46 protein-coding genes (2 of these 46 cut by a window edge) are annotated in these 57,671 nt (G+C 57.7%); 23 read left to right on the top strand and 23 right to left on the bottom strand.

What is annotated here, in order from left to right; translation table 11 throughout:
• Together AB3175_RS10340 and AB3175_RS10335 are read left to right on the top strand one after the other, a co-directional pair.
• Positions 1 to 783, top strand: the end of a protein-coding gene (locus tag AB3175_RS10340; RefSeq protein ID WP_367360864.1) for a PAS domain S-box protein. It extends 1,974 nt beyond the left edge of the window; the window shows 783 of its 2,757 coding nt (coding positions 1,975–2,757); the start codon falls outside the window, past its left edge; its stop codon occupies positions 781 to 783.
• A 133-nt stretch (positions 784 to 916) separates the two neighbouring features.
• A complete protein-coding gene (locus tag AB3175_RS10335; RefSeq protein ID WP_367360863.1) occupies positions 917 to 3,493 on the top strand; it encodes a PAS domain S-box protein in 2,577 nt (858 codons plus the stop codon).
• An 18-nt stretch (positions 3,494 to 3,511) separates the two neighbouring features.
• Here AB3175_RS10335 and AB3175_RS10330 read toward each other — a convergent pair whose 3' ends face one another.
• From AB3175_RS10330 to AB3175_RS10305, 6 genes are all read right to left on the bottom strand, one after another.
• Positions 3,512 to 4,879, bottom strand: a complete 1,368-nt coding sequence (locus tag AB3175_RS10330; protein WP_367360862.1) for a replication-associated recombination protein A — start codon at positions 4,877 to 4,879, stop codon at positions 3,512 to 3,514.
• 61 nt (positions 4,880 to 4,940) lie between these two features.
• A complete protein-coding gene (locus AB3175_RS10325; protein ID WP_367360861.1) occupies positions 4,941 to 5,207 on the bottom strand; it encodes a hypothetical protein in 267 nt (88 codons plus the stop codon).
• A gap of 163 nt (positions 5,208 to 5,370) precedes the next feature.
• Positions 5,371 to 6,741 carry a TrpB-like pyridoxal phosphate-dependent enzyme gene (locus AB3175_RS10320; RefSeq protein ID WP_367360860.1) on the bottom strand — a complete coding sequence of 457 codons (1,371 nt, stop codon included), beginning with the start codon at positions 6,739 to 6,741 and terminating at the stop codon, positions 5,371 to 5,373.
• A 338-nt stretch (positions 6,742 to 7,079) separates the two neighbouring features.
• Entirely contained in the window at positions 7,080 to 8,285 is a 1,206-nt protein-coding gene (locus AB3175_RS10315; RefSeq protein ID WP_367360859.1) for a hypothetical protein, read from the bottom strand.
• 355 nt (positions 8,286 to 8,640) lie between these two features.
• Positions 8,641 to 10,383, bottom strand: coding sequence for an adenine deaminase C-terminal domain-containing protein (locus AB3175_RS10310; protein WP_367360858.1), 1,743 nt, complete (start codon positions 10,381 to 10,383; stop codon positions 8,641 to 8,643).
• A gap of 232 nt (positions 10,384 to 10,615) precedes the next feature.
• Entirely contained in the window at positions 10,616 to 11,458 is an 843-nt protein-coding gene (locus tag AB3175_RS10305; protein WP_367360857.1) for a cyclopropane-fatty-acyl-phospholipid synthase family protein, read from the bottom strand.
• A gap of 146 nt (positions 11,459 to 11,604) precedes the next feature.
• Between AB3175_RS10305 and AB3175_RS10300 the strand changes: the two genes are divergently transcribed.
• Positions 11,605 to 12,357 (top strand): universal stress protein, encoded by a 753-nt coding sequence (locus AB3175_RS10300; protein WP_367360856.1) that lies wholly within the window; start codon positions 11,605 to 11,607, stop codon positions 12,355 to 12,357.
• 8 nt (positions 12,358 to 12,365) lie between these two features.
• Here AB3175_RS10300 and surE read toward each other — a convergent pair whose 3' ends face one another.
• From surE to AB3175_RS10250, 10 genes are all read right to left on the bottom strand, one after another.
• A complete protein-coding gene (gene surE / locus AB3175_RS10295) occupies positions 12,366 to 13,166 on the bottom strand; it encodes a 5'/3'-nucleotidase SurE (protein ID WP_367360855.1) in 801 nt (266 codons plus the stop codon).
• Positions 13,167 to 13,256: 90 nt separating this feature from the next.
• Positions 13,257 to 15,173 carry a molecular chaperone DnaK gene (gene dnaK, locus AB3175_RS10290; protein WP_367360854.1) on the bottom strand — a complete coding sequence of 639 codons (1,917 nt, stop codon included), beginning with the start codon at positions 15,171 to 15,173 and terminating at the stop codon, positions 13,257 to 13,259.
• A gap of 71 nt (positions 15,174 to 15,244) precedes the next feature.
• Positions 15,245 to 15,817, bottom strand: a complete 573-nt coding sequence (gene grpE, locus AB3175_RS10285) for a nucleotide exchange factor GrpE (protein ID WP_367360853.1) — start codon at positions 15,815 to 15,817, stop codon at positions 15,245 to 15,247.
• A gap of 58 nt (positions 15,818 to 15,875) precedes the next feature.
• Positions 15,876 to 16,460 (bottom strand): SIS domain-containing protein, encoded by a 585-nt coding sequence (locus tag AB3175_RS10280; RefSeq protein ID WP_367360852.1) that lies wholly within the window; start codon positions 16,458 to 16,460, stop codon positions 15,876 to 15,878.
• Positions 16,461 to 16,814: 354 nt separating this feature from the next.
• Positions 16,815 to 18,935, bottom strand: coding sequence for a carboxy terminal-processing peptidase (locus tag AB3175_RS10275; RefSeq protein ID WP_367360851.1), 2,121 nt, complete (start codon positions 18,933 to 18,935; stop codon positions 16,815 to 16,817).
• A gap of 73 nt (positions 18,936 to 19,008) precedes the next feature.
• Positions 19,009 to 19,308: a hypothetical protein gene (locus tag AB3175_RS10270; protein WP_367360850.1), complete on the bottom strand. Its 300-nt coding sequence runs from the start codon at positions 19,306 to 19,308 to the stop codon at positions 19,009 to 19,011.
• Positions 19,309 to 19,339: 31 nt separating this feature from the next.
• Positions 19,340 to 19,768: an MSMEG_6728 family protein gene (locus AB3175_RS10265; protein WP_367360849.1), complete on the bottom strand. Its 429-nt coding sequence runs from the start codon at positions 19,766 to 19,768 to the stop codon at positions 19,340 to 19,342.
• A gap of 179 nt (positions 19,769 to 19,947) precedes the next feature.
• On the bottom strand, positions 19,948 to 21,147 hold the full coding sequence (locus AB3175_RS10260) for an aminopeptidase (RefSeq protein ID WP_367360848.1): 1,200 nt from the start codon (positions 21,145 to 21,147) through the stop codon (positions 19,948 to 19,950).
• Between the two features lie 63 nt (positions 21,148 to 21,210).
• Entirely contained in the window at positions 21,211 to 22,926 is a 1,716-nt protein-coding gene (locus AB3175_RS10255; protein ID WP_367360847.1) for an alpha-amylase family glycosyl hydrolase, read from the bottom strand.
• Between the two features lie 491 nt (positions 22,927 to 23,417).
• On the bottom strand, positions 23,418 to 23,618 hold the full coding sequence (locus AB3175_RS10250; protein WP_367360846.1) for a hypothetical protein: 201 nt from the start codon (positions 23,616 to 23,618) through the stop codon (positions 23,418 to 23,420).
• Positions 23,619 to 24,112: 494 nt separating this feature from the next.
• On the opposite strand from AB3175_RS10250, the gene AB3175_RS10245 reads away from it, so the two are divergent.
• The 3 genes from AB3175_RS10245 to AB3175_RS10235 all read left to right on the top strand — a co-directional run bounded on the left by AB3175_RS10245 (position 24,113) and on the right by AB3175_RS10235 (position 29,626).
• A complete protein-coding gene (locus AB3175_RS10245) occupies positions 24,113 to 25,759 on the top strand; it encodes a PAS domain S-box protein (RefSeq protein WP_367360845.1) in 1,647 nt (548 codons plus the stop codon).
• Between the two features lie 138 nt (positions 25,760 to 25,897).
• Positions 25,898 to 27,544 (top strand): peptide-binding protein, encoded by a 1,647-nt coding sequence (locus AB3175_RS10240; RefSeq protein WP_367360844.1) that lies wholly within the window; start codon positions 25,898 to 25,900, stop codon positions 27,542 to 27,544.
• Between the two features lie 312 nt (positions 27,545 to 27,856).
• Positions 27,857 to 29,626 carry a methyl-accepting chemotaxis protein gene (locus AB3175_RS10235; RefSeq protein ID WP_367360843.1) on the top strand — a complete coding sequence of 590 codons (1,770 nt, stop codon included), beginning with the start codon at positions 27,857 to 27,859 and terminating at the stop codon, positions 29,624 to 29,626.
• A gap of 142 nt (positions 29,627 to 29,768) precedes the next feature.
• On the opposite strand, the gene uvrB is transcribed toward AB3175_RS10235, so the two are convergent.
• Positions 29,769 to 31,772, bottom strand: coding sequence for an excinuclease ABC subunit UvrB (uvrB, locus tag AB3175_RS10230; protein ID WP_367360842.1), 2,004 nt, complete (start codon positions 31,770 to 31,772; stop codon positions 29,769 to 29,771).
• Between the two features lie 300 nt (positions 31,773 to 32,072).
• Between uvrB and AB3175_RS10225 the strand changes: the two genes are divergently transcribed.
• The 4 genes from AB3175_RS10225 to AB3175_RS10210 are packed head-to-tail and all read left to right on the top strand — an operon-like array spanning position 32,073 to position 37,767.
• Positions 32,073 to 34,823: a bifunctional acetate--CoA ligase family protein/GNAT family N-acetyltransferase gene (locus tag AB3175_RS10225; RefSeq protein ID WP_367360841.1), complete on the top strand. Its 2,751-nt coding sequence runs from the start codon at positions 32,073 to 32,075 to the stop codon at positions 34,821 to 34,823.
• Positions 34,804 to 35,661, top strand: coding sequence for a TraB/GumN family protein (locus AB3175_RS10220; protein ID WP_367360840.1), 858 nt, complete (start codon positions 34,804 to 34,806; stop codon positions 35,659 to 35,661). Before AB3175_RS10225 ends, AB3175_RS10220 begins: the two co-directional genes overlap by 20 nt.
• 25 nt (positions 35,662 to 35,686) lie before the next feature.
• Positions 35,687 to 36,874, top strand: a complete 1,188-nt coding sequence (locus AB3175_RS10215) for a hypothetical protein (RefSeq protein WP_367360839.1) — start codon at positions 35,687 to 35,689, stop codon at positions 36,872 to 36,874.
• 26 nt (positions 36,875 to 36,900) lie between these two features.
• A complete protein-coding gene (locus tag AB3175_RS10210; RefSeq protein WP_367360838.1) occupies positions 36,901 to 37,767 on the top strand; it encodes an amidohydrolase family protein in 867 nt (288 codons plus the stop codon).
• Here the strand turns inward: AB3175_RS10210 and AB3175_RS10205 are convergent.
• Together AB3175_RS10205 and AB3175_RS10200 are read right to left on the bottom strand one after the other, a co-directional pair.
• Positions 37,730 to 40,363 (bottom strand): cation-translocating P-type ATPase, encoded by a 2,634-nt coding sequence (locus tag AB3175_RS10205; protein WP_367360837.1) that lies wholly within the window; start codon positions 40,361 to 40,363, stop codon positions 37,730 to 37,732. The genes AB3175_RS10210 and AB3175_RS10205 overlap by 38 nt on opposite strands.
• A 9-nt stretch (positions 40,364 to 40,372) precedes the next feature.
• Entirely contained in the window at positions 40,373 to 41,743 is a 1,371-nt protein-coding gene (locus AB3175_RS10200) for a TolC family protein (RefSeq protein WP_367360836.1), read from the bottom strand.
• Between the two features lie 178 nt (positions 41,744 to 41,921).
• Between AB3175_RS10200 and rpmH the strand changes: the two genes are divergently transcribed.
• The 6 genes from rpmH to mnmE all read left to right on the top strand — a co-directional run bounded on the left by rpmH (position 41,922) and on the right by mnmE (position 46,660).
• The gene (gene rpmH, locus AB3175_RS10195) at positions 41,922 to 42,059 is read left to right on the top strand and encodes a 50S ribosomal protein L34 (protein ID WP_367360835.1); all 138 of its coding nucleotides are present in this window, start codon (positions 41,922 to 41,924) and stop codon (positions 42,057 to 42,059) included.
• A gap of 61 nt (positions 42,060 to 42,120) precedes the next feature.
• On the top strand, positions 42,121 to 42,483 hold the full coding sequence (rnpA, locus tag AB3175_RS10190) for a ribonuclease P protein component (RefSeq protein ID WP_367360834.1): 363 nt from the start codon (positions 42,121 to 42,123) through the stop codon (positions 42,481 to 42,483).
• The gene (gene yidD, locus AB3175_RS10185; protein ID WP_367360833.1) at positions 42,480 to 42,704 is read left to right on the top strand and encodes a membrane protein insertion efficiency factor YidD; all 225 of its coding nucleotides are present in this window, start codon (positions 42,480 to 42,482) and stop codon (positions 42,702 to 42,704) included. The genes rnpA and yidD overlap by 4 nt, the downstream gene beginning before the upstream one ends.
• A 55-nt stretch (positions 42,705 to 42,759) precedes the next feature.
• The gene (gene yidC / locus AB3175_RS10180; protein WP_367360832.1) at positions 42,760 to 44,400 is read left to right on the top strand and encodes a membrane protein insertase YidC; all 1,641 of its coding nucleotides are present in this window, start codon (positions 42,760 to 42,762) and stop codon (positions 44,398 to 44,400) included.
• Positions 44,401 to 44,420: 20 nt separating this feature from the next.
• Complete coding sequence (jag, locus tag AB3175_RS10175) at positions 44,421 to 45,248, top strand: RNA-binding cell elongation regulator Jag/EloR (RefSeq protein WP_367360831.1); 828 nt, start codon at positions 44,421 to 44,423, stop codon at positions 45,246 to 45,248.
• Positions 45,249 to 45,286: 38 nt separating this feature from the next.
• Positions 45,287 to 46,660, top strand: coding sequence for a tRNA uridine-5-carboxymethylaminomethyl(34) synthesis GTPase MnmE (gene mnmE, locus AB3175_RS10170; RefSeq protein WP_367360830.1), 1,374 nt, complete (start codon positions 45,287 to 45,289; stop codon positions 46,658 to 46,660).
• Between the two features lie 12 nt (positions 46,661 to 46,672).
• On the opposite strand, the gene AB3175_RS10165 is transcribed toward mnmE, so the two are convergent.
• Complete coding sequence (locus AB3175_RS10165) at positions 46,673 to 47,419, bottom strand: histone deacetylase family protein (RefSeq protein ID WP_367360829.1); 747 nt, start codon at positions 47,417 to 47,419, stop codon at positions 46,673 to 46,675.
• A gap of 106 nt (positions 47,420 to 47,525) precedes the next feature.
• Positions 47,526 to 47,954 carry an NUDIX hydrolase gene (locus AB3175_RS10160; RefSeq protein ID WP_367360828.1) on the bottom strand — a complete coding sequence of 143 codons (429 nt, stop codon included), beginning with the start codon at positions 47,952 to 47,954 and terminating at the stop codon, positions 47,526 to 47,528.
• A gap of 412 nt (positions 47,955 to 48,366) precedes the next feature.
• Between AB3175_RS10160 and AB3175_RS10155 the strand changes: the two genes are divergently transcribed.
• Positions 48,367 to 49,020: a response regulator gene (locus AB3175_RS10155; RefSeq protein ID WP_367360827.1), complete on the top strand. Its 654-nt coding sequence runs from the start codon at positions 48,367 to 48,369 to the stop codon at positions 49,018 to 49,020.
• A gap of 8 nt (positions 49,021 to 49,028) precedes the next feature.
• Here AB3175_RS10155 and AB3175_RS10150 read toward each other — a convergent pair whose 3' ends face one another.
• A complete protein-coding gene (locus AB3175_RS10150; protein WP_367360826.1) occupies positions 49,029 to 49,826 on the bottom strand; it encodes an NAD-dependent deacetylase in 798 nt (265 codons plus the stop codon).
• 499 nt (positions 49,827 to 50,325) lie between these two features.
• Here AB3175_RS10150 and AB3175_RS10145 point away from each other — a divergent pair, with 499 nt between their 5' ends.
• From AB3175_RS10145 to AB3175_RS10125, 5 genes are all read left to right on the top strand, one after another.
• The gene (locus tag AB3175_RS10145) at positions 50,326 to 51,114 is read left to right on the top strand and encodes an acyl-CoA dehydratase activase (protein ID WP_367360825.1); all 789 of its coding nucleotides are present in this window, start codon (positions 50,326 to 50,328) and stop codon (positions 51,112 to 51,114) included.
• A gap of 198 nt (positions 51,115 to 51,312) precedes the next feature.
• Positions 51,313 to 52,473: a 2-hydroxyacyl-CoA dehydratase subunit D gene (locus AB3175_RS10140; RefSeq protein WP_367360824.1), complete on the top strand. Its 1,161-nt coding sequence runs from the start codon at positions 51,313 to 51,315 to the stop codon at positions 52,471 to 52,473.
• Between the two features lie 30 nt (positions 52,474 to 52,503).
• Complete coding sequence (locus tag AB3175_RS10135) at positions 52,504 to 53,907, top strand: 2-hydroxyacyl-CoA dehydratase subunit D (RefSeq protein WP_367360823.1); 1,404 nt, start codon at positions 52,504 to 52,506, stop codon at positions 53,905 to 53,907.
• A gap of 18 nt (positions 53,908 to 53,925) precedes the next feature.
• A complete protein-coding gene (locus tag AB3175_RS10130; RefSeq protein ID WP_367360822.1) occupies positions 53,926 to 54,771 on the top strand; it encodes an acyl-CoA dehydratase activase in 846 nt (281 codons plus the stop codon).
• Positions 54,772 to 55,265: 494 nt separating this feature from the next.
• Entirely contained in the window at positions 55,266 to 56,102 is an 837-nt protein-coding gene (locus AB3175_RS10125) for a LamG domain-containing protein (protein WP_367360821.1), read from the top strand.
• Between the two features lie 133 nt (positions 56,103 to 56,235).
• Here the strand turns inward: AB3175_RS10125 and AB3175_RS10120 are convergent, their stop codons facing one another.
• Positions 56,236 to 56,844, bottom strand: a complete 609-nt coding sequence (locus tag AB3175_RS10120; RefSeq protein WP_367360820.1) for a L,D-transpeptidase — start codon at positions 56,842 to 56,844, stop codon at positions 56,236 to 56,238.
• A gap of 195 nt (positions 56,845 to 57,039) precedes the next feature.
• Between AB3175_RS10120 and AB3175_RS10115 the strand changes: the two genes are divergently transcribed.
• A protein-coding gene (locus AB3175_RS10115) for an MBL fold metallo-hydrolase (RefSeq protein WP_367360819.1) crosses the window boundary here: on the top strand, positions 57,040 to 57,671 show its 5' portion. Its footprint extends 118 nt past the window's final position; only the first 632 of its 750 coding nucleotides appear in the window; its start codon is at positions 57,040 to 57,042; its stop codon lies beyond the right edge, outside the window.

Below are 57,671 nucleotides of genomic sequence, written 5' to 3'. Positions count from 1 at the left end.
AGCCAGATCGAACAGGTGCTCATCAATCTCTGCGTCAACGCACGGGATGCCATGCCTGATGGAGGCCGCCTGTCCATTGAAACTCAAAACGTCTGGCTCGATGAAGACTATTGCATCCACCATGATTGGGCGAAGCCGGGCCGGTACGTCCTCTTGAGCATTACGGATTCAGGCTGCGGCATGGACGGGGAAACGCAGAAAAAGATCTTCGAGCCCTTTTTTACGACCAAGGAAAAGTCGCATGGCACAGGTCTCGGCTTGGCCACCGTTTACGGCGTCGTACGGCAGCACGACGGCATGATCCAGGTCTACAGCGAAACGGGGAAAGGCTCCCGTTTCAATGTCTACCTACCGGTCACCGAAAGCACCGACGAAGAAATCCTCGAGGAAAGACAGGTCCCCTCCCCGGGCGGCCATGAGACCATTCTCATGGCGGAAGACGACGAACCGCTTCGTTTTCTGACGACCGAGATGCTCAAGATGGCCGGATATCGAGTCCTGGCCGCCGTCGACGGCGAGGACGCACTGCGAATCTACCAGGAGCACGGCCGGGAGGTCGACCTGCTGCTGCTGGATGTCGTGATGCCCCGCAAGGGCGGACGTACCGTCTATGACGAAATCCGCGCCATCAACCCCGAAATCCGCTGCCTTTTCATGAGCGGATACAGCGAAGACGCCGTGCACACGAACTTTATTCTCGACCATGGACTCAAGCTCATCCAGAAACCCTTCAAGAGCCTGGATTTGATGAGGATGCTCCGCCAGGAACTGGACCGCAGCTGACGGGACGGCATCAAAGAGCGTCCTGCGATTTCACCTTTAACGATCCGCATTGAGCGAAGATCCTTCGTTGAGTGCGGATTTCCCCGGAAATCCAGATTCAATCGTCCCTATCGCAACCACGAGAGAGGCAGAGATGACTGAAACGCAAAAACAGAGTCGCATTGACAGAATAAGGGACATGGTCCGGGAAGCCCTGGAGGATGAGGGTTCCTCTCCCCTGTTTTCAACCAAAGGAGAGGATGAAATCGATAGTCTCGCCGTTTCGATTCATCAGCTGATCGAGCGTGTAAAGCTCAGGAAGGCCGATGAACCACTCTGGGATTCCTACAAGACGCTTGACGAAATCATTGACGCCCTTCCAGACGCCATCTTTGCGATTGATCGCAGCGGGAAGGTCATCGCGTGGAACAGGTCCATGGAGCAGTTGACCCAGGTTTCCAAAGGGGAGATGATCGGCAGGGAAAGGTATGAATACGCCATTCCCTTTTACGGCAGGGCCAGACCGCTTCTGATCGATCTCGCCCTCCTGCCGGATGATGATTATGAGAAAGATCACTATAACTATGTCTTCAGGAAGGGCGGTGCCATCCTGTACGCCGAGGCCTACGTGCCAAGCGCCTATGGCGGAAAGGGTGCCTATCTGTCGGGAACCGCATCAAAATTACGCGACTCTTCCGGAAAGATCATCGGCGCCATCGAATCCCTTCGCGACATTACCGAACGCAAGCGCACGGAAGAAGCTCTTCGTAACAGCGAGAACCTTCTGCGGAACATTCTTGACGGCTCACCGATCCCTCAATTTGTAATCGGAAGGGATCACAGGGTCGTGATGTGGAATAAGGCCCTTGAGAAATACAGCGGGGTCAGGGCCGAGGAGATGGTGGGCACGGATGGCCAGTCCGTCCCCTTCTACGGAAAGAAACGACCCACGATGGCCGATCTGCTCATAGACGGGGCTGTGGAGAAAATCCCGCTGCTCTATGAAGGGAAGTACGCGAAATCGGTGCTCGTGGATGGCGCTTACGAGGGGACGGACTTTTTCCCCGAGATCGGGGATGGAGGGAAGTGGCTCTATTTTACGGCGTCAACCATAAAGGATTCCAAGGGAAACATTCTCGGCGCCGTGGAGACTCTGGAGGACGTCACGGAACACAAGCGGGCCGAGGAGATGCTCAAGGAAAGGGAAGAGTTCCTGTCATCGATCATCGAGAACATTCCCAACATGATTTTTATCAAGGATTCCCGTGAATTGAAATTCATCCGGTTTAACAGGGCCGGCGAACATCTTCTTGGATACAGGAGGGAGGAACTGATCGGCAAGAGCGATTACGACTTCTTCCCAAGGGAGCAGGCGGACTTTTTTCTTAAAAAGGACCGGGAGGTGCTGGAGAGCGGGCAGCTGTACGACATCCCCGAGGAGCTCGTTGAATCGAAGTCGGGGACACGAATCCTGCACACCAAAAAGATTCCTATCCCCGACAGAAATGGGAAACCCGCCTACCTCCTCGGCATATCGGAAGACATCACCGAACGCAAACGGGCGGAAGAAGAGCAGGATAAGCTGCGGGCACAGTTCGCCCAGGCCCAGAAGATGGAATCCATCGGCAGGCTGGCCGGTGGCGTCGCCCACGACTTCAACAACATGTTGGGGGTCATCATCGGGTACACGGATCTGGCCTTCAGCAGGGTGGATCCGGCTCACCCTGTCGCTGCCAGCCTGCAGCAGATCCGAAAGGCTGCCGAACGCTCCGCCAACCTGACCCGGCAGCTTCTGGCCTTTGCGCGCAAGCAGACGATCGTCCCGAAGGTGCTGGATTTGAACGAAACCCTTGAAAGCATGCTGAAATTTCTGCGGCGCCTCATCGGCGAAGACATCGATCTCATCTGGCAGCCGGGCAATGGCCTGTGGCCGGTTAATATGGATCCCTCCCAGATCGACCAGATATTGGCCAATCTGTGCGTCAACGCCCGGGATGCCATTGCCGGCATCGGCAACATCACCATTGAAACGGAAAACGTCACCCTCGGCGAATCCTGTCGAGCCCGCCATCCGGATTGCGTCCCCGGCGACTATGTGCTGCTGGCCGTGAGTGACGACGGTTTCGGCATGAGCGGGGAGATCCTGGAGAACCTCTTCGAACCGTTCTTCACCACCAAGGAGTCGGGAAAGGGCACGGGCCTGGGGCTTGCCACAGTCTACGGCATCGTGAAACAGAACAATGGGTTTATCGATGTAGACAGCCAGGAGGGTAATGGCTCCAACTTCAAGATCTACCTGCCCCGGTACAAAGGCAGGCTCGAAGGGTTACAGGAAGAGGGTCCCGAGGCGCCGCCCCGGGGTCATGAGACCATTCTGGTGGTTGAGGACGAGGAGGTGATCCTGAAGATGAACATCATGATGCTCCAGGAACTGGGTTATACCGCGCTGGCTTCCTCCTGTCCGGATGATGCCCTCCGTATCGCCGGTGAGCATCCCGGCGAGATCCACCTGCTCCTGACCGACGTGGTCATGCCCAGGATGAACGGACTGGAGCTTTCCAGGAGCCTTCTTTCCCTGCACCCGAAGGTAAAATGCCTGTTCATGTCAGGCTATCCGGCCGATGTGATTGCCCAGCACGGCGTGTTGGACAAATCCCTGAATTTCATTCAGAAACCCTTTTCGCTGCGTTCCCTGGCCGTCACATTACGGGGGGTCCTGGAGAAAAAATAGCAGGCAGAGGGGTTTTTCTTATGTTTCGGGGGAACCCGGCCCGTTTTTCCGGGCCTTCTCCAGGAGCTTTCTCCATTTTTCCAGGCGGTCCCGAATCGTCCGCTCATAACCGCGGTCTGTGGGGCGGTAGAACGGCGGCGTTTTTCCGGAAAGGGCTTCCGGCAGATAATCCTGGGGAACGAAGGCGTCTTCATAGTCATGGGCATAGCGGTAATCCCGTCCGTACCCGAGATCCTTCATGAGTCGCGTCGGGGCATTGCGGATGTGGAGAGGAACGGGAAGCGTTCCGGTGGAAGCGATCGTCTCCTTCACCCGTCTGTATCCGGCATACAGGGCATTGCTCTTGGGCGCCGTCGCCAGGTAGACGGCGGCCTGAGCCAGGGCCAGCTCGCCTTCGGGCAAGCCGATGAACGAAAAGGCCTGCATGGCGGCGACGGCAATGTTTAACGCCATGGGATCGGCATTGCCCACATCCTCCGACGCAAACCGCACCATCCGCCGGGCGAGATAGCGAGGGTCCTCTCCGGCGGAAAGCATCCGTCCCATCCAGTAGAGGGCGGCATCGGGATCACTACCCCGGAGGCTCTTGTGGAAGGCGGAGATCAGATTGTAATGTTCCTCCCCCGACTTGTCGTACTGAAGGGATTTTCGCTGCAGGGCCTCCTCCACCTGAAGGCGGGAAATCCGCCCCGGTTTCCCCTCCCCCACAGCCAGAAGGGAAGCGACGGCCTCCAGGCTGTTGAGGGCGGTCCGGGCATCCCCGTCGGCGGTGCGGACAAGGTGCTCCAGGGCATCCGGATCTAGGGTCAGTTCGAGGGCTCCCAGCCCCCGTTGGCGGTCGTTCAATGCGCGGGAAATGATCCGGGCCAGGTCCTCCTCGGAATAGGCCTTGAGCACCAGAACCCGGCAGCGGGACAAAAGGGGGGCAATGACCTCGAAGGAGGGGTTTTCCGTCGTTGCCCCGATAAGCGTGATCAGGCCGCTCTCCACATGGGGAAGGAAGGCATCCTGCTGGGCCTTGTTGAACCGGTGGATCTCGTCGACAAAAAGGATCGTTTTCTGCCTGGAATCCCGCCACAGGGCTTCTGCTTCCTCCACAACCTTCCGAAGTTCCTTGACCCCGGAAAGCACGGCGGAAAAGGAAGTGAACCAGGCCCTGGTTTCCCCGGCCAGTATCCGCGCCAGGGTGGTCTTCCCGGAACCCGGAGGCCCCCAGAAGATGACGGAAAAGAGCCGGTCTTCCTCGATCGCCCGACGCAGCAGACTCCCCTCCTTCAGGAGATGGCCCTGCCCGGAAAACTCCTCCAGAGTCTGCGGCCTCATCCGATCCGCGAGAGGCCGGCGATCCCGGTCCGCCGCCTGTTCGTTTGATTTCAAGTGATCCATGGCCGTTCCACGTTCTGCAAGACCTCTGCGGCGCTGATGCGCCTTTGGTCCCGACAGTCCCCTAATCCTTCGTTTTGCCGCGTTTTTTGGCCGCCTCGATCAGTTCGATGAGAGAAGACACCTTGTTTTTCGGTTCCTGACGGCAGAACCGTTCCCAGGTTTCCGCGGTCATCTGTTTCCGCAGGCACGCCTCCGCCGGGATGCGGGATTCCCAGCACGAAAGGACGCGGATGCAGGGAAGATCTCCGGACTCGCGACGGCAATAGGAAAAAGGGACTTCATGCCCCAGACGGGGACATCGTATGGTCAGGTCGTCAAAAGATTCCATGAGAGCACCGAGAAGGATCTCCGGAGGGAAACCCCGTTCCTGCCGCACCCCCCTCTGATGACAGGGGAGTCACAGGGCCTTTCGATCCGGAGAGGAATGAGGGGGATACGGCGGGGAAAGGGGCTGAACCCCTCCCCGTTTCCCGCCGCAGGATCCGCCAAAATCAGAAGCTCCGGGGTTTGGGCATGTTCTCCACCGCCTGCAGGACGCGCTGGATTTCTTCATCCGGCAGTTCATAGGGCACCAGGTTGCCTGACAGATAGGCGTCGTACGCGGTGAGATCGATCAAGCCGTGTCCGCTCCAATTGAAGAGAATGACCTTTTCCCTGCCCTCCTCCTTCGCCCTCCGGGCTTCTTCCACGACGGCGGCAAGGACATGGCAGGTTTCCGGCGCGGGGACGAACCCTTCCGAACGCGCCCACTTGATTCCGGCATCAAAGGTGTCGAGCTGGTGGAAGGACCGGGCCCCGATGAGCCCCAGATTGAGCAGGTGGCTTACAATGGGCGCCATCCCATGATAGCGCAGCCCCCCGGCATGGATCGGCGCCGGGACGTAATCATGCCCCAGGGTGTGCATCGGCAGCAGGGGCGTCATTTTTGCCAGATCTCCGAAATCATAGGCAAAGGGGCCCCGGGTCAGGGTCGGGCAGGAGGAGGGCTCCGCCCCGATGATCTCCACCTGCTTTCCCTCGATCTTATCCTTGACGAAGGGCAGCGACAGGCCCGCGAAGTTGCTTCCGCCGCCGCAGCAGCCCATGACCACGTCGGGATAAATCCCGATTTTCTCCATCTGCTTGTGAGCCTCCAGGCCGATGATGGTCTGATAGAGGAGGACGTGATTCAGGACGCTCCCCAGGGCATAACGGGTGTTCTTCGAGGTTACGGCGTCTTCGATCGCTTCGCTGATGGCAATCCCCAGGCTGCCCGGGGTATCGGGATATTCGGCCCGGATCTTCCTCCCGATCTGAGTCACCTCACTGGGGCTGGACAGGCATTCCGCCCCCCAGGTATTCATGAGCATCCGCCGGTAGGGCTTCTGCTCAAAGCTGACCCGGACCATGTATACACGGCATTCCAGATCGAACATGGCGGCCGCCATGCTCAGGGCGCTGCCCCATTGTCCGGCCCCCGTCTCCGTTGTCAGTCTCTTGATGCCGAACTGCCTGTTGTAGTAAGCCATGGGAACGGCGGCATTGGGCTTGTGGGATCCGGCAGGGCTGACCCCTTCGTTTTTGTAATAGATCTTCACCGGCGCATCGAGGAGTTTCTCAAAACTCCTGGCCCGGTACAGGGGCGAAGGCCGCCAGATCAGGTACTTCTCCAAAACTTCTTCAGGGATGTCAATCCATCGCTGCGTACTGACTTCCTGTTCGATGATGTTCATGGGGAAAATCGGGGCCAGATCATCGGGACCGACAGGCTGCTGCGTAGCCGGGTGAAGTGGTGGGCTGAGGGGTTTCGGGAGGTCCGCCTGGATGTTATACCATTGCCTGGGGATCTCGCTGTCTTCCAAGACAATCTTACGTGGTTCCATATCTTTTTCTCCTTTTTTAACTGATTGATCGTATTTCCGGCGCCTCTTTCTCCAGTGGCGGAAATGATTAAAAAAGCCATGGGGTTTCCCATGGCTTTCCGGTTTGCGTCAAAGGCATGGGAAGGATTTTTCCACCCACACCTGAAAGGAATGTTATCTGATCATTGTGGGCAGGGACTATTCAAAGGCCACCACCAGCCCACCGGTTGATTCGCAGGAGATGTCATCATTCCGATAACCTGTCACCATCCGACTTTAGCTGAAATTTTCCAATCCCGCTACCATAGGCGGCCGGATAAAGTCAAGCCCTTATTTGAAACCAGACTCGCCCATCGCCCCTACCTGTCCAGGTTGGCCAGGATCCCCTTGTCCCGGCGGTACCACAGATTCGGCATGATGTGGTACAGGAACCGGGAAACCGGCCCGATGTATTCCTTGACCCGCCGGTCGAGCTGGCAGGACTGGATGAGCAGCTCCTTCATCTTCGCTTTGTTCCCCCCTTCATTGAAAATCTGGTAAGCGCATTGAAAGAGCGGGCTGTACATATTCTTCTTTTCCAGGAAGCGGTGAACATTCTTGATGGTGTTGGGGCCTTCCGGCGTCCCGTCGATGCGCGCCAGAACCTTCAGATTGGTCTCGATGGGGTTGCCGTTGTAGAGTTCATAGAAATATTTGCCGTAGCGATAGTTCTTGCTGGCGTAGGAGGAAAGGGTCACATACATGTCCCCCACCCCGGCCTGGCTGTAGAAGGCCTGAAAGTCGCCTCCAAGAAGCTTCGACAGGGACCGGATTTCGACTCCGGAGCGGGCGAAAATGGTGCCGGGGAACGAATCGCCCAGATTCAGGGAATCGGCAACCCCTTTGATATTGGCCACAATGTTCTTCAGGGATCCGCAGGCCTCCACACCCACGATGTCGAAATTGTAGTAGGAATTCAGCTCCCGGCGATTGAACTGGAACAGCTCCTCCCGGACAAAGCGGCATATCCGGCCCTTTCCGGCAATCGTCACGCATACGGGACGCCCCAGGGCGATGTCCACGTCGAAGAAAGGCCCCCCGATACAGACCACCTGATATTTGTGCTTCAATCGGTGAAGATGGTTGTTGATCAGCTGGGAAGGCGTAATGAGTTCCTTGGTCAACTCATCGGATGTCAGCCCCTTGATCGGCGAAATGAGGCAGGTATCCCCCGCTTTCTTTTCCAGCAGGGGCTCCAGGTAGCTCAGCAGTTCGGGAAGACGGTTCGTGGTGACCGACAGCATGATGACATCGTGATCCTCCACGATCCTTTCCAGATCGTTGGTGGCAACGACATGGGGTGACAGCCTCGGCACCTTCTCCATGCCTCCCACCAGCCGGGCAAGATCCTCGGTCAGATGCTTGGGGTTGAGATGGTCTCGATTGATGGCCCGGCAAACGTCTGCGTCGTGATAATAGATGTCAACCTTTTTGTTGTCCCGGCCGAACTTGTATGCGAAGGATGTCCCCAGACGCCCGGGTCCGATAATGGCAATCCGACTTGCATCCAGATTAAAATTCAGCATGACGTTGTTTTCCCACCTGTTGCCGGCTCCGCCTGTTTCATCGTCATCTCACAGCGCATTCCTTCCGGCGGAACTCCGGAGTGCCTGCACCCGCCTGCAGCCTTCCCGGCGGATTCCTCTCCAGGGTTCAACATTCCCGCCTCGATTCCGGGGTTTCCTATACGTAAATTTCCGCCTTATTGCAACAGGGATGTGAACCCTGCCGGGAAAGAACGGCGGAACGGGGAAGCATCGCTTCTCCGGTAGCGGGCCGCATTCATGGGGAACCCCCGCGGCGGAGAAACAACGGTATCGTACCAGATGGAACGACCGGGCCTTCCGGCGGAGTCGGCCCGCCGGAAGGCGAAAACGGGGATCACTCGCTGAGCGGCAGGATTTTTCGATCCCGCATGCGGACATATCCCTCATGGGTAATCCGCAGATGGGGGATGGAGGCCGTTGTCAGGGTATCGAGCGTCAAGACGGGTTTTTCCCACCTCGCACCCGCATTCTGCAGGGCTTCATCCAGATTTCTCATCTGCGCGGCCAGGGTTTTCAGGGGCGCAAGGGAAACGACCCCGCACAGGGGAAGGGGACATTCGGCCACCACTGTTTCGCCGATGGCGAACACGGCCCCTCCGCCGATTTCCCTCAGCCGTTCGATGACGGTCCGGATCGAGGCCATATCGGCGCCGGCGCAGAGCATGTCCACCGTATCCCAGGATGTCGTGGTGCCGCAGGCCCCCATCTTCAATCCGAACCCTTTAAGAAATCCCGTAAAGGATTTTCCGCCACCCGTCCGGTTCAGGGCCGCGGCATAGAGAACATCGGCCGCATCTTCCGGATTGTCAAAATCGATGATCTTTTCTCGGGTGACCAGGCGGTTCACCAGCTCCATGGCTCGGCATCGGCCTGCTTTCCGCGGTTCCTCCAGCTGATAGCCTGCTATTCTGACGGAGGAGAAGAGGGCTTCAGGAAATTCGACATGCCTCGGCTCGACGAGGGTCTTCCCTTCCGAAAAAACCGTCTTTCCCGCGATTAGAATCCTTCGGGGTTCATACTCCGCCGGAGAGGGGATCACGACGACATCCGCCGCCTTTCCCGGAGACAGGGAACCGAGCTGATGGTCCAGGCGGAAATGCTCCGCCACGTTGATCGTCACCATCTGGTAGGCCTGAGCGGGCGGGATGCCCAGCTTCAGAGCCGAGCGCAGGGAGCCCTCCAGGTAGCCCTGCTCCAGGAGTTCCTGGGGATCGACGGAATCCGTGCAGAGGGCCATCCGCCGGAAATCCAGGTTTTCCCGGAAGAGAGGGGCTATTTCCGGCAGCTCCTTCCGGATGGAGCCCTGGCGGACCATGACCCAGCACCCCAGCCTCAGCCGGTCCATGGCTTCTGCGGCCGTGATGGGTTCGTGATCGGAGGAGAAGCCGAATCCGGTATAGGCCTGGAGGCTCTTGGCAGGCGCCCCGGCCGTATGGCCTTCCGCACGCTTTCCCAGGAGGATCGCCATCCGGGCCAGTTCCTGCACCCGGCTTCCCTGCGTTCCTTCAAGAAACAGGTTGCTCCAGTAGATTTCCCCGACCCCCATGCATTCCGGATCCTCCAGGTAGGGGAGATACGCTGCGTTATCCGGTGCGGTACGTTCCAGGGCGGGCGTCAGGGCGCACAGTGGCGGGAGGGTGTAATAAAAGCGGATCGGCTGGTCCTTCAGCGCCCGGACGAGGGGCTCGATCCCCAGAATGCCGAAGAAGGATGCAAATTCGATCAGCTCCGTAATGATCGTCGTCGTTCCGCCGGGAAGTACATGGCGGATGAATTCCTCGAGGCCGGAACGCATCAGGATGTGGGTGTGGCCGTCAATCAGTCCGGGAAGGAGGGTCATTCCTTCGGCATCGATCACCTCGGTCCGGTCATCCCGGACACAGTCCGAATCAGGCCCCGCGTAGGCGATTCTTCCCCCGGCAATCCACAGGGACTGCCCCGGAAGGAACTCGCCGGTAAAGGCATTGAAAAGCGTTCCATTCTGAATAAGGGTTTCCGCCGGCTCCTTCTGCCGGGCCACATCTGCCAGGCACCTGGAGCGCGCCGTATCTTCCTCGAAATTGATCCGGTTTTTCATCGTCTCCCCTCCTTTGGTTCCAGTCACAACCGTTTTCAAGATGGATCAGAGATCACCGACTCGAAACGTCGCCTTTCCCTGCCGCAGGCCCGTCTTCCTTCCGTGAGGACGGGAAAAAACACGGTACAAGACGTTCTGAACATTCTGATTCTTAAATGATATGAATGTAGGAGGCCTGGATTTTTTTGTCAACGATAAATCCGGCCCATCTAGACGGACTCCTGTTCCGTGATCACGGCCGCTTTCCTGCAACGACGGCAAATTCTCTGCTGTGCGCTGAAAAAGGCGTCCCCGCCACATCGGAATAATACCCTTCGACGGCAAACCCGCACGCCGCAAGCTCCCTTTCCAGGTCCTCGGGGCTGAAATACTGCAGCCAGTTGTAGATCGTCCGCGTACCGCCGGCCTCGATGATCGTGTACTTATCGAGAACCACCTTTTCCTTTTCATACTTGAACGTATTGAGAAAGCCGTAATAACTGCCGGGAGACCAGAAGCCGTTGAGGAGACCGGGTCCATACTCCGTCTTCTCTTCCCGTTCGTCGAAGGCCACCGGGGAATACACATCGAGGAGCACGGAACCGGAGAGTTCGAGAAGCCCATGGAACCGGGACAGGATCGTTTTTCTCTGTGCGGGGCTCAATGCACAGAAATCGCACATGATCATCACGATGAGATCAAAGCGATCGTCCGTTTCAAAATCCAGGTAGTTCATGTTTACGTAATGAATGGCCAGCCCTTCCCAGGTGGCCGCTTCCCGGGCATAGCGAATGGATCTCTGCGAGAAGTCGATGCCGGTCACGGCGGCCTGCCTTCGAGCCAGCCTCACGGCATACAATCCGGGGCCGCAGCCGAAGTCAGCTATCTTCTTTCCGGCCCCGATGTCGAAATGGGAGGCAATCCAATCTGCGGACCGGTCGATGAAGGCATGGTTGCGGGATGCGACATCCATTTCCCGGTCCAGGTGAAACTTGAGCATCTGCTCAGAGGTGTGTTCATCCGTCCACAGATCGGCGGCCGTATAAAACTGGAATGGATCCGGCCGTGTATTGATTTCCTCAAGGCGTTCAAACATCGAGATTTCGTCCCACATCCTGGATGACATTTTTTTCAGCGTATGGCCCTCCCGAACAGCGGGAAAAGGCGTTGAAGGATCCGGCCTCTTCTGGTAAATGGAACCAAGGAAGACCGAAAAACGATGAAAAAGGAGAGCGGAAAGTCATGAGCCGTACCGCCGTCCAATCCATTCTGGTTCCTCTGAGCGGGCTGACGCTCAGTTCAAGGGCTGTCGCCTACGGGGTTTATGCCGCCAAAAGATTGAATGTTCCCCTGGTCGGATTGTACGCGGGCAAAGCCCTGGAAGATTCTCCCACCGAGGAGATCCTCGTCCGCAGCTTTCAGAAGGACTGCAATCTTTCCGGAATTTCACCAAGCCTGAAGAAAATTCCCGACCTTTCCGCAGACTCGATCTATGCGGCTACGGGCAACGGGGAGGGCAGCCTCCTGCTCGTGCACCGGAAGGGCCTGGACAACGGCCAAAATGACGCCGTTTCCTTTTCTGAACTCGCGACACGCCCCACCCCGGCCTCTCTGATGGTCATCCCCCCCCAGTTTCTGGAAATTGAAAGCATGGGGCTGGTCTATGACGGCAGCGGGGAATCGGACCGCGCCCTGGACCTGGCCGTCGCCCTCTCCCGCAGCGCCGTGTGGCCCCTGACGATTCTCCTCATTTCGGAAGACCAGAGCCGGATTGCCGACCTGAGCAGAACGCTGGAGGATTATTTCGAACAGAACGACCAGGATACTCCCATCGACTGGGTGACCGTCGCCCTGCTGGGGCCGGTGGACGAAACGGCTCTGCAGTTTGTCCGGGAAGGATCCATCGAATTGCTGGTCCTGGCCCTGACGGGAGTGGATCAGCCGGGCCGCCGCCTTTTCCAGGAGAGCCCGATACCCGTCATTGCCGCCCGCTGAAGAACCCTCTAGTCAGAGCATTCACATTTCGTTGACGTAAAGAGGGTGCTTTCCTGCCCCAGGAGCTCCTTCAAGCCGCCGATGGCATCATGGCGCGTCATATCGTTATGGATCGGGGTAATGGAAATCATCCCCCGGCTCAGGGCGCTTCCGTCGGAATCGGGCTCCTCCTGCTCCGAAAGCTGCGTTTCACCCGCCAGCCAGTAATAAAGCCGTTCACGGGGATCGACCCGCTTGTCGAAACATTCGATGAGGCGCGCCTTTCCCTGCCGCGTTACCGCGATCCCCTTGATCTCGCTTCTCGGCAGGGGCGGCACATTGATGTTCAGGGCGACGCTTTTTCCGGCGAAATATTTGATCATGAAGCGGGACATCATCCGGGCAAAGTCGGCGGCAACGGTATAATCGGCATTGCGCAGCGTGCCCAGCGAGACGGCCATGGAGGGAACCCCCAGGATCGCCCCCTCCGTCGCCGCGGAAACCGTTCCGGAATAGATGACATTGATTCCGACGTTGGAGCCGATGTTGATCCCCGAAACGACGAGATCCACGGGCTTTTCCGAAAGCTCCTTGATCCCGATCTTGACGCAGTCCGCCGGCGTCCCGGAGACGGCGTATCCCAGAAAGCTTCCGTCCTTGTTCGTGCGCCTTATCATGAGGGGGCGATTGAGCGTGATGGCATGCCCGACAGCGCTCTGCTCCACTTCCGGCGCCACGATCAGGCAGTCGGCCTCCTTCGACAGTTCCCGGTACAGGGCGCTCAACCCCCTGGCATAGATCCCGTCGTCATTGGTCAGCAGGTACCTCATTGCTCTCCTCCCTTCTTCCGCACAAACAAAGATGCCCGGACATCAGGCCTCCTGACATCCAGGCATCCGCCGGGTTTTATCAACCCCGGTTTATTTTACCTCTTCGAAATCGGCGTCCACGACGTCATCGTCCTTTCTGCCCGCCTCCTGGGCTCCGGCACCGGGACCCGCCCCGGGCTGAGGGCCTCCACCGGGCTGCTGGGCGGTTTTTGCGTACATCGCCTCGGCCAGCTTGTGGGACGCCGTCGTCAACTCTTCCTGGGCGGACCTGATGGCCTCGAGGTCATCGCCTTCCACGGCTTTCCGGACCTTCGCAATCGCCTCTTCAATGCGGGCCTTTTCCGCGGCATCCACCTTGTCGCCGAACTCCTTGATGTTTTTCTCGACACCATAGGCCATGGCATCCGCCGAGTTTCTCGCTTCCACGAGATCCTTCTTTTTGCGGTCCTCTTCCCCATGGGCCTCGGCTTCCCGGACGAGCTTCTCGATCTCGGACTCGGAAAGGCCGCTTGACGCCGTTATCTTGATGCTCTGTTCCTTCCCAGTTCCCAGATCCTTCGCGGAGACATGGACGATTCCGTTGGCGTCAATGTCGAACGTCACCTCGATCTGCGGAATTCCGCGGGGCGCGGATGGGATCCCGACGAGATCGAACCGACCCAGGGTCCGGTTATCCGACGCCATGGAGCGTTCTCCCTGAAGGACATGAATGCTCACAGCAGGCTGATTGTCCGCCGCGGTGGAAAAAATCTGGCTCTTCCGGGTCGGGATGGTCGTGTTCTTATCGATGAGCCTGGTCATGACGCCGCCGAGAGTTTCAATGCCCAGAGACAGAGGCGTCACATCGAGGAGCAGGACATCCTTGACTTCACCGGCCAGAACGCCGCCCTGAATGGCGGCACCGACGGCCACGACTTCATCGGGATTGACCCCCCTGTTGGGCTCCTTGCCGAAAATTTCCTTTACCTTCTGCTGAACCCTCGGCATCCGGGTCATGCCTCCGACAAGGATGACTTCATCGATATCCTTCGCCGCCAGACCGGCATCCTTCAGCGCCGTCCGGCAGGGTCCCTCAAGCCGGTCGATCAGCTCTTCCACGAGCGCCTCCATTCTGGCCCGCGTCAGCTTGATGTTCATATGCTTGGGCCCTGAGGCGTCGGCGGTGACGAAGGGCAGATTGATGTCCGTTTCCATGGCCGAGGACAGTTCCATTTTCGCCTTCTCCGCCGCTTCCTTGAGGCGCTGCAGGGCCATCTTGTCGCTGCGGAGGTCGATTCCCTGGTCTTTCTTGAATTCATTGACCAGATAATCAATGATCCGCTGATCGAAATCCTCCCCGCCCAGATGGGTGTCTCCGTTGGTGGATTTGACCTCGAAGACCCCTTCGCCCAACTCGAGAATGGAGATGTCGAAGGTGCCTCCACCCAGGTCGAAGACGGCGATCTTTTCGTCTTTTTTCTTGTCCAGTCCGTATGCCAGGGCCGCCGCCGTCGGCTCGTTGATGATCCGGAGAACATTCAAGCCGGCGATTTTTCCAGCGTCCTTCGTGGCCTGACGCTGGGAGTCATTAAAATACGCCGGAACGGTAATGACGGCGTCCGTGATCTTTTCCCCCAGATAATCCTCTGCGGTCTGCTTCATTTTGACCAGGATCATCGATGAGATCTCAGCGGGGCTGTAGGCCCTTCCCCTCACCTCAACCTGCGCATCTCCATTGGACGCCTCGGTGATATTGAAGGGGCTGATGCTCTTGTCATATTGAACTTCCTTGGAACTATATTTCCGGCCGATGAGCCTTTTAATCGCGTAAACGGTGTTTTCCGAATTGGTCACAGCCTGCCGCTTGGCAACCTGCCCGACCAGCCGTTCGCCGCTTTCCGAAAAGGCCACGACGGACGGCGTCGTTCGATTGCCTTCCTGGTTGGCGATGACGACAGGGTCTCCCCCTTCCATGACGGAAACGCACGAGTTGGTCGTTCCCAAATCGATTCCGATAATTCTTCCCATAGAAATTTCATCCTCCTTAATGTCTGATGGTGTTGCTGTATTCCAATGTCATAGATTCCATGTATGTCTATCTACTTCCTGCGTCTGCAGACGGAAACCTTCGCCGGTCTCAGCAGCCTTCCCTGATAGAGGTACCCCTTCTGGTATTCATCGACCACTTGTCTGTCTTCATGCGAATCGCTTTCAACCTCCAGCATGGCCTCATGGACGTTGGGGTCGAAATCCAATCCGCAGGCCGCGACCGGTTCAACACCATACTTTTCCAGACAACCGAGGAACTGATTCCGTACGAGGGCCAGCCCCTCCTGAAAAGCTTCCATATTGTCGGAGCCGCATGCCGCCTCCATCGCCCGGTCCAGGCTGTCCAGAATCGGAAGGAAATCCCGCAGCAGATTTTCATGCCCGTATTTTACGAGATCGGCCCTTTCCCTGGCCGCCCTCTTTTTATAATTCTCAAGATCGGCCAGCGCGCGGAGATAATTATTGTAGTGCTCCGCAACTTCCTTTTCCTTCAACTCCAGCTGGGTCTTCAGGAATTCAGCGTCCTGGCCGGCATTGTCCTGGCCCGTCAACTCGTCATACAGCCCCTCCTCGATGGATTCCGGAGCGAGGTCTTCCTGATCTTTTTTCTCCTTCTCTGTCATGCCGCAACGTATTTCCTTTCTGAATAGTTCCCGGATTGTTTCCTGCCGGTCCGGATCCTCATTTAAGTTCAGGCCTCTGAAAAAGCTTGAAATCGATCATTTCGCAGATGACATGACCGATGGCAATATGCACTTCCTGGATCCTGGGCGTGCTGTTTGAGGGGACATTGAGAAAGTAATCCACCTTCCTGGCGATGTCTCCGCCATCGTGTCCCGTCAGCCCCACGGTAATCAGGCCCATCTTCCCGGCCACTTCAAGGCCCTTCAAAACATTGGGCGATTTTCCACTCGTACTGATTCCCCAGGCGATATCGCCTGCCTGCCCGATCGCTCGTATCTGCTTGCTGAAGATTTCCGAAAAATCATAGTCGTTGCCGATGCTCGTTATGACCGACGTGTCTGTCGTCAGGGCGATGGCCGGCAGAGGGGGTCTTTCGATGATAAAGCGATTGACGAACTCCGCCGCGAGATGCTGAGCATCGGCGGCGCTGCCGCCGTTTCCGAAAATCAGGATCTTGTTTCCGGACTTCAGGGCGCCGGTTACGGCTTCGATGACATTCACCAGCCGGCCCAGGTTTTCGTTCAGAAAAATGTCTTTGAGCTGAGCGCTTTCCTTAAATATTTTGATGATATGGTCTTCCATGGAACCCGTACGGCCCGATCCTTTCCGTTATCTGTCTCAGCAAATCCGGAGCTAATATATTTATCGACCCCAGGCATGTCAAGGGCACGGGGCCGGATAAATTCCAATCTGAAGTCTCACGGACAAGGGGACGAATCGCGGAAGGCGGCGGAGACCGGAAAGGGATTCAGGCGCCGGAAAGCGCAGGGGTGATGCCGGGGCGTTCACGGTTGAACGATTGGGATTCGCTTCGACACCGCACCCCGGACAGCGGAACATGGGAAGCGGAACGGGTGTTCCGCCCCAGCCGGAAACGGGCTTCCAGGCCGGCTGAGGCCATAGGGAACAGATGAAGGAGGCTCCCCGGAGTTCACGTCAATTCGAGGAGAATCCGCCTCGCGGGGCATTGCCGTAACCCATGGTCACCATGTCGAGAAGGACGTTGACGCCCTCGTTCACAAAGGGGGCATACTGCTCCTTTGCCTTCTGCCTCAGCTCGGTGTAGGTCTCCTTCTTCTTCGCACCGTTCTTTTTCGCACCGTTTTCCTTGACCATGTCCCTGCGCAGGTCGGCAAGCCGGATGATGCCTTTTTTGGCAGCCGCCTCCTTGCTGGTCCGAATGATCTCGGCGAACTTCGCGTCCTTGGCGACCCGCTCCCTGGATCTTGCCGCCAGGTTCGCAAGCATGGCCTGTGTGACAGGCGTCCATAGAGGCAACCGTCCCTGCGATCCAAGGAAAGGCGGGATCCTCTGGGCCGGAAGGGGGTAATCCAGGGCCGTTTCACCGACGTCTTCAAGGGTGAACCAGAGGGGCAGCTTCACGTCCGCTTCGACACCGGTCTTCTGCGTGGATTTGCCACCGGGAAGAAAGAACATGCCCGTGGTGACGGTCATGCCGCCCAGGTTCCAGGGAAGGGGCATCATGACCTGCACGGAGCCCTTTCCAAAGGTATGATCCGATCCGACAATCACCGATCGGGCGTAGTCTTTGAGAGCGCCCGCCACGATCTCACTGGCCGATGCGCTCAAGCGGCTTGTCAGCACAACAAGGGGCCCTGTATAGAGCGCACGTGGATCTTCCCCGGGAAAGGCCATCAGCTTGTATTTGTAGCCCGCCGGCCCCACAACGGCCGAGCCGTTGGCCAGAACAGTCACCTGATCGAGATGGTCCCTGGTCGCTACGATCCCCCCCTGGTCGACAAAGAGACCGGCGAGGCGCACCGCCTCCTTCAGGAGTCCCCCGCCGTTGCGCGAAAGGTCGAGCACGATTCCGTCGACACGACGTCCCCTGGCCTCTCCAAGCAGCCGTTTAACATCTTCGTAGCAGGACTTGTCTTCCTTTTCATCGCCGTAGAACGAAGGGAGATCGATCACGCCGAAGGTGTAGCGCCGGTCGCCGGCTTTGCGCGTCACATATTCGATGCTGGCCTCCTGCTCCTTGAGTTCCACCTTGTCGCGTATAAGCGCGACATTGAATCGGGTCGTGCGCTCCTCCTGGCGGAGGATGGTAAGGACGACCCGCGTCCCTTTCCTGCCGCGGATCATCCGGATCACATCGTGCAGATCCATGTCGATGACATTGACGGGCCGTTCCCCTTCCTGGGCAACGGCGATGATCCTGTCCTTCGGCTTGAGCAGACCCGACCGGGCGGCGCTTCCGCCGGCGGTCAACTCCTCGATGACGGTAAAGCCATTGTCGCTGCTCAGGATGGCCCCTATCCCCTCCAGGGAAAGCTGCATGGAGATCCGGAAATCTTCAAATTTTTCAGGGGACAGATAGTTCGTGTGGGGATCCAGGGCCAGCGCAAAGGCTTCGGCCGCGCTCGTGAGAAGCTCTTCCGGATTGCGTTCGATCACCCTCATGGTCTGCAGTTCGTAATGGTGAATCTGCTGCTTCCTGGCCTCTGCCAGGTCGATGCCCGTCTGCAGGGTGTTTTCAATCCGAAACTGCACGAGCTTTCTGAGGAGGTCGTACTTTTCCGCCTTCGTTTTCAGATAGGATCGCTTGCTGACGTTGATGTTCAGCTCCGCCGCCTCGTCGAGCCGATAGTCCGCCGCGAGGATTTTCCGGACCATCTCCTCGTTCTCCCGCGCCCGCGCAACCAGCACGTCATAGACCGGTTTCAGCGCAGCGCAATCGCCTCTCTGCATCCCGGCAAACAAGCCATGGAGAACCGGCCTCAGCCTTTCCACATCGGACGAATACAGGATCGTTTTGGATGGGTCGAGCCTCTTGATCATCTGTTCGATGGCCTGGGCCTTGACCTCCCTGGTTATGGTCTTGACTGCGTAATGGTTGGAAAGAAACCCCTCCATGACCATCGGCAAACGGCGGCAGGAAAGATTTTCCGACACCGAGGAAAGGGGCAGGAACAGAATGAGCAGGGGAATGAGCACGACACTCCGCCAACATGACCATCCCCTTCTGCCGGAGGGGGATGCGTTCCGGAGACCGGGGGCATTTCCGGGGATATTCCTTTCGATAGAATCGTTCATGCCGGTATTCCTTTTCTCGTTCCGTAGTGTTGAGGCCGGATTTTCCGTCTTTCGTTGTTCTCCAAAGGGAAACTCACCTCATGTCCTTCTGGAGAAGCTGTCGTATTTCGCTGTTCTGCCGAAGAATTTCGTCGTTCTGCCGAATCAGGATACGCAGGAAATCCATCTGGGCCCGCCCGATGATCTGGGCGACCTCCTCCGGGTATTTCGCCTTCCTTATCTGGTTTTCCGTTTCCGTTGCCACCTGATCCGCCAGCTCCGGAAGCCTTCCAGCTTCGCAGGCATTGACCTGCCGCACGGGTTCCGCAGCCAGGGCGGTCCCGGCGAACACAGCCCAGGCGATTCCAGCGAGGAACAATCCGCCCACGGTCATGGTCCTTCCTCCTTTCCCGTCTCTTTCCCCCTCATGGATTTCCCGAGGAAGGATGAAGCCACTTCTCCTCATTCCAGACATAGGGAAGCGTCGGCGGCTCCCGCCAGCCGAACTGTCCGTAATATGCGGGATCCTTCCGCAGGAGATTGGAGCGGTGCGCGGCATGAAACGCCTCGTCACCGAACCAGGGCGGCAGGACGACTTCCCCCTCGACGGCCATTTTCTTCATTCTGTTCCGGTATCCCCGGCGCTCCCATTCCTCAATGGCCAGGTTGTAGTAGAGCTTCAGGGCATTGAGATACCCCGCCCACATCCGGGCGGCGGGATGACGGCTCCAGCCCGTTCCGACGGTGATGGCACGGATCAGCTGGAAGGCCTCCACGCGCTGCTTTCCAAGCCTTCTGTAATCCAGGGTCTGGAGGGACTGCCGGAAGTCGGGATAAGGAAGAAACGTCTGCATGCCTCACGCCCTTCTTCGGAAGACGGCTGAGTTTCTCATGCCCTGACGCAGCCCCTTCCCCACCGCAACACTGCCGGCGGCCCGCCAAAGGTCAGGCCGGAGCGGAAGCGTCTTCACCCTGCTTCTCCGCAGTTCGCATGGATGGGGTCCCTGGAACATTGCCCTGGCTCTTTCCACGCTCAGCAGCGGAACTCGCCGTTTTCATAGACAAGAATTTTCTTCCCCGTCGTCAGCTCCGCTGTGACGGTCTTCGGCTCCGTATTCACCAGATCCCAGTGCAGGGCGGAATCATTGAATCCCAGCTTCCGCTTCATGCTCTTGTCCAGTTCAGCCGTATTGCCCGCATAGGTGTCAGAATAGGAGGCCCCCACGGCAATGTGGCAGTTCCCGTATTCCCCTCCGTAATTTTCGTCAAAAAGGGTATCCGCCATGAAGCTGTCAATGCGGGAGAAGCGCCGGTCTGTTAGGGAAAATTCTCCCACCCGGGAAGCTCCCCGGTCCATGGAAAGCTGCTTGACGACAAACTCCAGTCCCTTCTCCGCCTCGATGGAGACAGCCCTGCCCTTTTCAAACCGGAGCCTTACCCCCTCCACATAGTTTCCCAGGCGGAAGGAAGGCTGATTCGCATAATACGTCCCTTCCGTTCCCCGCCAGTCGGGAGAAAGAAAGATCTCGAAGCTGGGGATGTTGTGGCCGGAAATTCCGATCCATTTGCGCATGGCGCCGGGGGTGATCCTCAAATCCACGTTTTCCGACGCGACCGAAAAGGCCCGGACGGGGAGGCGATTCAACCAGGCCTTGATGTTTCCCACTTCGCGATAGACGGACATCCATGTTTCCACCGGCTGCCGCTCATCGAGATAGCAGGCCCGCATCAACTGCGCCGTGTAATCGCTCAGTGACAGGCCGGCCTTCTTCGCCATGTCCTCCGTCGGGACGGTGCAGAGCGTCCAGGCGTAGGCCCCCTGATCTTCCCGTTCGTTGAAGATGTCCCTCAGGGGTTTTCGGGAAAGCTGCGCCTTGGCGATAACGGCGGGGTCGATGTCGGCCAGGTGTGTCAGCGATTCCGGGGCGTGAAGATAAATGCGCCCGTTGAGATGGCCGTACAGCTCCCGCTCGCCGGGGGGGATGAAGACCAGCTGGTTTGAGTTTCCCCGGGAATAGAAGGAATGCTCCATGGCCGATGTGAGGTTCATCCGCTGAAGGACATTCATCCCCCTCTCAATCAGCTTCCCATACAGCATCTCGGCCAGGCGCAGGGCCGGGACATCGTACTGGATGAGCACGATATCCCCCTTCTTGAATCGTTTCTTTCGTGCCGTGGTCATTCCCCAGATAAGGACATCCGCGTATCTTCCCAGGATCTCCGACGTCATCATGGGCTCCAATCCTCCTAATCCATTGTCATGCAGGCAGAATGCAGGGCGAGTCCGGGTCTCATTTCATTGGATGCGGTAAGCCCGCATGCCGCAGGGTTCGACTTCAATTTCCAAAGGGACGCAGCCTTCGAGGACCAACGACTCGCCTCTGATCATCTCCTGAAGCCGGCACCTGTCTTTCTGAAGAAGCATGTCGGACAGGGGGAGTTTGATCTTATAAGCGTTGGCCGTGTCCAGATTTGAAATCAGCAGAAACTTCTCCCGGGGGTTTTTTCGACCTTCCCGCACGGCAGCAATAAGCGCGCCATGCCCCTGGTCCACGAAACGGATGTTCCCGCCCTCGTGGAAGAGGGAGTATTTGTGAAGGAGGGTGTTTATTTTCCGGATCAGAACATCGTAGCGGTGGGGGGCCGGAAAGGATACGGAGCGCTTCCGCCCGATGAAATCGATCTTTTCGAGCACGCCGTGTTCCGTGCCCTGGACCATTCCGGTCTGGCCTGTGGCCAGAAGGGCCAGGGTAAAATAACGGGCCACCGCCGCTTCCGGAGTCCCGTACAGCTGCGCGGGCGCACCTGTGTCATGGGTCGTGACCGGGGTCAGAAAGCGGATGTTTTTGCTGATTTCATGAAGGTAGCGAAGATATTCCCGCAGATCTTCGGCAAAGGGGTGTTCCCAGGGATTGGCCAGCAGCAGGTTGAGTTCGCAGCTTGCCGCGGTTTTCAGAAGCGTATTGGAGTCGGAAAAGAATTCCGCCTGGATGATGAGGTCCGGATAAGCGCCGCGGAGGGAGCCGATCAGGTCCTCGATGAAGGCCGGATGGCTGGAATGAAGGTTGTCAAGACGTATCATGCCGCCGGTATAGGCGGCGTAGTTTGCCCAGAAAAGGGCATACTGCTTCATGTACGACCAGACCTCCTGCCTGATGCTCGGTTCGGGCTGGTCATACTGGATGACCGCCAGGTCCTCCCACCGGATCCATTTGTTCATGTGCCAGCAGCCCGCCCGCAGGAGGCCGTCCGGTTCGTCGTGGTCCGCAATAAACCATTCCGGACAGTGCGTGGCGACCTGGCTGGAAACACCCACATGATTCATGACGAGATCCACGCAGAGTTTGATGCCCTTTTCACGGGCCGCACGGACGAAATCATCGAATTGATCCAGGCCGCTTCGTGAATCGGCCGGATTCAGAAAGGAGGGATCGATGCTGAAAAGATCCGCTGCCGCATAGGGGCTTTCGGAATAGTCCATGGTGGTCACGGGAAGCAGATGAACGGTGTTGAACTCCAGATCCCGGATGTGATCCAGGGCGGCAATCCAGTCTCCGATATGGCCCGACACGCTCGGAATAAGCGTATACATCCTGATGTCCTTGGCGACCTCGGGATCGACAATGACCTTCGTCACGGGGCAGCGATCCCAGTACCACGTTTTTCCGCCGTCCGGAGAAAATTTGATCTTGAAGAGGAAAATTCCGCATCTCGACGGCAAAACCGAAAGGGTGAAGTTCCCGGATAAATTATTGTGAAATTCGACCTCGCCCCACTCTTCCGACTCGCCGACCAGATTCGTGTACAGCAGGACTCGGGCCGAAGGGCTCCCCTCCTCGAAGGTCATTTCCAGGAAAAGGGGGTCGTCTTTATAGATTCTGAAAAAAGCGCCGGGGGTCGTAGGCCAGGAGTGCTTGTGCTGCGCCTCTCCGGCGATCCGCATATTGCGCGATATCAGGGGGGGGATTTCCCTTCGAACAAGGGGCTCTGTATGATCGGCCGTTTTCTTCATAAGCGCTCGTCTTCCCGGACAATGCCGGACGTCCTCATGTAATGTTGAATGTGATCGATTTCCCGGAACGGGAATTCTGTGATCGACTCCATATGACGTTACCATCACAAATAGTCAACCGATATTTATGCGGGGAGGTCACCGGGGGAGTGATCCCTTTGAACGTTGCATCCCCTGTTCTGCCTGAGGCGGGAGATTCCGGCAGGTTTCCGCCGCCGCGGACGGCGGTGGCGGTTACAAGGGCGTTCGAGTCGCTTCGGGAATTCTGGCGTGGTGCGGCGGGCCTGCCCGCGGTCTTGCGGCAGGCCCGGGAAAATGGCTTTCCGGCAGGGGTTTCGCCCGCGCTCACGATGGAGCACCGGCTGTTCAGGAAACCATTTCGACTCCCCTCGGAACGGGCCCTCCGCTGCGGGCAGACGATCCGTAAAGAAGATCCTTGCTGGCGGCGGCGCACGCCCCTCCTGAAATCGCCCCCTTGATTCCGCTGACTTCTATGAGTTCTTGTTGCTGAAATACTTGCCCGCGGAAGCAAACAGGACAACCTCTTCCATGGAAAGGCTGTCGCCGCTTTCCACGCAGGGATTCAGGTAAACCGTCCTGTTGCTCAGGATGGAATTGTTGAATCCGAACAGCCTGCTGCTGCGGGTTCGCGGTTTTTTGTGCGTATAGGAACTTCTTTTCATCTCGGCCATCGTGATCTCCTCCCAGCTTCAATACTGCCGTGCATTCGACCGTCGGCTTCTCGCCTGTCGGGTTGAGCTGATCCTTTCATATTGTGCGGAGATTGCAACACGGATTGAATACGGAACATATTCCAGGATGATCCTGGTATACGGAAGATTTTATGCTTCCCGCGCCCGGGGGAATGTTCTATACTGATCATGACAAGTTGTGCCCGCTGGGGGAGGAAGCGTCGGTGAGCTGCCGGAACACTCCATTTCTGGACGCTTCAGGAACTTCTATTCTCTGTTGACAAAACAGGCATCGCATAGTTTTTAGATTGTGCGACCCTTCTCAAAGGACCTTGCCCATGAACGATGGAAACAACCCTGGAAAGCGACCTCTCTCCGACAGGAGAGGGGCGAAGGGAGACTCTCCTCGGGAGCCGTCGGAATCCGGCCGGAGCCGGATCTTCAGGGGATCAACCGGACGGACCGAACCACGGCCCGCAGGGAAGAACCGAGCATTGATTGCGAAAATCACGGATTGCCAAGGGACGGACGGCGCCCTGGTTGAGCCGGAAAACATCTACCGGACCCTTTTCGAAAATGCCGGCGTGGCGATTGTCAATCTGGATGCACAGGGAAATTATCTCCATGCCAATGAGCACTATCTGGAGTTTATCGGCTACTCCTGGGAAGAGCTGAAAAACAGGCCAATGACGACGGAGATCCTTCACCCGGACTACGTCGAGGAGGCCAACCACCTCATCGAGCAGCAGAAATGCGGTAGAATCAAAGGGTTTACCCATGAAATGTATTTCATCCGGAAAGACGGTACACGGCGCTGGGGGGAAGTGAGATCGGCGACCAATCGTGATCGACAGGGGCGTTTGCTTTCCATCGTTGTGGCCATTACCGACAGAACGGAACGCAAGAAGGCGGAGGACAAACTGAAGCGCTATGCCGAGGCCATTCGGGACCTTTACGAGAACGCCCCCTGCGGCTACCATTCCCTGGCAGAGGACGGAACCATCCTCCGCATGAACGATACGGAACTCTCCTGGCTGGGCTATTCCCGCGACGAGGTGATCGGAAAGATGAACTATACGGACCTGATCCCCGCCGACCAGGAGGACGCATTCCGGAAAAGCTTCACGCTCCTGAAGCGGCAGGGATCGAGGCGCAACATCGAGGGTGAACTGATCCGGAAGAACGGGGACGTCCTCTCCGTGCTCATCGAATCAACGGCGGTGTATGATCAGGACGGCCGCTATCTCTTGAGTCGATCTTCCGTCTTCGACAATACGGAGCGAAAACGGGTGGAGAAGGCCCTCGCGGAAAGCGAGGCCATCTATCGGAACCTCTTTGAGAACGCCTCGATCGGCATGTGCCAGTTCACCATGGATGGAAAATTGCTGCGCATCAACAAGGCCTATGCCCGGATGCTCGGTTATGACTCGACCGAGGAAGTCCTTTCCATCGTCACGGATTCCGCAACCCAGATCCACGCCGATCCCCGGAACCGCGAAGAGCTTCTTTCCGCCCTGAACCACCGGGACTGGGTCTATGCCGAGCATCCCTATCGCCGAAAAGACGGCAGCATCATGATCGGGAAGGCGACGATCCGCAAGGTGGTCAAACAGGATGGCGCCACAGCCTACCTGGAAGGAATTGTAGAAGACATCACGGAGCGGAAGCAGGCCGAGGCCGCTTTAGCCCAGCGGGAGAAGGAACTGAGGATCAAGGCTCAGAACCTGATGGAGGTCAACACGACACTGAATGTCCTGCTGAATACCTTGGAAAGGGATCAGGAGGAGTTAAAGGAAAGGTTTCTCCTGAATATCCAGAAGCTGGTGCTTCCCTATCTGGACAGGCTGAAGAAATCACCCCTTCGCCAGGACCAGCTTGGATGCCTCCAGACGGCGGAAGCTCACCTCATGGATATCGCTTCCCCCTTTGCTCAGCGGCTGACCTCCAGCTTTTTGAACCTGACGAAAACGGAGGTTCAGATTGCCTGTCTCGTGAAGGAAGGCAAGACGTCAAAGGAAATAGCGGAGCTTTTAAATGCCAAGCAGCGGGTCATTGAATTTCACAGGGAAAATATCCGCATGAAACTGGGACTCAAGAATAAGAAGGGAAGGCTTGCCATGTTGCTGAGATCCTTCGCCTGACGGGGGCTCTTGATTTTTCCGGCAAAGGCTGATCTTTTGGCTCCAGGACGGAACCGGGATGGCTTTGTAAGGACAAACCCATGAGAATCCGACGAATTCTGTTGCAAAATAGCCCTTTCTAACATATCTTCCACCTTCATGAAAAGCTCCTTTCTACATTATCTCCTGGTGAGCCTTCTTGTCCTGGCCGGCGGATTGCTGGGATGCAGCCCGGCCGGGGACGAGCCCCGGCAGACCGGGGAGCGGGAAGCGGCAGTGCCCGCCTATGGCGATATCATCGTCGACGGCTCCATCGGGGACGCCAGCAACCTGATCCCCCTGCTCTCTTCCGACTCCACCTCCCACGGCATCGCCGCCCTCATCTACAACGGCCTGGTCAAATACGACAAGGACCTCAATATCGTCGGTGACCTTGCCGAGTCCTGGGTGATCTCCCCCGACGGCCTGGTCATCACCTTTCACCTGCGCCCCAACGTCCGCTGGCATGACGGCCACCCGTTCTCCGCTGAAGATGTTCTCTTTACCTACCGGCTCACCATCGATCCCAGAACGCCGACAGCCTACGCCGGCGATTTTCTCAAGGTGAAAAAGGCGGAGGCACTCGATCCCCTCACCTTCCGGGTCACCTATGACAAGCCCTTCGCCCCCGCCCTCATGAGCTGGGGAAGCGCGATCCTTCCCAGGCATCTTCTGGCCGGGCAGGACATCACTCGGACGCCCCTCGCCCGGAAGCCCGTGGGAACCGGGCCTTACAAATTCAAGGAGTGGGTGTCCGGACAGAAAATCGTCCTGGTGTCCAATCCGGACTATTTCGAAGGCAGGCCGTACATCGACGGCTATATCCTGCGCATCATTCCGGACATGGCCACCATGTTCCTGGAGCTGCGGGCCTCCGGGATCGACCGGATGAACCTGACGCCGCTGCAGTACACCCGGCAGACGGAAAATCCCCTGTTCCGCAATAACTTCAACAAATTCCGTTATCTTTCTTTCGCCTACACCTTTGTCGGCTACAACCTCAGAAATCCCCTCTTTTCGGACCGGCGGGTCAGGCAGGCCCTGACCCTGGCCATCGACAAGGAGGAAATCGTTCAGGGGGTCCTGCTGGGATTGGGCAAACCCTCCACCGGCCCTTTCAAACCGGGGACCTGGGCCTATAATCCAAAGGTTCCGACCTTCCCCCACGACCCGGCCAAAGCACGGGCTCTGCTGGCGGAGGCGGGCTGGAAGGACCGCGACGGTGACGGGATTCTGGACCGCAACGGACAGCCCTTCGCCTTTGAGCTTCTGGTGAACCAGGGCAACGAAGTCCGATCCAAATGCGCGGAGATCATCCAGCGCCGCCTTGCCGAGATCGGCATTTCCGTAAAAATCAGGGTTGTGGAATGGGCCGCGTTCGTCAACGACTTCATCAACAAGAGACGCTTTGACGCCACAATCCTGGGATGGACGATTCCCCTCGATCCCGACCTCTACGACGTCTGGCATTCCAGCAAGACCGGCCCTCAGGAATTGAACTTCACATCCTTCAAAAACGAGGAAGTGGACCGGCTTCTTGAACAGGGGCGCGGCACCTTCGATCCGAAGGAGAGGAAGAAAATCTATGACCGGATCCAGGAAATCCTGGCGGAAGAGCAGCCCTATACCTTCCTTTACGTTCCGGACGCCCTTCCCATCGTCCAGGCCCGCTTCCGGGGCATCGAGCTGGCTCCGCTGGGGATCAGTCACAATTTCATCAGGTGGTACGTACCCAGGCCCGAACAGCGCTTCATCATGACCCGGTAGCCCTGTCGGTTACAGGGCAGGATCCCGTCGGCATCGTGGCCGGGGCTTCCGGGTTTTTCGCCGTCCCGCCTCCATCTTCTGCCAAGAGCCTTCCCAGGCACGCATCATCCCCCCTTTTTCTGCCTCCCTGACCCGTTTTCCCCTTTCCAGGACGCACCCCTTCCGGCTTCGGATACGACGTACCGGCCCGTTAGTCCCTTATCGCCCTGTCAAAAAAAACACCCGCCGATTATTTCCTGGAATATGAATTGCTTAACGGTCCTTCGCAAGAAGCGACACCCCATACTATCGAGTGAAAAGGAGACTGTGCACATGAGACAAAGAAGCTTATCCCTGTCCTGGAAGATTGTCGGACTGGTGTTTTTTACCGTGGTGATGGTTGGTTTTTCATCGCTTGGGATGGTCTATTATTTCGTATCAAAAGGGCTTGACAAGCAGGCGGAAAAAGAAATGGCCGTCGTGGCTGCGGCCGTTCAGGCAAACATTCAGGAGGCCATGGACAGGACCAAAAAACAGGCGGCGATGATGGCCCTTGATCCCGAACTTGCGGCGGCGATGAAGGAAGGAGATGCGGACAGACTCCAGGCCATGGCCAAGGCCCTCCAGTCGAAGTACATGGTGGACTTTGTGACGCTGGTCGATTCCAGGGGGAATGTCATGGCGCGGGGCCACTCCGACCAAAGAGGAGACACTGTGAGCAATCAGGCGAACGTGACGAAAGCCCTGGCCGGAGAAAATTCGGCAGGCATCGAGGATGGAAGCGAGATCAAGTTCAGCCTGAGGGGCGGGGCCCCCATCATGGCCGACGGACGCATTACCGGCTCGGTTACGACCGGGATGAATCTGATCGCCACGAATTCCCTTGTCGATGGGATCAAGAAAATTTTCGGGGTCGATTGCACCATTTTCAAAGGCGATGAACGGGTTTCGACGACCCTGGCGCGGGGCGGCAAGCGCCTCGTCGGAACCAAAATGGACAACCCGGCCGTCCTTGAGACGGTTTTACGCAAAGGAAGTCAGTTCCTCAACAGGAACAGGATTGCCGACAAAAACTACAATACGGCCTACTGGCCGCTCATGGGCAGCACGGGTCAGATCACCGGGATGTTCTTCATCGGAAAGGACCGCACGCCGATGGAAGAAATGCTCCGATCCATGATTCTGATGATTGCGGGGGCCGGCATTCTCGTGGGAATCTCCATGGCCGTCCTGGGCTACTTCCTGGCGGGAACCATCCTCCGTCCCGTCCTGGGGAAAATGGATCTGCTCAACCAGGGCGCCGGAGAGGTTTCATCGGCAGCCAGACAGGTGGCGTCCGCCAGCCAGGTCCTGGCCGAAGGTGCGTCGGAACAGGCCTCCTCACTGGAGGGAACGTCTTCCTCCCTGGAAGAGATGTCCTCCATGACAAGGCGGAACGCCGACAACGCCGCCCAGGCCCGTGCCCTGATGCTGGAGGTTACAGCCGTCATCGACAAGGTGAATGTTCATGTCAGCCACATGGCAGCCGCGGTGAAGGAGGCCATTCAGACGAGCGAGGAAACGGGAAAGATCGTTAAAACCATTGACGAGATTGCCTTTCAGACCAATCTTTTAGCCCTCAATGCGGCCGTGGAAGCGGCCCGCGCCGGGGAAGCAGGGGCCGGTTTTGCCGTCGTCGCCGATGAGGTGCGCAACCTGGCCATGCGGGCGGCTCAGGCAGCCAAAAGCACCTCCGGACTCATCGAAAACACGATCGCAACCGTCAAAAAGAGCGGTGAGCTGACAGAGCAGACTCAGCAGGCCTTCCTGGAAAATGTCGAACATTCAGCCAAAGTCGCTAGCCTGGTCGAGGAAATTGCAGCGGCCTCCAGGGAGCAGGCACAGGGAATCGGACAGGTCAACAAGGCCGTGGCGGAAATGGACCGCGTCATCCAGCAGACCGCGGCCAGCGCCGAGGAATCGGCCAGCGCCGCCGAGCAGATGAACGAACAGGCTGGACAGATGACCTTCGTGATCGGGGAATTGACGACCCTGGTGAACGGCGAGGGCAGGCATCATGGAGACGCTGCAACGCGGGGAAAAAGAGCGGCTCAATCTGCCTGAGCGAAAAAACGGAATCCTGAGGCCGTCGCAGCCGGGGCGGACGCTCAAGCCTTTGAGCGGCTTCTCCTGAGGGGTTCGCCCTGTTCTTTGAGGGGAAAAAGGGGTAATCCATGGGGGGGTCCCCTTTTTCCCGGCTTTTCGTCTAGCTCTTGCCGCCCAGCTCCAGCTTCAATTCGGTGAGGTCTTTGATCTGATCCCGCAGAGACGCCGCTTTCTCAAACTCAAGCCTCCCGGCCGCCTCCTTCATCTCCGCTTTCAGCCTCCGGATCGTCTTTTCCAGGTCCGCATCGGAGAGATAGGCCGCCTTTTCCTCGGCGGCCACGGTAACGGAGGCATAATCCGCCTCATAGATGGAAGCCAGAATGTTGTCGATGGATTTTTTTATGGATTCCGGGGTAATGGAATGCTCCCGGTTGTATGCGTCCTGCAGGGTACGGCGCCGACCGGTCTCCTTCAGGCAGGCCGTAATGGAGCGGGTCATGGTGTCGGCATACATGATGACCTGGCCGCCTACATTCCGCGCCGCCCTGCCGCTGGTCTGAATGAGGGAGCGCTCTGAACGGAGAAACCCCTCCTTGTCCGCATCCAGGATTGCCACGAGCGAGACCTCAGGAATATCCAGACCTTCCCGAAGGAGATTGACGCCGACCAGCACGTCAAACTCCCCCAGGCGAAGATCACGGAGAATGCCGACACGCTCCAGGGTCGAAATGTCGGAATGAAGATACTTCACCTTCACCCCCAACCCTTCGTAATAGGTGGACAGATTCTCCGCCATCCGCTTGGTCAGGGTGGTCACCAGCACCCGCTCCTTCCGTTCCGCTCGTTTCCGGATCTCGGCCAGGAGATCATCCACCTGCCCGGAAACGGGCCGGACGAGAATCTCCGGATCCATCAGCCCCGTGGGGCGGATGATCTGCTCCACCACCTGGCGGCCTGCCTTTTCAAGTTCATAGGCCGCGGGCGTCGCCGAGATGTAAAGCCGCTGCTGGGAAAATTTTTCGTATTCCTCGAATCTCAGCGGCCGGTTGTCCAGAGCCGAGGGGAGGCGGAATCCGAACGTGACAAGGGTCTCCTTTCTCGACCGGTCTCCCCGGTACATCCCGATCAGCTGGGGGACCGTGACGTGGCTCTCGTCCAGGACAATCAGGGCGTCCTTCGGCAGGTACTCCACCAACGTGGGCGGCGGTTCGCCGGGGGCCCGTCCGGTGAGATGGCGGGAGTAATTTTCGATCCCCTGGCAGTATCCCATCTCCTCCATCATCTCGATGTCAAAGTTCGTTCGCTGCTCCAGGCGCTGGGCCTCCAGGAGCTTGCCGGAAGTCCTCAGCTCCGCCAGCCGACCCTGCAGCTCCTCCCGGATCGCGGCAATGGCCCGGTTGAGGTTGTCCCGGGTGGTCACATAGTGGCTCCCGGGATAAACGGCGATCCGCTCCAGGGCCTGCAGCTTTCTCCCCCGCAGCGGGTCCACGAACGACAGGGCCTCGACGGTATCGCCGAAAAATTCCACGCGAATGGCCCGCTCTTCCTCGTAAGGGGGAAAAATCTCCACCACATCGCCCCGCACGCGGAAGGTTCCCCGGTGAAAGTCCACATCGTTCCGTTCGTACTGAATATCGACGAGACGCCTCAGCATCGCCTCCCGGGACAGATCCCCGCCGGCTTCCAGCTCAAGGAGCAGGCCCTGGTAAGCCTCGGGGGAGCCCAGACCGTAGATGCAGGAGACGCTGGCCACGATGATCACATCCCGCCGTTCAAGGAGGGAATGGGTCGCCGAATGACGGAGCTTGTCGATTTCCTCGTTAATCGAGGAGTCTTTCTCGATGTAGGTATCCGTGCTTGGGATGTAGGCCTCGGGCTGGTAGTAATCGTAATAGCTGACAAAATATTCAACGGCATTCCCGGGGAAAAGGCTTTTGAATTCCCCGTAAAGCTGGGCCGCCAGGGTTTTGTTGTGGGCAATGACCAGGGCGGGCCTCTGAACCGCCTCGATCACCTTGGCAACGGTAAAGGTCTTTCCCGATCCCGTAACCCCCATCAGCACCTGATGAGGGAGCCCCCGCCGCAGCCCCTCCACCAGCTTCTCGATCGCCTGGGGCTGATCCCCCCGGGGTTCGAAGTCCGTCGTTATGCGAAAGGGTGTCATCTCTCTTCTCCAGCAGGCTCCCCTGAGGATGGAAGCCAGCTTACTGCATAGCACCAATCCGCCGCCATGACTACCTCAACTTTCGGGAGGGAAAACCCCGCCGCCGCAGGACAGGGCACCCTGGAGATGTCTACGCCAGGGCCATGACGGGGGCAGGGAACAGCAAAAAAAAGCATTGAGAACTTGCGGATTCTTCCCTAGAATTCATGAAGTTCATCTCCTCCCGGAAGACTGTGCCGGATCCCCCGGCCAAGGGGAAAGCCGGAAACCGGGAACACGGCAGGAAAACAGAGGTCAGAAATGGCAACCCTTTCCAGCGTTTTCGACCCCCGGAGCATTGCCCTGATCGGCGCGTCAGATCAGGAGGGCTCCGTGGGCCGGATCATCCTCGACAACCTCCTGAAGGCGAAGGGCAGGAAGATCTTTCCCGTCAATCCGAGGAAGGATACCCTGCTGGATCTCCAATGCTACCCTGATATCGGCAGCGTTCCCGAACACGTGGATCTCGCGGTGATCGCCATCCCGGCCGGGGCCGTCCCCGAAGGGGTGGAAGCCTGCGGCAAAGCCGGCGTGGGCGGCGCGGTGATCATTTCCGCCGGATTCCGGGAATCCGGCGCCGAGGGGGCACTTCTGGAAAAGCGCCTGTCCGATGCCCGGAAGCGCTACGGCATGCGGATCCTCGGCCCCAACTGCCTCGGTTTTGTGAGGCCGGACTCAGGACTCAAGGCCACCTTCGTGGAGGAAATGCCCCCGCCGGGAAATATCGCCTTCATCTCCGAAAGCAACGCTCTGACCAGCGCCATCCTGAGCTGGGGACTGTACGCCGATATCGGCTTCAGCATGGTTGCCTCCCTGGGTTCAATGATCGATATCGGTTTCGGCGATCTCATTGACTTCCTCAGCAACGACTGGAAGACGACGAGTATCCTCATGTACATGGAGAGCGTGGGGAACGCGAAAAAATTCATGAGCGCGGCCCGTTCCTTCGCGCTCCGCAAGCCCATCGTCGTCCTCAAGCCGGGCAGATTTATCGACAGGACAAGCCTGGAAAGGTCGTCAACCCTTTTTGTTCCGTCCGGCAACGACGCCGTCTACGAGGCGGCCTTCAAGCGGGCCGGAGTGATGCGGGTCCGGGACATCGCAGGCTTGTTTCACGCCGCCGGGGTTCTAGATTCCAGGAAGCTTCCCAGGGGGCCGAGGCTGGCCATCGTGACCGCTGCGGGCCTGGAGTTTGCCTACGCAGGCGCCGGACTCATGGCGACAGACGCCCTGATCGAATTTGGCGGTGAACCGGCCAGATTGTCCCCGGAAACGATCAGGACGCTGAAGAACTCCCTCCCGCCTCAATGGAGCGAAGGCAATCCCGTGGATCTGCTCAGCAACACCGATACCGCCGGCTACGTGGAGGCCATCACCGCCTGCCTCAATGACCCCGGTGTCGACGGCGTCCTGGTCATCTATGTCCCCATGAACACCGCCGGGCCTGAAGTGGTTGCCCGGGCCGTCATCGAGAGCGCAGGAAAATCCTGGAAGCCGATCATTGCCGCCTGGATCGGGGGGAGCCAGGTGAGAAAAGCCCGGGATATCCTCCTTTCCGGCAATATTCCCACCTACTCGACGCCCGAAGAGGGCGTGCGGGCCTATGTCAACATGTTCAAGTACCGGAGAAGCCTGGATCTGCTCCATGAAACCCCCTCGGAATTGCCGGAGCGCCATGCCCTCTCCAGGCAGAAGCTGGTCAGCCTCATCCACAAGGCCCTTGCGGAGGGAAGAACGTCTTTGAACGATCGGGAGTCGAAAGAATTTTTCGACGGGTACGCCATCCCCTCGACGCCTTCCCGGACGGTACACACTGTTGAAGAGGCCCTTCACGAAGCGGGGGAAATCGGATACCCCGTCGTCGTTAAAGTCGTGTCTTCCCAGATCCCCTCCCCGAAGGACGCAGGCGGAGTGGTGACGGACATTGCGTCGGATGAGCGTCTCAGGGAGGCCTGGACAAAAATGCTGAAGCGGGTGAAGGAGCGCGCACCCGGAATCGCCATCGAGGGAATCGCCCTTCAGAAGATGATCGAACCTGTGGATTACAAGCTCGTTCTGGGCTCCAGAAGAGACCGGGATTTCGGCACCTTTATCTTTTTCGGGATGGGGGGGATCAACGCGGACCTCATCCGGGATTTCTCCATCGGACTGCCTCCCCTGAACAGGACGCTTGCGAAGAGGCTCATGGAAGAGACGAAGGCCTACCGGCTTATCCAGGGCTTCCGGGGCAGGCCTCCGGCGGATCTTGATTCCCTCGAGGAACTCCTCGTGAATTTCTCTCATCTCATTGCAGATTTCCCCGAGATTTCGGGAATCGAAATCAATCCCCTCGTCATCTCCAGCGGCAGGGCCCATGCCCGCGATGTCCGCATCCTTCTGGAAACATCCCCCGTTGACGACGGGCTGATCATCAATTATCATTCGCCATATCCGCACCTGATCATTTCTCCGTATCCGGGCCATCTCGTTGAAGACTGGAAGTTCAGGGACGGAACCGCCGTCGTGCTGAGGCCGATAAAGCCGGAAGACGAACCCCTGGCGCGGGAGTTTCTCTCCACCCTTTCTGAAGAGACCCTCCGGACGAGATTCTTCTCGTCCTCGACGAACATCGACCACGAATGGCTTGTCCTGATGTGCGACACGGATTATGACCGGCACCTGGCCATTGTGGCGGAGATTTCCGAAGGCGGGCGAAGGCGGATCATCGGCGTGGGTTCGCTCCATGTGGACCCGGAAAGCAATTCAGGAGAATTCGCCCTTCTCGTTCATGATGATTTTCAGAGAAAGGGGCTGGCTTCCAAGCTTCTGCGGCTGATCATCAGCAACGGCATCAAGAAGGGCCTCAACGAAATTGAAGGACAGATCATGAGTGAAAACGAAAAGATGATCGCTCTTGCCAAAAAACTGGGGTTTTCAAAAAAATGGGAGCGCGAGGGCACTCAGGTTGTCGCTCTTTCCTTAAAAGACAGGCGGGTTCACTCCGGAGCTGGACATGAAACGGATCGTACTTGAAATTTTTCTGGCCATACTGCTTTGTTCAACGGCATCCGCGCAGACCTCTGTGTGGAAGATCGAAAAGGGGCCGACCGTTTTTTTCCTGGGAGGAACCTGCCACCTGCTGCGCCCTTCGGATTTTCCCCTTCCTCCGGAATTTGACAGGGCATACCGGGCCTCCGATCTCCTGGTCTTCGAAACGGATCTCCGGCAGCTCAACAGCCCAGAAACACAGCGCAAGCTGATGTCAAAGGCGCTTTATACAGACGGCTCCACACTGGATCAGCACCTGTCGCCCCGAACCTATGAGCGGCTGAAGCGCTACTGCGGGGACAACGGCATCCCTGTCGAGCTGCTCAGAAAGTTCAAGCCCTCCATTCTCGCAGTCATGATGGAGGCTGCCGAGCTGGCCAAGCTCAACGCCACCAGCGAAGGCGTTGACCTTCACTTCTACCGCCAGGCAAAGCGGGACGGAAAGGCCGTGAAGGGACTGGAGACGGTCGATGAGCAGATCGCATTTCTCGCGGATATGGGGCGGGAAGATGAAGACGGATTTGTCCGTCATGCCCTGCAGGAAGTGGCATCGATGGGACCTTTCTACGAAAGCCTCGTGGCGGCCTGGAAACAGGGTGATACGGAACGGCTCCATGAACTCCTGATCGCCGACTTTCAGAAAACGCCGGAGCTCTACAAGAGCTTGCTGACGGACCGCAACGAGAATTGGCTGCCCAAAATCGATGCCTATGGGCAGACCCCGCAGAAGGAATTTTTCCTTGTCGGGATCGGCCACCTGGTGGGTCCCGACGGAATACTTGCGTCGCTCCGGCGGAAGGGATATAAGGTCGAAACGTTTTAAGCTCAAAGGTAAAGGAGGACTCGGCTTGACCGAGCACGAAAAACCCATGACGAAAAAAAGCAATCCCGGGCCGGCTTCCGGCATCCGAAGATCCACCACGATTCTGGCCCTTTTCCTGGTAACCCTCGTTCTTCATGCTCCGACCCAGGCTGCCCCCCTCTCGGAGGCATCCAACCCCGTTCCCGCCGCGGCCATGAAGCTCGTTCAATCCTGCATGGACCCCAAGGTCGCCCTGGACTCCCAGGCTATCGCCACCCTTGTGGATTACGTGCTCGAACCCAAGCCGAAACGGGAAGCGGATCTTCCGAAACTCTGGAAAGCCTCGGGGGCCTATTACGAATTCGACACGAGGATCGACTTTCCGAGCTTTCTGAAATACTCCTTCAGCCGGCAGATTCCATCGGTCCTCACAAGCCCGTCGTCGCTTCGGTACTCCCAATGGATCGACCAGGGGAATTCGAGAAGAATCTCGAACATTTCCGACCTGAGCCCCTCGGAAGGCAAGCCCATTGTTCTCCGGGGGCTGGAGCATGTGGGGATCACCCCGGACCTCAACACCGGGGTGTACTATCAATACGATCTCAAGAAGACCCTGATCCTTCTCAAGCACAAAGGGCGGCAGGTCCTTATTTCCGTTTCCAAGCAGGCGGACATATCCGATGTGGGGAAAAAGGGCTTCATCCTGGGAAAGGACGACGACTGGAATTACCATTATTCCGGAGAGCCGGGTTCGGCCAAAGCCGGCCTGGGCTGGGTCAAGTCCTACATCTATGACTATTTTTCCGTCGGCGTCTACGTCTCGACGGGCTCTTCGCCGCCAGCAGTCCGATCCGGCTTTTTTTCCTGGATCCGCGCCGGATGGTCCGGCGTCAATTTCGCCGAACCCAGACACGTCCTCAAGGGGCTTCAGCGCCACGCCAGAAGCTCAAAAAGCGTCCTGGAATCGCCTCGATTGCCCGCACCCAGCCAGGTGGCCTCGTCGTACCTGAAACTTTCAGCCTTGCCCCGGAATGTCCTGGCTGACCGGTACGCCGCCCTGCAGCAGGCAAGGCAGCAGCTGGCCGCCCGGAAGGGCAATGCCGGAAATGCTTCGGCAAACCGGGCAGAAACCGTTGCAAACATCCCCAGGGAGCAGATCCTTTCGGAATTGATGCTGGAATATTTCAAGACAACCCTGGGCAAGCCATCCCTGCTTGAAAGCAGGGGCATATAAAACAGGACGGGGAGGAGGACAGGAGCATGACAGACAAATCGGTCGTTGTGGATTTTCACATGCATCCCATATCCTACGAAAGCTTCCAGCCCTCGGCGCAGGGATGGATAGCAAAGATTGTCGGCCAGACGTGCAATTATGAGGAATATGCCAGGCGGTACAGTGACCCGGAAGCCTTTGTCGGCCTCCTGAAGGAAAGCGGCATCGACTACGGGGTGGTCATGGCGGAGCTGTGCCCCATCACCACAGGCATCTGCACCAATGAGTATGTCGAGGACTTCTGTTCGGGAAGACCGGAACTGATTCCCTTTGCCAGCATCAACCCCGCAACGGACCTGGCCCCGGCGGAAAGGCTGGAGGACCTGATCACCCGGCACGGCTTCCGGGGGCTGAAGCTCTATCCGACCTATCAGCAGTTCTATCCCAACGAAAGCAGGCTTTATCCTCTGTATTCCGTGGCCCAGGCGAGAGACATCCCCATCATGTTTCACACGGGGAGTTCCGTTTTCGAGGGCGCCCGCCTGAAATACGGCGATCCCCTCCACCTCGACGACGTCGCCGTGGATTTTCCCCGGCTGAAGATTCTTCTTGTCCACGGCGGACGCGGCTTCTGGTACGACCGGGCCTATTTTCTGGCCAAAATGCACGAAAACGTATTCCTGGAAATCGCGGGGCTCCCACCTCACAATCTTCTCAAATACTTCCCTGAACTGGGGAGGATTGCCCATAAGGTCATTTATGGATCGGACTGGCCGGGTGTGGCCGACCTCGCTGAAAACCTCGAGGCCGTCCGGAGCCTTCCCCTGACGCCGGAACAGAAAGACCTGATTCTGGGCGTCAACGCCCGCCGCCTCCTCAAGCTGCCGGAGCAGTGTCCGACATCCGCCGCCTGAAGAATTTTTCAATCTCCACGGCGAAAAAGACCACGGAGGACACGGCAAGAGTCAGGAGCAGCTCCTGCAGGGTCAGCGGCGTCGTCTTGAAGACGGAATTGAGAACGGGCAGGTAGACCGTCGCCATCTGCAGCAGAAAGGTGAGCAGAACCGCGCCGAGAAGGTACCGGTTGGAGAACAGCCCGATCCTGAAGAGAGACTCCCGCTCGGATCGAATGGCGAGGACGTGACCCAGCTGGGTGATGCAAAGCATCGTGAACACCATGGTCTGCCAATGCTCATTCCCGGTCCGGATCGACCAGACCTGGATACAGAGGACCAGTGCCGCCATCAGCAGACCGATCGCGATGGCATGAATTCCCAGCCCTCCGGCAAAGATGCTTTCCTTGGGGTGCCTGGGAGGCCGGTTCATGACATTTCCCTCGGGAGGCTCGACGGACAGGGCCAGGGCGGGAAGGCCGTCGGTAACGAGATTGATCCAGAGAATCTGAATGGGCAGCAGCGGAATCGGCAGCCCCAGCACCGGCGCCAGGAAAAGGGTCCAGATCTCGCCGGAGTTGGTCGTCAGGAGATACTTGATGAATTTCCGGATGTTGTCGAAGATCTTCCGGCCTTCTCTCACGGCGTTCACGATGGACGCGAAATTATCGTCCAGGAGGATCATGGAGGCCGCCTCCTTTGAAACGTCCGTTCCGGTAATTCCCATGGCGATGCCGATGTCCGCCCGCTTGAGCGCCGGCGCGTCGTTGACCCCGTCGCCGGTCATGGCGACATACTGCCCCCGGTCCTGCAGTGCTTTGACGATCTTCAGCTTCTGCTCAGGGGCCACCCGGGCGTAGACCCGGATGTGCTCGACCCGTTCCGCGAATTCCTCCGGTGAGAGCCCTTCCAATTCCCGCCCCGTAAGGACGGCGCTTCCGTCTCCGTCAAGGATCCCCAGCTTCCCGGCAATCGCCCGTGCCGTAGCGGGGTGATCACCCGTGATCATGACCGTTTTGATGCCGGCGCTGCGGCACAGGGCGACCGCCTCTCCCGCCTCTTCCCGGGGGGGGTCGATCATTCCAACCAGGCCGATCAGGGTCATCCCCTTTTCGACGTTCTCCGGAGACAGATCGTCGGGAACCCGGTCCCATCGTCTCATGGCGAAGCAGAGCACCCGCATGCCGTCTGCGGCCATCGCCTCGTTGACCCCTTTAATCTCCAGGTCATCCACGGCGGCTCGCCCTGCAGGCGCCATCACCTCGATGGATCTTTCAACGAGAACGTCGACGGCGCCCTTGGTGAAGGAAACAAACCCTCCCTCCCACTCGTGAAAGGTCGTCATGCACTTCCGGTCGGAGTCGAAAGGAATTTCCGCCACCCGCCGATGCGTTGTTTCCAGGGCCCCCTTATCAAACCCGTTTTTTCTCGCGATGTCGAACAAGGCGGTTTCCGTCGGATCTCCCAGGAGGGTGTCCCCGCCGTCCCCCGACTGTGCGTCGTTGCTCAAAGCCAGGGCGCTCATAAAAATCGAGGCGGTTTCTTCATCACCCAAGCCGTCCTTGAAGTCCCTCGAACGAACCATGCATCCGTTGAAGAACAATGATTCCACGGTCATCTTGTTCAAGGTCAGGGTGCCTGTCTTGTCCGAGCAGATATAGGTCACCGACCCGAGGGTTTCCACGGCGGGAAGTTTCCGGATCAGGGCCTTGAGATTGATGAGCTTCCTCGCCCCGAGGGCCAGGGAAATCGTGATGACGGCGGGAAGAGCCTCCGGAATGGCGGCAACGGCCAGGGAGATGGCCGTCAGGAGCATCAGCATGGGCGGCTCGCCTCTCAGAATGCCGATCCCCAGGACGACGGCGCAGATCACCAGGACCGCAACGGCCAGCTTCCGGCCGAAAACCGCCAGCCTCTTCTGGAGGGGGGTCTTCACCTCCTCCTCGTTCTGGAGCATGGCGGCGATCTTTCCGAACTCGGTCTTCATCGCCGTTTCCGCCACAACCCCGACACCCCGGCCGTACGTGACAAAGGTGCCCTTATAGGCCATGTTGTTCCGGTCCCCCAGCGGGACTTCCTCCGCCAGGGCCTCGGTCTTTTTTTCTACCGGAACCGATTCGCCGGTCAGGGCGGCTTCCTCCACCTTCAGCTGCGCCGTCTCGATAAGCCGCATGTCGGCGGGCACGATTCTTCCCGCCTCCAGGACGACCAGATCCCCGGGCACCAGTTCGGAAGCGGGAGCCGTCCCCGGTTGTCCGTCCCGAATGACCGTCGCCGTGGGGGCCGCCATCTTCTTCAGGGCCTCCATGGCCTTTTCAGCCCGGTACTCCTGAATGAAGCCGATGACGGCATTGACGATCACGATCACGACGATGGCGATCGTGTCGGAAAGATCCCCGATAAACCCCGCAATAACGGCGGCGGCAATCAGGATCAGGATCATGAAGTCCAGGAACTGATCCAGGAACATTCGGAAGGGGGACTTCTTCTTCTTTTCGGTCAGTTCGTTCGGACCCAGCCGCTTCAGCCGCTCAGCGGCCTCCCCCGAGGAGAGCCCCCGGGAGGAAGTCTTCAATTCGTTGAAAATACGGGATAAATCTTTTCGGTACCAGCCCATCGCCTCCCCCTACTCCTCATCGTACGCCGCTCCCATCGCCCGCTTCAGGCCGGCCAAAGAAATCAGGTAGTCGCTCAGAGCCCGGGTATGGTCCGAGTTCGCCCGTGTCAGCAGGGCCTGTGCGTCGATCACGTCCGTGGCGGTGGAAACCTGCTCCCGGTATCGCTCCGTAGTGATCCGATAATTTTCTTCAGCCTGAACAACGGCCTTCCGGGTAACCGATATCTGCTGTTCCGCCTCCTTGAGAAACAGCCAGGCGTTTTTCAGCTCCAGGGAAACGGCATCACGCACGTTCTCCAGCGCATCGCTCGCCTGGCGCTCCCGGCTGAGACTGGCGTCCACCCGGTATTTCGTTTTCCCCCACTCCCAGAAGTTCCAGTTGGCCATGGCCATGACATACCAGCTTTCCGAGTCCTGGTAGCGGCTGCCCGACACCCCGGGTTCGTCTCCATAGCGGGAATAATTGCCCACGAGATTGACCGACGGGTAATAGTCGCTCCTGGCCAGCTGGACGGATTTCTGGGCCTGCTCCACCCTGAGGGCATGGGTTTTGATCTCTGTTCTCCTTTCCAGGGCCGTGTTCAGGCATTCGCCGAATTCCTTTTCGTAAGGCCGGTAAGCCAGGATGTCCTCGACGGCCACCGGCGATTCCATGTTCCGCCTCAGCAGCGTGTTGAATTTCGCCTTCGCCATGTCCAAACCGTTTTCAGCACGGAGGAGCGTCTGCCGGCCGTTGGCCAGTTCCACCTCGGCATAGAGGAGATCGTTCCGCGGCACCATGCCCACTTCATAAAAATGCCGGGTCATGTCCCGATGGGCGGAGAGACGCTCCACGGACGACAGGGCCACCTCCCGCAGTTTTTCCGCCTTGACGATATTCAGGTAGGCCGTCTGGACCTCCAGAACCAGGTCTAGAACGGCGGTCCGCTCCTCCTGGCGGACGGCTTGCAGGTTGGTCCGGTACGCCTGGTAGTTTGCCAGGATTCCCCCACCGGCAAAGAGGGGCTGGTGAACTTCAACCCCCCAGTTGTAGTTGTCCTTCGTCCCGGACTGCGTTGCAAGCGGCGTGAGGCCGAGCTGTATCAGGATGGGAAGTGTGAATTCGGGAGCTTCATTCAGGCGTTTGTAGCTGTAGGACGTGCTGAACCTCGGCAGAAAGGAGGTGAAGGCCTCTCTGCGCTGCGATTCCGCCACCTGCACACCCTCCCTGGCGGAATGGAGCGTTGGGCTCTTCCTCAGAGCCTCCTCTATGCTCTCCTTCAGACTGATGGTTCCCCGGGGTTCTCCGGAAACAAGCGGCGGACATCCTATTCCTGCCGCCAGGATTCCGACGAAAAGCAACTCCCGCAGTCGAATCCGTTTCGTCGTTCTTTTTCTCATAGTGCACCACCCGCAAGGGGATCATCATCCCCGCCTTGAACTGCCTGCTATAAATGAAGACTATGCGCTGGTTTGTCAATATAAAAACAGCCGGATACTGCTGGGGATTTTAATCTTGACAATCAACCGCCTCTATGATTTATGGATGGGCTCACAAACTTGCTCACGGGATGAACTTATGAAAATCAATTTAAGAAATACAAGCAATCTGAAGAGAAAAAGGACCCACGGGTTTCGCACCCGGATGTCCACACGGGGCGGCAGGCTTGTTTTAAGCCGAAGAAGAGCCAAGGGCAGGAAACGCCTGACGGTTTGATCTTCCCGGGAAAACAGGGAATGCCTGCGAACGCCCAGGAATGGAACCCGGTCTGCGGCAGATGAAAAAGCTGACCCTGAAAAGAAACGAGCGGATCAGGAAGAGGAAAAGATATCTTCAGATCTATCAGCGTGGAAGGCGGAGTTATTCAAAGCATTTCACCATCGTTGTCTCCGGTAATGAACTGGGAATTCCAAGGCTTGGAATCGCTGCAACCAAGAAGATCGGCAATGCCGTCACAAGAAACAGAATCAAGCGGCTGATTCGAGAATTTTTCAGACTGAACAAAGACAGGTTTAAAGCATCTTCTCAGGATATCGTTATCATTGCCAAAGGTAATACATCGTCAATGAATTATGCTGACGTCTGCAGGGAACTGGGTGTATTGCTGACAGAAAAACCTCAGAATGTTCCTCAAGAATGACCAGGAAATTTTTTACGAAGATCTTTATTTTCCTGATCTGCATGTATCAGGTATTGATATCCCCCCTGTTTGCCCCCTGTTGCCGTTTTTATCCATCCTGTTCCGAATATGCGATTCTCGCGCTTCGGAGACATGGTCCCCTGAAAGGTTCCTGGCTTGCGCTGCGCCGCCTGCTTAAATGCCATCCATTCCACCCGGGCGGCTACGACCCGGTTCGTTAAAAAACGGCCGGGACATGCCGGCATACCGTAACTACGAAATTCACGGAGGTTCTTAATGGACAAAAAGGCGGTACTGGCCCTCGTCCTTTCCGCGGCTGTACTTTTGCTCTATCAGATATTTTTCTACAAACCGGTGCAGCCCTCAAAATCTCAGCCCCCCACCCAGGGGAAAGGCGCAACGGCTGTTATCCAGCCGGAATCAACGGTTACGCCCCAGGCGACCGTCAGCACCCCACCGGAATCCGGCGATCCTTCCGCCCGGAAAGGCGCACCTCTCTCCCCGAACGGCGGGGAGAAGGAGCAGGATATTTCCGTCGACACCCCTTTGTACAGCGCCGTATTCACCACCAGGGGAGGGGCGCTTAAATCCTTCACCCTGAAGAACTACCGCGAAACCATCGATGCCGGTTCAAAACGGATCGAACTCGTTGACGTCAAGGAGGGCATGCCCTACCCATTGAGCATTTCCTTTCCGGCTTCCAGCATTGACGTTTCCCCGTCCTCGCTTTTTCAGGCCGATGCGGCGGCCCTGGATCTGAAGTCGGCCTCGGAGCCCCGGCGGTTGACCTTTGTTCAAACCTGGCCCGGCAAGATCAAGATTGAAAAAATATACACCTTTCATCCCCAGAAGTACGCCATCGATCTGGAAATCCGCACCTACAACCTTTCCAGTGTCCCCTTGAGCCAGGAGATCGCCCTCTTCTGGAACCAGTATGTCGATCCGGAAGCCAAGGAGGACAGCTACGGGCACACCGGCCCGGTATCCTACGTGGGCAAGAGCGTGGAACGGGAAAACGTGAAGAAAATGGAGGCCTCCAAACTCCTGGGACCCGATGTCTCCTGGGGCGGCTTCGAAAGCAAATACTTCCTTGCCGCCATGATTCCCCAGAACCCTTCCCTGACGAGCATGATGCTCTCCAAGGGAAGCAGCAACATGGTTTCCACGGGCCTGAAGGGACCGAAAAACATCATTCCCCCCGGTCAGGCGGGATTTTTCGGCTACACGCTCTTCCTGGGACCCAAGGATTACAATATTCTCAAGACCATGGGAACCGGCCTCGAGAACGCCATCGATTTCGGCTCATGGATGAAATGGCTGGCCATGCCGCTTCTGCTGTGCCTGAAATTTCTCTACTCCTATGTCCACAACTACGGAATCGCCATCATCATCCTGACGATCCTGATCAAAATCCTCTTCTGGCCTCTGGGAAACAAGAGTTACAAGTCCATGAAGGAAATGCAGAAACTGCAGCCGAAAATGCTGGAGCTGAGGGAGAAGTACAAGAACGACAAGCAGAGGCTGAGCCAGGAGACCATGGCCCTTTACAAGGCCTACAAAGTCAATCCCATGGGCGGGTGCCTGCCGATGATCATCCAGATCCCCGTCTTTTTCGGCCTTTACAAGACCCTTCTTTACGCCATCGAACTGCGCCACTCTCCCTTTTTCTGGTGGATTCAGGATCTGTCCGAAAAAGACCCCTATTACATCACGCCGTTAATCATGGGGGCCACGATGTTCATTCAACAGAAAATGACGCCTGTCTCCGGCGATCCCACCCAGGCGAAGATCATGCTCTGGATGCCGGTCATCTTCACCTTCCTGTTCCTGAACTTCCCGTCCGGACTCGTCATCTACTGGCTGTTCAACAACATCCTCAGCATCGGACAACAGCACTACATCAATAAACGAGCATAACCAAGAGTTAGGGTACGAATATGGATACGATTGAAATTGAAGCCAAGACCATTGATGAAGCCATCGAGAAGGCCTGCGGGGAATTTAACGTCTCCCGGGAAAAACTGAATATTGAGATCATATCGGAAGGTTCTGCCGGATTCCTCGGGCTGGGCTCCAAAAAGGCGAAGATCAAGGCCAGCAGATTGTCTCTGGACATTGACCTGGACGCACCCTTTGAACTGTTAAAGGAAGAGGCGGAGCCTGCCCCCCCGGTCCGCGAAGAGCCGCCAGCGCCTGCGCCCGCCGCAGCCCCTGTGCCCGCCGCAGCCCCCGCGCCCGCCGCACCTCCCGCCCCGGAAGTTACCGAAGCCCCCGCGGGGAAGGAAGAGCATGAGCCGCTGGCCCAGAGGGCGAAGAGCATCCTGGAGGGCATCCTGCAGAGGATGTATCTTGACTTCACCGTGAGCGTCGAAGAAACCCCGGATACGATCGTTCTCACCATCAACGGCGACGGGGGCGGACTGCTCATCGGCAAGCGGGGGCAGAACCTGGATGCCATCCAGTACATCGTCAACAAGGCGGCCACGAAAATCCATGATGAACGCAAATTGATCATCGTGGATACGGAATCCTACCGGCAGCGGCGGGAGGACTCTCTCAACGCCCTGGCCAGGGAATTTGCCGAAAAGGTCCGGAAGACAAGAAAGCCGGTCACCGTCGGCCATATGAACGCCCACGACCGCCGGATCATTCACCTGGCGCTTCAGAATGACGACACCATCGTCACCAAGAGCAGGGGCGAGGGTGAATACCGGAAAATCGTGATTCTTCCGGCAAGGATCGCCAACCGGGAACCACGGACATAAGCGGGGAACCGTTCCTTCAGTCACGCCTGAATGCCGTCATGCCGACAGACACCATAGCCGCCATTGCCACACCCGCCGGTAGCGGCGGGATCGGCATCATCCGGATCAGTGGACCCGAGGCGGGAACCATCCTGATCCGCCTTTTTCAGCCTTCCCATCCCATTGCCTTCTTTCAGCCGCGCCGCCTTTATCATGGGGATCTCGTCTGCCCGGAAACAGGGCGGGTCCTGGACGAGGTGCTGATCACCCTGATGAAGGGGCCCCGCTCCTTCTCCGGCGAGGACACCGTGGAGATATTCTGCCATGGGGGCATCCTGATTCTTGAATCCGTCCTCTCGTCCGTGCTCAGGGCCGGCGCCCGCCTTGCCGAACCGGGAGAATTTACCCGGCGGGCCTTTCTTCACGACAGGATTGATCTGACCCAGGCGGAAGCCATTGGCGACATGATCTCCGCCCGGACGTCCCGGGGCCTGGAAACGGCCGTCTCGCACCTGAAAGGGAAATTGAGGGGAAAAATCGATGTTCTGCGGGAGGGGCTGATCGATGTTCTGGCCCTGCTGGAGACGGAGATCGATTTTTCCGAGGATGTGGCATCCCACCCCTCTTCGGAAGTCTCTTCGCCGCTCCAGTCCCTTTCCGAAGATCTGGCCGCCCTGCTGCGGAGCTACGATCAGGGCAAAATCGACCGCCATGGCGCCGCGGTGGTCATCGCCGGCAAGCCCAATACGGGAAAATCAAGCCTGCTGAACGTGCTTCTGGAGGAGGAGAGGGCCATTGTCACTCCGATACCGGGGACGACCCGCGATTTTATCGAGGAGGCTGTGAACATCCGGGGGATGTCGATCCGGCTCACCGACACCGCCGGCATCCATCCCACGGAGGATATCATCGAGCAAAAGGGGATCCAGAAGGTCTGGGAAAAACTGGCCGGCGCCGATGGCGTCATCCTCCTTTTCGACGGCAGCCGCCCACTGACGGACGAAGACCGGGAGATCCTGAAGCGGCTTGCGGATTGCAGGGTTCTGCCGGTCATCAATAAAACCGACCTGGACCACCGCCTGGAAGAGAAGGAAATTTCCGACGCGCTCCCGGGAACGGCACCGATCCGGATATCCGCCAAATTCGGAGAAGGCATTCCGGCCCTGAAAGAGGAAATCGGCCGGTTGGTCATGGAAAGGGCTGGGATTCAGGACGGGGAAATCGTGATTTCCAGCCTGAGGCAGAAAATGGCCCTGGAGAAGACCCTCCAATTTGTTGACCAGGCGCTCGCCAGTCTCCGGGAGGGCTTATCCCCGGAGTTTGCCGCACTGGACATCCGGGATGCCCTGGAAGCCCTGGGTGAAATCGGCGGGGAAACAGCCACGGAACAGATCCTGGACCGCATCTTCTCGACCTTCTGCATCGGGAAATAAAGGGAAAACGCTTCAGCCCCCCTCCATTCCTTCAAGAAACGCCAGGACGTTTTCACCCAGGACCCGGTGGTTGTACCCCCCCTCAAGAACGGCAAAGCATCCGCATCGCTTCTTCTGGCCGGTCTCCCATACCATATGCCCGATGGTTTTATAATCCTCCGTCGTCAGAAGCCCGCCCCAGTCTTCCTTATGGTTGTCGAATCCGGCGGAAACGCCGATGATGTCGAAAGACGCGGAAGAAAGGCCCCTTTCGATGCCCCGGAGATACTCGTTCCGGTCAGAGGAGGAAGGGTTGTGAATGGTGACATAGCCTTTTCGTTCCATGATGTTGACCGTGCCATCCCCGAAATGGAGGTCGAAGTCCAGAAGAAAGGCATTGACGATTTTTCCCTCCCTCTTCAACTTCTCCAGGGCGATGGCCATGTTGTTGAAATAACAGAAGCCCCAGGCGCTTCCAGCGGATGCATGGTGGCCGGGGGGGCGGATCAGTGCAAAGGCCGGCTCGCTCATCCCGATTTCGGCGGCCATGATGGCCCCGCCGGCAGCGAGTGCGGCGATGTCATAGAGCCCCTCCCGTTCAACCAGAGCGATATGAGACTCGGTGTGAACATCGGAAATATCCGACTCCCCTGCCGGCTTTGCCTTAATGAAGTCGACCCGGCCGCTGAGCGCCTTCACAACGGCCTCCATTCTCCCGGGAGCGGCTGCCGGATCCGTCGTGTAGCATTGACAAAAATCATCATGATAAATGACTTTCATGACGTTCGCCACCTCCTGACATCGTTCTCTGTATAGGGATGATGATCAAAAACGGCAGACCACAGCCACGATTCCGCCGCGCCTGTTCCTATCCTTCAAAAACACACTACCCGTGAAATTTGATGTGCCGGAGAATTCCGGCCGTACTGGCTGACAAATCGACCGTTTCCAGGTCCGCCGGAGAAAGCCACCGGACGTCAAGGGCGTCGTCGGCGGCCTTCAGATCGCCGCGGACGTAATCGGCCAGCAGATCCACAATGACGAAGTGAAAACGGATCTTTCCCTCACGGTCCTTTTCAAAGAAGTCAAAGGCATAGACGGGATGCCTTGCATTGACGACAATTCCCGTTTCTTCGAGGACTTCCCGCTCCGCTCCTTCCTTCAAGGTTTCTCCCAACTCCAGGGAACCTCCCGGGATGGCCCACAACCCCCTGTTCGGCTCCGCGGCGCGCTGTACAAGGAGGATTCTGCCTTCCTTGACGACAACGGCGCCAACACCCACACGTGGACAATCCGGATATTCGCGTTTCGCCATAAATCGAAAAACCTGCTCGGAAAAATAAAGGTTAATTTAGCATGTTTTCTTAATCGTTACAATAAGTTCTTAGCCAGAAACAAGCGGGGTGCCGCCTTAGTGTTTTACTCATCCATTGGTTGAATCCAATTTCAGTAATTTTTTCCCGAGTAATAAGGCTTTCCCCTTATTGGAATAAACATCAGACTGTAATAGAAAATAAAATCAAGATTGTGATAAACTTCACCTTAAATGAGATCGTTACAGGTCCTGTTCCTCTGTCTCCGATGGACACCCTTTTTTCCCTGAAAAGGTGCCTTTCGTTTTTCGGATTTGCCGGTCCATTTTTGTAAGCGGAAACGACGTGCGGGGATGTGATTTTTCCGTCGCGTCAAAAAAAAGAACGATAGCCAAGAATAAGGAGAACGGGAAAATGTCTGTCAATGTTCTGCTTGCCGACGATCACAAGATTGTCCGCGACGGTCTGCGTATCCTCATTGAAAACCATGGGGATATGAATGTTGTCGCGGAGGCGGAAAATGGACAAAAGGCAATCAACCTGGCCAGAGAACTCCGTCCCGAGGTCATTATCATGGATATCTCCATGCCGGACATCAACGGCATCGACGCCACAAGAAAAATCACCTCGGACTTTCCAGGAATCAAAGTCATCGCCCTGTCCATGCACACCGATCGCCATTTTGTCGTCGGCATGCTGGAGGCGGGGGCGGCAGGCTACCTTTTAAAGGACTGCGCCTTTGAAGAGCTCGTCAGCGCCATTCATACCGTCCTGGAAAACCACACCTATCTGAGCCCCACCATTACCGATATTGTCGTCAGAAATTATGTCAACAAGGCCTCGAAAACCTCGGTGGTCTCCTCCGCGGAATTGACGGCACGGGAGCGGGAACTGCTCCAGCTACTCGCAGAAGGCATGACGGCAAAGCAGATTGCCAAGACGCTCCGTGTCAGCGTTAAAACCGTGGAGACTCACCGGCGCAACATCGCCCAGAAACTTGGGGCCGGATCTGTGGCCGAGTTGATCAAATATGCCATCAGGGAGGGTCTGACCACGCTGGACTCTTGAAGGATCCTCTAAGACCGGAAGCCGATTTGATTCTTTACCTCCGCCAGGATTCGTGTCATCACTTCGCCGGCCGCACCCTGAAGCAGGATGTCCGCCTCTGAATCGTAGGGCGTCTCCTCTTTGTTGATGATCACCAGCCTGGCGCCGACATCCTTGGCATACCGGGGCAGGAAAGCCGCCGGATAGACCACCAGGGATGAGCCGATGACCAGCATCAGATCGCAGTTGTAGGCTTCATAAGTCGCATCCCGCAGGGTCTCCTCCGGAAGGGCCTCTCCAAAAAATATCACGTCCGGTTTCATCAGGCCCTGGCACTGCTCACAGAAGGGAAACCCCTCCATCTCTTTCAACGCCGTTTTCATGAGGATATCGGGGACGGAAATCCTTTCGCCGCAGCTCAGGCATCTCAGCCAGCGCATGTTTCCATGGAGTTCGTATACCTTTTCCGGCGCATTTCCCGCCTTCTGATGCAGATTGTCGATGTTCTGGGTAATGACGCACCGCAGTTTCCCCAGCTTCTCCAGTTCGGCAACGGCCAGATGCGCGCGGTTGGGCTGCGCTTCGGCGAAGGCCCCCCCTTCGATCAGGATTCTCCACTGTTTTCGCCTCGTTTTTGCACTTCGCAGAAACTTCTGGATGGTGAAGTCATCGGGATCGAACCGGTCCCATAACCCTCCCGGACTGCGAAAATCGGGAATGCCCGATTCGGTGCTCACACCCGCCCCCGTAAAGACGACAACCCTTGCCGCCTTGCAGATCATTTCCGCGGCGGCCTGGATTTTCTCCTCCAACATCATGTCCTTCATTTTTTATACTCGCTGATTACAAGGTGCTGTATATTTCATCCTTTCCAGGATGCCCCCGTTTTGTTCAGGAAAATACCTACAATAAATTATCCCCAATGACCAGATGAAACTTTCCCCGATCCTGCCGCCCCCCTTCCCGGTTCAACCCTCGTGGAAGGGGAAGCGGCCGGGGCGGATGTTCTGTGTCCCGGCTTTCTCTCCGGAGCGCGTCGGCCTTTTTTCTATTGACACTCCTCATACTTTGTTCTAAGTCACAGCCTTATCCGCGTTTCCTGCGAGCCTCAGGGAAACGTCCCTGTTGCGCTTTCCAGGAAAGGCAGAGGCGGATCCGCCAGATCCTTGATCGAGCTGAAGCGAAGGGCCTGCCGCGAACAGCGCGCCTGCACCAGAGAACATTTCCCGGTAACGAAGACGGCTTTCCCATGATCCTGCTTCGGAAGAAGCGCCGCAGAGAGTTTCAGGCAACACAAACATCATAACATCACCCTGGGCAGAGACGATGGCCTTTTTTCTGGGAATCGATATCGGATCTTTTTCAGCGAAGGGAATCCTGCTGCGGGATCGATCCGTACAGGCATCCTTTTCCTGCCTTTCCGGCGGAGACTACCGGGGCACCGCACAGAAGGTCCGGGATGCCCTGCTGAGCGGGGCCGGGATGAGCCCTTCGGAAATATCCCATGTCACAGCCACAGGTTACGGGGCCAAACAGGTCCTTTTCGCCGACGGGGAAAAACCGGATATCACCTGCCAGGGCAGAGGAGTAGCCTTCCTTCTTCCCTCGGCCAGAACGGTTATCGACGTCGGCGATCTGTACAGCAAGGTCCTGCGCATGGACAGCGCCGGCCATGTCCACAACTTCATTCTCAGCGGCAAATGTGCCGGAGGCAGTGGCCGGTTGCTGCAGATCATGGCCAAGGTCCTTCAGGTGAATCTCGAAGACATCGGCCCCCTGTCCTTGAACTCCCGCAACAAAGTGGACTTCAGCACGGGATGCGTCGTCTTTTCGGAATCCGAGGCCGTATCCCTGATTGCGGAAGGCGTTTCCAGGGAAGACCTTCTGGCGGGCGTGCATCGGGCCTTGGCGGCCCAGATTCACAGCCTGGCGGAGCGGGTGGGAATCGAAGAGGAGCTGGTTCTCACCGGCGGAGGGGCAACCGATGCCGGGCTGATCATGGCACTGGAGCACAGCCTGAAGATTCCGGTTCGAGTTCCTCCGGAGCCCCTGTTTACAGCCGCCCTCGGCGCAGCGCTGCTGGCCCGGGAGAAAGCCCTCCCCCGGGGCGCCTGAAAAAATAAAGAACCATCCTGTTCTCCGGCCGGCGCTGTAAGGACAGCAACAAGGGGAAATCCGGCAGGGATTTCTTCCGGCGGCAACGGCGGAACAGCCGCGGCCGTACGCCGAAGCATAACGGCCGGGGTCACGGCGAGGAAAGCACAGGCTTTGGAATTCCAAGGTCTCTTTTTGAAAAAAAGAGGAGGAAGTTTCATGAGCGACAAAGAAAACGGCATCATGGCAGAGGTGGAAAGACAGTACGGAGATTATGGCGTTCGCACCAGGGAACTTTGCGCCGAAGGCGGAAAGGCGATCGGCTATATCTGCTCTTTTGTACCTCTGGAATTTATGACCGCGGCCGGATGCATCCCCTTCCGGATCCGCGGGGATATCCGGGAACCCATCACCAGGGGGGACTCTCTTCTGGAAACGATCGTCTGCCCCTTTGTCCGGAGTTGCTTTGACCTCTGCGTCAAGGACCGGTACGACTTTCTTTCCGGCATCGTGATCCCCCACGGCTGCGACAGCATGGTGAGAAGCTACAGCGTCTGGAGCTATTCCCTGAATTTTCCCTATTTCCACTTTGTCAATACGCCGACGGTGGTCAAGGAATCTTCCCATGAATTTTTCAAGGAAGAGCTCCGGTCCTATCAGAAGAGCCTGGAGGACTTTACAGGAAAAGCGATCACCGCGGAGGATCTTCGGAAGGCCATCAGGCTTCACAACGATCACCGCCTCAAGACCAAAGCCCTCTACGAATTTCGCAAGGCCGATCCCCCACTCGTTTCCGCCGCGGAGATCTCCAAAATCCTCACCGTCGGCGCAAGCCTCCCCGTGGCCGAGGCCAACGCCCTCCTTGATGAAGTCCTGGCCGAACTGGGCGGACGGACGGAGGCGCCGGTCAAAAAAGGCCCCAGGATCCTCCTGGACGGCGCCTGTGTGGACCATTCCGTCATCGCCGACATCGTTGCCGAAAGCGGCGGCAATGTGGTGGTGGACACAACCTGCATGGGGACGAGGGACCTGTGGCCCCTTGCCGATGAAGACGGCGATCCCGTGGCCTCACTGGCGCGCCGTTACCTGGACCAGCTCAATTGCCCCAAGACCTACCGGGAAAACACCGCCGGAACCTTCGCCGGCGATGCAGAGTCGCGCTTCGGCGACATCGGGGCGCGGGCGAAGGAGTTTGCCGTAAACGGGGCCATCCTGTACCTTTACAAATACTGCGACCCCTTCGGCTTCGAGGTCCCGGCAAGAAAAGCCTACTACGAATCCCTCAACGTCCCGCTTCTGTGTCTGGAGGACACCTATTCAGCGGGAACGGTCGGACAGTTGAAAACACGCATCCAGGCTTTCCTGGAAATGATCGGCTAGCGGCCTTGCCGGCATAAGGAGGACAGAACAATGACGGAAGAGAAGAAAGAAAAAAAACCGCAGAAGAGAATGACCGCAACCAAGGCGGCCGCCTCCATCGGCCCCATGGTCAAGGAATTTATCGCCGGCACGAACCGGGCAAGGAAGGAAGGCACCCATAAACTGGCCTACACGTTCATCGTCTGTCACCACGAGGAAATTCTCCGCGCCATGGATGTCCTGCCGGTCTGGACCGAAAATTTCGCCGGCGTCTGCGGAGCGAAGCGTGATGCAGAACGCTTCCTGCAGCGGGCGGAATCGCTTGGGCTCTCCCGCTCCCTGTGCACCTACGCCCTGTGCGGAATCGGCTACGATCAGTGGAGAGAGGAGCTGGGGGAGACGCCCCCCGACGCGCCCTGGGGCGGCCAGGCCAGGCCCGACTTCATGATCGAAACGGGCCAGATCCTGTGCGATCCCAGGTCCAAGTGGTATCAGGCTTCGCAGCAGTTCATGCCGGACATCCCGATCTACAACATGGATCTCCCCTATCCCCTCTTCCAGAGGGACAGGGATCACAGGGAAGTTCTGGGCTATTACCACCGCTACATCGTCAAGGAGCTGCGCGGCCTCATCGCCTTCCTGGAACAGCAGACGGGGAAAAAGATGAATTACGACCGCTTGAGTGAGCTCGTGGCTCTGAGCGACCGCATCTGGAACCTGGTCCACGAGACCTACGAACTGCGCCGGGCAAAGCCCAGCCCCATGGGCACCGGGGACGCGATGAACACCATGGTTCCCATGAATTTCATGATGGCCACCCAGGAATGCTATAATTTCTTCTCCGATCTCAAAAAGGAGCTGGAAGAAAAAATCGCCGGGGGAGAAGGCGAGGTCGATGAGGAAAAGTACCGGCTGATGTGGGGCGGCGGACTCCCAGCCTGGTACGCCCTGAACGATTTCAACTACTTCAACAGCAAGGGAGCGTCCTTCCCCGTGGAGACCACCTACCGCATGGTCATGCCCCTGGATGAGATGGATCTCCCCAGGACCAACGATCCCGTGGAACATCTCGCCTGGCGGTGGCTGGGCTACTGGACCTTCTGGTACGACAAGGCCCGCAGGCGCCCCGGATCCGAGCCCGACGTGGAGCGCCTGATCAACTGGGTCGAGGACTACGACATCGACGGCATCGTCGTCCATCAGGCTTTTTCCTGCCGGACCTGGCACGTGGGCCTCATCTGGCAGCTGAATCAGCTGGCGAAGATCTACAAGCCCATCCCGGTTCTGATGATCGGCACAGCAGGGCAGAAGGAAAAGACGAACCGCGAGGTGCCCTCCCTGATCCTGGAAAGCGACATCATCGATATCACGTCCTACTCTGAAATCGATACGCGCAACAAGATCGACGCCTTCATTGAAACCCTGGAATCGGTCCGGGCCAATCGGGCTGCATGATCCCGCTTCTTTCAAAAGATGGCTGAATACTTTGCAGGCATTGATATCGGTTCAACCATGACCAAGGCGGTGATCCTCGGCGAGGGGATTGCCGCCTCGGTCATCGGACCGACGGGGGCGGAACAGCGCAGGCTGGCCAATAAAGTGATGGAGGAAGCGCTCGCCCGGGCCGGCCTAGCCTTCGAGGCCATCGCCTACGTTGTCGCCACGGGTTACGGACGCATCAACGTCCCCTTTGCCGACCGACAGATCACGGAAATCACCTGCCATGCCCGGGGAATTCATTTTCTCTTTCCCGAGGCCCGGACGGTGATCGACGTGGGGGGCCAGGACAGCAAGGCCATCCGGATCGACAGCCAGGGGCGCCCTCATCACTTCATCATGAACGACAAATGCGCCGCCGGAAGCGGCCGCTTCATCGAAATCATCGCCGACACGATGAACATTTCCCTGGATGCCGTCGGCGATCTTTCCCTCCAGAGCACCTCCCCGGCAACGATCAGCAGCGTCTGCACCATCTGGGCCCAGCAGGAAGTGGCCTCGGGCCTGGCCGAGGGCATCCCCGTCCCCGATCTCCTGGCCGGGGTACACCGCTCTCTTGCGGATCGCATCAGCCGAATGGCCCACCGGCTCCGCCTGGAAAAACCCGTCGTTCTCACCGGCGGAGGATGCAAAAACAGGGGGCTCATCGCCGCACTGGAGGAGTATCTCGACTGCAAACTGCTGATCCCCGAGAACCCTCTGATTACCGGTGCTCTCGGCGCCGCGCTCATGGGGCGGGATATCGTGGAAAAGGCCCGCCAGAACAGTCTCCCCCTGGAGACCCGCCCCCGTGTGCTGGAAGCCATCCATCTTCTCGGCTGATCCATCGAGGCTTTTTTTTCAACGAAATTCGTCGGCGGACGGAGACCATGCAACACTTCCGCGCTTCTGTTCCGTCTGGCCATCCCCTGCGTCCGCTTCGCGGCTGCGGCCTCTTCGGGCTTCGGGCGGCGTTCTTCCGTAATCGCCTAAACCATCCCCCCCCTGGAACATCAGGCGGACGTTCGCAATCAGGTTATTGGAATCATAAAATGAGAGAATTCCTGATTGTCCTGGTTATCATAACCCGTTATTACAGGCAGAAAATACCAGGATTTCCATTTGAAAATTCCTTCCGGAAAGGACGGCGAAGGGTTCACGCACGATGCCCTTTTCCGGGACGAACGTCTTGTCTGTTTTTTTTTCAATCACGGATGTCCGCGCCGGTCACTTCCTGCTGGAAGGACGTTTGACCAAGGGGAGGTGATGTGTCGAAGACCATGTAGGAACAACTTGCAACCCGTCAAAAACAATTCAAGGATGAAGGAGATTGTCAGATGAAAAGAAGAAGGTTCTCGGAATTATTAACTTTGATAAAAAGGATTAAAGGCCGGATGGCCGCTTTCGCCGTTTTCGCGGTGTTCCCGGTCCTTGCTTTCAACGCACCCGCATACGCGGTTCTAGTCGGCAGTTACGCCTTTGAAGAGGGCTCCGGCACGATCATCCAGGACGCTTCCGGCCGCGGCAACAATGGCGCCCTGGTCAATGGGAAAGAAACCTCCTGGACGACCGGGCACTCCGGCCTCGGCCTCTACTTCCCCGGCGTCACCGGTTCCGGTTCCACGCACGTCAACCTGGGAAATCCTGCTGATTTCCAACTCTCGAACGCCTTAACCTTCACGGCCTGGGTCTATTCTGAAAACCCCAACAGCGATGCACCCATCCTCGCCAAGGAAGGCAACGGCGTCCTTTCCTACTGGTTTGGCGTGTTCCATAACCAGTTTGGTGTGCTTCTTGATCACACGGGCAACTACGCCTGGGATCTCGAACGACGCAACGTCGGTACCGTTCCCGCAAAGGAATGGCATCACCTTGCAGCCACCTGGGACGGCAGCGTCGTCCATTATTTCTTCGATGGTGTCCAGCTGGCCGAATCCGCCAACTACTCCCACACCCTGTTTAACGGAAACGCGAACCTCACCATCGGCGTCAACTCGGACTTCAACTTTACCGCGTTTCAGGGAACGCTGGATGATATCCACATATACAACAACGCCCTTAATGCGGATCAAATCAAAGCGGATATGAATCCCGTTCCGATTCCCGGCGCCGCCTGGCTCCTCGGTTCGGGGCTGCTCGGCCTCATGGGGCTAAAGAGAAGGGTTCTCGGCTAAGGGGCAAATCCCCGGTACAGCAAGGTTCAAGGGCAGGATGATCTCACCGGTTCCTTCGGTGACCCTGCCTTTGCCGTTTTTACCGCTGTCTCCAGAACGACCGGATGAGCCCCCCGAATTTTGAGCGGAACGTTCAGGGCAGGATCATGACCTCCGTCCCAACGGAGATCGTCCTGGCCAGTTCCCGCACATCGTCATTGTACATGACAAAGCATCCCCCCGTCACCCGCCGGCCGACACGCCCCGGATTGTTGTTGCCGTGGATGCGGTAGATGGCCCCTTTCCTCGTCCGATGGGAAAGGGAGATCTTGACGGGTCCCATGTAGTTCAGGGGATGGCCCGGGGGTACAACGGGAGGCAGATGGATGCCCCTCTTGCGAAAAATCTCCCGGCAGTAAGGCGTCGGGTGCCACGAGGGATTGAAGGAAATGGCCGTCACCCGGCCCCGCCCCAGAGGATAGACATCAAGACCCCGGACAGCCGTTCCCACCCGGTATTGGCGCCGGAAGAGGCGCAGATTTTCTCCGTTGTGCTCATAGAGATTCAGAACATTCCGGCTGATGCTCACCTCAATGGCATAGCGCCTGTCTCTGGACGGGGCGGGGGATTGCTGAGATCCGGAGGCTTCAAACCGCGAACCGGCAAAAGCCATCACACAGCAGACCAGAACAAACGCCATTCCCCAGAGGCGGTGAAACCTCATTCTTGAACGCAACGGATGATCCGGTTCTTTCTGACCCACGTTTTTCCTCTTGATGCCTTCCTGTTCATACAACTCATTTCGACCTTGTCATTACAGCCCTTTGGCGGTACAAATCAAGCTTCAGATTGAACCGCATGGAAACCGGGCTGCCCGTTACCCCCCGTTCACGAAGGTGGAATAGTCCCTGTGCCTTCATTGCCGGACAGGTTTCCTGAGGAACGAGAGAGGACCCTTATGAAAGTCATTTTTCTGGGCACGAACGGCTGGTACGATACGGACACGGGAAACACCATCTGTACCCTTCTCCGTGCCGAATCCTTCGATCTGGTTCTGGATGCAGGAAACGGCTTCCACAAGCTGGACCACGTTATACACCCTGATGACGGAAAGCCCCTGTACCTCTTCCTCAGCCATTTTCACCTGGACCACATCATCGGGCTGCACACCCTCAACAAATTCTCCTTCTCCCGGGGGCTGGTGATCCTGGGGCCTGCGGACAGCCGGAAACTTCTGACCCTGTTTGTCAACCGTCCCTTTACCGCGGCGCTGTCCTCCCTGCCCTTCCCCGTGGAGATTCTCGAACTGCCCGCCTCCCTTCCCAGGCTTCCCTTCCATGTGGAGGCCCTCCCATTGAAACATCCCGTCCTCACCCTGGGTTATCGGATTTCCCTCGATGACAGGGTCGTCAGTTACTGCACGGACACGGGCTATTGTCAAAACGCCGTGACGCTTGCCCGTTCAGCCGACCTGCTCATTTCGGAATGCGCCTACAGGCAGGGGCAGTTCAGCGATTCCTGGCCGCATCTCAATCCGGAGGCGGCCGCCCGGATTGCCTCGGAAGCCCGGGCGAAACGGCTTGCCCTGAC

Source organism: Syntrophus sp. (in: bacteria), assembly GCF_040768185.1.
Lineage (GTDB): Bacteria > Desulfobacterota > Syntrophia > Syntrophales > Syntrophaceae > Syntrophus > Syntrophus buswellii.
The sequence above is the reverse complement of the archived record's forward strand: the minus strand, read 5'-3'. Positions and strand labels throughout refer to the sequence as shown.

What these genes read in the sequence shown, in the direction of transcription:
- AB3175_RS10335 (WP_367360863.1), top strand. Translation starts at nt 917, where the DNA reads ATGACTGAAACGCAAAAACAGAGTCGCATTGACAGAATAAGGGACATG.
- AB3175_RS10330 (WP_367360862.1), bottom strand. Translation starts at nt 4,879, where the DNA reads ATGGATCACTTGAAATCAAACGAACAGGCGGCGGACCGGGATCGCCGG.
- AB3175_RS10325 (WP_367360861.1), bottom strand. Translation starts at nt 5,207, where the DNA reads ATGGAATCTTTTGACGACCTGACCATACGATGTCCCCGTCTGGGGCAT.
- AB3175_RS10320 (WP_367360860.1), bottom strand. Translation starts at nt 6,741, where the DNA reads ATGGAACCACGTAAGATTGTCTTGGAAGACAGCGAGATCCCCAGGCAA.
- AB3175_RS10315 (WP_367360859.1), bottom strand. Translation starts at nt 8,285, where the DNA reads ATGCTGAATTTTAATCTGGATGCAAGTCGGATTGCCATTATCGGACCC.
- AB3175_RS10310 (WP_367360858.1), bottom strand. Translation starts at nt 10,383, where the DNA reads ATGAAAAACCGGATCAATTTCGAGGAAGATACGGCGCGCTCCAGGTGC.
- AB3175_RS10305 (WP_367360857.1), bottom strand. Translation starts at nt 11,458, where the DNA reads ATGTTTGAACGCCTTGAGGAAATCAATACACGGCCGGATCCATTCCAG.
- AB3175_RS10300 (WP_367360856.1), top strand. Translation starts at nt 11,605, where the DNA reads ATGAGCCGTACCGCCGTCCAATCCATTCTGGTTCCTCTGAGCGGGCTG.
- surE (WP_367360855.1), bottom strand. Translation starts at nt 13,166, where the DNA reads ATGAGGTACCTGCTGACCAATGACGACGGGATCTATGCCAGGGGGTTG.
- dnaK (WP_367360854.1), bottom strand. Translation starts at nt 15,173, where the DNA reads ATGGGAAGAATTATCGGAATCGATTTGGGAACGACCAACTCGTGCGTT.
- grpE (WP_367360853.1), bottom strand. Translation starts at nt 15,817, where the DNA reads ATGACAGAGAAGGAGAAAAAAGATCAGGAAGACCTCGCTCCGGAATCC.
- AB3175_RS10280 (WP_367360852.1), bottom strand. Translation starts at nt 16,460, where the DNA reads ATGGAAGACCATATCATCAAAATATTTAAGGAAAGCGCTCAGCTCAAA.
- AB3175_RS10275 (WP_367360851.1), bottom strand. Translation starts at nt 18,935, where the DNA reads ATGAACGATTCTATCGAAAGGAATATCCCCGGAAATGCCCCCGGTCTC.
- AB3175_RS10270 (WP_367360850.1), bottom strand. Translation starts at nt 19,308, where the DNA reads ATGACCGTGGGCGGATTGTTCCTCGCTGGAATCGCCTGGGCTGTGTTC.
- AB3175_RS10265 (WP_367360849.1), bottom strand. Translation starts at nt 19,768, where the DNA reads ATGCAGACGTTTCTTCCTTATCCCGACTTCCGGCAGTCCCTCCAGACC.
- AB3175_RS10260 (WP_367360848.1), bottom strand. Translation starts at nt 21,147, where the DNA reads ATGATGACGTCGGAGATCCTGGGAAGATACGCGGATGTCCTTATCTGG.
- AB3175_RS10255 (WP_367360847.1), bottom strand. Translation starts at nt 22,926, where the DNA reads ATGAAGAAAACGGCCGATCATACAGAGCCCCTTGTTCGAAGGGAAATC.
- AB3175_RS10250 (WP_367360846.1), bottom strand. Translation starts at nt 23,618, where the DNA reads ATGGCCGAGATGAAAAGAAGTTCCTATACGCACAAAAAACCGCGAACC.
- AB3175_RS10240 (WP_367360844.1), top strand. Translation starts at nt 25,898, where the DNA reads ATGAAAAGCTCCTTTCTACATTATCTCCTGGTGAGCCTTCTTGTCCTG.
- AB3175_RS10235 (WP_367360843.1), top strand. Translation starts at nt 27,857, where the DNA reads ATGAGACAAAGAAGCTTATCCCTGTCCTGGAAGATTGTCGGACTGGTG.
- uvrB (WP_367360842.1), bottom strand. Translation starts at nt 31,772, where the DNA reads ATGACACCCTTTCGCATAACGACGGACTTCGAACCCCGGGGGGATCAG.
- AB3175_RS10225 (WP_367360841.1), top strand. Translation starts at nt 32,073, where the DNA reads ATGGCAACCCTTTCCAGCGTTTTCGACCCCCGGAGCATTGCCCTGATC.
- AB3175_RS10220 (WP_367360840.1), top strand. Translation starts at nt 34,804, where the DNA reads ATGAAACGGATCGTACTTGAAATTTTTCTGGCCATACTGCTTTGTTCA.
- AB3175_RS10210 (WP_367360838.1), top strand. Translation starts at nt 36,901, where the DNA reads ATGACAGACAAATCGGTCGTTGTGGATTTTCACATGCATCCCATATCC.
- AB3175_RS10205 (WP_367360837.1), bottom strand. Translation starts at nt 40,363, where the DNA reads ATGGGCTGGTACCGAAAAGATTTATCCCGTATTTTCAACGAATTGAAG.
- AB3175_RS10200 (WP_367360836.1), bottom strand. Translation starts at nt 41,743, where the DNA reads ATGAGAAAAAGAACGACGAAACGGATTCGACTGCGGGAGTTGCTTTTC.
- rpmH (WP_367360835.1), top strand. Translation starts at nt 41,922, where the DNA reads ATGAAAATCAATTTAAGAAATACAAGCAATCTGAAGAGAAAAAGGACC.
- rnpA (WP_367360834.1), top strand. Translation starts at nt 42,121, where the DNA reads ATGAAAAAGCTGACCCTGAAAAGAAACGAGCGGATCAGGAAGAGGAAA.
- yidD (WP_367360833.1), top strand. Translation starts at nt 42,480, where the DNA reads ATGACCAGGAAATTTTTTACGAAGATCTTTATTTTCCTGATCTGCATG.
- yidC (WP_367360832.1), top strand. Translation starts at nt 42,760, where the DNA reads ATGGACAAAAAGGCGGTACTGGCCCTCGTCCTTTCCGCGGCTGTACTT.
- jag (WP_367360831.1), top strand. Translation starts at nt 44,421, where the DNA reads ATGGATACGATTGAAATTGAAGCCAAGACCATTGATGAAGCCATCGAG.
- mnmE (WP_367360830.1), top strand. Translation starts at nt 45,287, where the DNA reads ATGCCGACAGACACCATAGCCGCCATTGCCACACCCGCCGGTAGCGGC.
- AB3175_RS10165 (WP_367360829.1), bottom strand. Translation starts at nt 47,419, where the DNA reads ATGAAAGTCATTTATCATGATGATTTTTGTCAATGCTACACGACGGAT.
- AB3175_RS10160 (WP_367360828.1), bottom strand. Translation starts at nt 47,954, where the DNA reads ATGGCGAAACGCGAATATCCGGATTGTCCACGTGTGGGTGTTGGCGCC.
- AB3175_RS10155 (WP_367360827.1), top strand. Translation starts at nt 48,367, where the DNA reads ATGTCTGTCAATGTTCTGCTTGCCGACGATCACAAGATTGTCCGCGAC.
- AB3175_RS10150 (WP_367360826.1), bottom strand. Translation starts at nt 49,826, where the DNA reads ATGAAGGACATGATGTTGGAGGAGAAAATCCAGGCCGCCGCGGAAATG.
- AB3175_RS10145 (WP_367360825.1), top strand. Translation starts at nt 50,326, where the DNA reads ATGGCCTTTTTTCTGGGAATCGATATCGGATCTTTTTCAGCGAAGGGA.
- AB3175_RS10140 (WP_367360824.1), top strand. Translation starts at nt 51,313, where the DNA reads ATGAGCGACAAAGAAAACGGCATCATGGCAGAGGTGGAAAGACAGTAC.
- AB3175_RS10135 (WP_367360823.1), top strand. Translation starts at nt 52,504, where the DNA reads ATGACGGAAGAGAAGAAAGAAAAAAAACCGCAGAAGAGAATGACCGCA.
- AB3175_RS10130 (WP_367360822.1), top strand. Translation starts at nt 53,926, where the DNA reads ATGGCTGAATACTTTGCAGGCATTGATATCGGTTCAACCATGACCAAG.
- AB3175_RS10125 (WP_367360821.1), top strand. Translation starts at nt 55,266, where the DNA reads ATGAAAAGAAGAAGGTTCTCGGAATTATTAACTTTGATAAAAAGGATT.